Below are 57,671 nucleotides of genomic sequence, written 5' to 3'. Positions count from 1 at the left end.
GGATATGACGCTAATAAATACGAAAGACAACGCTTAGTAGCGTTTGACGCGTCAGAGTACAATGTGAAAACTGTCGAGCAACTCAGAGCAGTCACGAACGCTTATATCATTGACAACCATATCGGGAAGCTCAACTATTCAATCACAGTATCATACCAGGAAATGACCGGCGAACTTGCGAACTTATCGCACGTCGGTCTTTTTGATATTGTCACTGTCCATATTGAACCCTTTGACGTGCATGTCAAAGGTGAAGTGATCGAAGTCAACTGGGACGGAAACAACAAGCGTAATGCAAGTGTCACGATAGGTAATCGCCCTGCGACTATCACCCACCAGCTACAAAGATATGCAGACGAGGTAAGTAAGACAGTCACGAATACGGTCAACACTTCGGTAGACAACAAGCTGACCGAGACTCAGTCAAAAATTGATGACGCTAAAGGTCAAGCCACGCACGCGCAGATCTCGGCTGACGGTAAAAGTACGATTTACTATGGCGAAAATCCACCGAGTGATGCAATTGGTGAAGACGGAGATACGTATTTCCAGATCAGTAAAGACCCGCACAAGCCGTGTATCATGTGGCTTAAGATTAAAGGTCACTGGGTGCAAATGTTTGCGGAAGGCTACGACACAGCACTCAGAGATCAAGTCAAGCAGGCCAATAAGGAGGCAGACGATGAGATTAGAGCGGCGGGTTTTGAAAATGCACAAAAGCTTTATGAGGCTGTCAGTGACCATGGTGACAAGATCACGACCATTAGAGCGGGAGTCCAAGGAATCCAAACACAAGTAACAGGCTTTGACCATGCTCTCGCTGGAACTCAAAGCGATCTAAATCGCGTCCAAAGTCAGATCACCCAACTTCCGGATTTAATTGATGCCAAAATTACCGCAAACAACAACGGTTTGACGGCACGAATTAGTGAATCGGTAAGTAATGGCTTGGCTCGGATCACACTATCTGCTGGGTCGGCAACGTCTTATAACGATGCCTATATCCAGCTGAGTAATGACGGTCGTACGTCCCAAGTCAATCTTGGCGGTGATATGATCCACATCACGGGTCAGACCTTGATCGATGATGCGATAATCCAAAGTTCTAAGATAGCAAATTTGGACGCAGGAAAGATCACGACTGGCGAACTGAGAGGCATCAATCTGATCGGTGCTGAGCACGTCACTCTTTCAAATGGCAGTTCAAATGTTGATATTTCTCCTTGGGGTATGACACTGACCGGTGACAGTCCACACATCCAAATCGGGTCGGACTATCAGCACGGAAATTTGAAGGTCTTTGGCGATGCCAATGTGACAAACAACCTCGCCGTCGATGGTCAGATCATTTGGCTTTTTAATCGAAATGCTTATATCAGGGTTGACGCACAGACTGGCGCACTTTGGTATCACGGGGGCCCAGGCTGGTCACATAACTACAAAATAAATATGACGGAATACTAAAAAAAAATGACAAATGAAGAAATCTACAAAAAAGCAGTTCAGGCAATAAATCAAGATTTACTTGATAAGACGCTTCTGATCGCACAACTTCAACTACAGCTGGAGGTGGCCAATCTGAACGCAGAAAAATTGATCGAAGAAAATAAGAAATTAAACGAGGCCTTATCAGACCTCAGGAAGGAAAAAGAAAATGCCAAAAGTAATTAACCTTGCACTGGAAAATGCAAAGGTAAGGACGGTCAAGACAGACGGGGAAGTGCAAGTTGCGGTCGGTGATAAAAGAGACACCCTTCGGATCACTTTGATGGACTCAGGAACGCACCAACCGATGAACTTAACGAACCTACAGCCCTTTGAATTCAGGGCAACAAATCCAGGACGAAACATCATCAGAACGCGTGATAATTTCACGCTTGAGAGTGACGGTGTTCACCTGGATTTTATTTTGCCTGATGAAGTCTACAGTCAAAATGGATTGATCCAGGACGCGGTCATCCGGGCAAATGTCGACGGGGATGTATACTCGACAGAGCACTTCTTTATTTTGATCATGCCAACACCGGGAATTTTAGAGATGTATCCTCAGGCAGCAGACGCTTTGCAAGAAGCGACATCAGCTTTAAGACAAGCAATTGCGCAAATGCAAGACGCCACTAACACCAGCACAAACACTATCATCAACGAACTTAAAGCAAGCGCTCAAACTGCGATCAACGATCTTATCTCAAACTTAAAGACGAGCTCAGATAAGACAATCTCAGACGCCGTGAAAAAAGCGGTCGATGACTCGATCGCTAAGCTAAAAACTGATACTGATAAAAAAATCTCGGATATGCTGACAGAAGTAACGGATCTAAAAAACAGCACAGCAGATACGATCAAGCAGATCAAGGACGACCTGCCAAGCGCACAGCAAGCAATCACGGACTCTAAAGCACTTAAAGAGCAGGCTTCGGGAATTGTCGACTCCCTCAGCACAACTCTGACCGAGTCAAAAGCAAAAGCAGACGCACTGGTGGCAGACATCAAAGCAACCGCTCAAAACCTTTTGACCGCAAGCAGTAAAGAGAAGCCTGTCAAAGATATCAAGCTTGACTATGACGATGCCAAGCCAAATGCTTTAAAGACAATACTTCTGAGTCTTAGAGATGGATCAAGCCAAGAATTTTCGATGACAGAAACGATCAAAAAAGTAATCACCGACAATCCAGCTCTAGTTGGAAATGCAACTGTGGATCTTTCAAATTATCCGACCAAAGCAGAGCTGACAAGCGGTCTTGCCTCAAAGGCGGATAGGACTGATCTAGCTGGTAAAGCAGATAAGACCGCGCTCGATGCAAAAGCAGACAAGACAGCACTTGACGCGAAAGCAGATAAAACTGATCTTGACAGTAAAGCCAATAAAACTGACTTAGATAGCAAAGCTAATCAAATTTATGTTGACACACAGCTCAGTACTAAAGCAGATAAAAAGGATCTTGATACGAAAGCAAATGCGGGCGATCTAAGTAAATTCATTGATCAAAAAACTTTCGATTATCAGCTAGGGATGAAAGCCGATGCAAAAAATTTTGATATCTTGCAAAACGAGGTTATGACTATTAAGGCTACCACTGATGACGCAATTACAGTACTCGACATGACTTTAGATCCAACTTCAAAAGTAAAAAAAATTATTCTTGACTCAGCGGGAAGCAAAACATCTTTGTCAACAATAATAATTCAGGATAGTAAAGGGGTAGGGCACTCATACCAATTTGACGAATCCGTACGAAGAGTCATGACCGAGCATCCAGACTGGTTTGTGACCAAAACAGATCTACAGACAAAAGCAGATAAATCCGACTTGACCGCTTTGCAGACACAGGTAAGTAAGCTAGCAAGTAGCTCTGGTGGTGGTGGGGGTTCAAGCTCAGGAGGAGGAAATGACTCAAGATTAGACCCCTATATAAAAGGCTTGAGTCAGGGTCTTATTTTGCACCAGTATAGAGCGGTAGCAACGAGTCGAGATTCTTCAGTTTCGAGTTTTAATATATGGGGCTGTGTGTTTGAACCTAATTTTTCGATGTCCCCATTTAAATTTGATGTTGAAAATAGGGGTGAGTTTGCCTTGGGTATGATAGGCTGTAATTTTGAATTATCTAAGTCAGTTGGAGAGGGTGTAGTACTTGCTGAAATCCAGTATAAAGATATAAATACAGGGACGCCCCTCTCTACACGTAATTTGACGACATATCAACCATATCCTGCAATGACTGCGTTTAACTCAAACAGTACAAAAATAATATATCTTGATGCGGAAGCAGGAAAGTTTCAACAAAAGCCAGATACAACAACAATTACAACACGTTCACAATTGTCCTCTGGAGAGACTTACACTTTTTCCTATTTCCTTCAAACCTTAGTGTATCCCGGGTGAAAAAATGAAACACAACATCATCCACAATCGCTTCTGGTTTTTCACGGGCTTAGAGACACTGGTCTTAGGAGCTTTTTTTCTTTTTGCGCCGGATATCCTGGACTCAGGAGAGCTAAGGCAATTCTTTGACGTCCTGGACACTACTTTACCCGCGATCTTTCTAATCGTGGTCGGGACTTTTACAGTCGTCAACTCCGCCTTCGAGGTCGAGCCCGACTGGCATAGAGCAAACGTTTTTCTCTTAGAGTTCATTTGGGCTTTTTACACGGCGATTTTTGTCGCTCACGACATCCAGGGCGGAGACCGCCCCATTATCTCGCTTACCTCAATTTTGTTTTGCGCGGTTTCACTCCAAATCTTTTTTGAGAGCTGGTGGGGAGATCGACTACAAAAGAAGGAGGTAAAGGCAAGGCATGACAGGAAATGATATCGTTATCGCTTTTATCTCGGCTGGCGTCGCAGGACTTGCCAGCTTTTTAGTCGGGAAGCTTAATGTCTCTGGTGTTAAAGAAGATGCCTACTCTAAAAGCATGCCAGGACTTTTAAAAGAGGTGAAAGACCTATCAGATGAGCGAATTCAGCTTAAAGAAGAAATATCGAATTTACATGATCAGATCCACAAACAGGATCAAGAAATATCGGACTTGCAAAAACAAGTCAATTTTTTTAGAAAGAGGACTTAAAAATGGAACTATTACAATCTTTAAACCTCGGCACAACAGCCGAAATCGTCATCATCGTTGCGATCGTGTATGCACTTGTCGCAGCAGTAAAGCAAACCAAATTATCTAATAAGTGGCTTCCTTGGATTTCGATGATCCTCGGAATCGTGGCAGGTCTAGTGTCAGTACTTATCACGAGCAACCACAATTTTGCAAGCGCAGGTTTCCTTGGTTTTATCGTCGGAGGCTTCACATCCGGGCTTTATGACGGGATCTCTGGCTTTTTAAAAAAAGCTGAGGACGAGGCAAAGCTCGTCATGAGCTTTATGCCTGAACACTCAAAAAATGATTTAGATCAAGGCGGAAATCTACAAGGCAAGGAAATCCCAGAAACTATGCCAGAGAAGGTAGGAGGTACGAGTGATGACAGTCAGTCTAAGTAAAACCATATCGTACATGCACTATCTCGCTTCAATCCCGGTTAGCTATAGCATGTATGGCACGAGGACGGGAGCAGATGGAACTGCGGACTGTTCTGGTGCTGTCTATACTTCACTTAGAAATGCGGGTGCGAGTAGTGCGGGAGTCGTGCTCAGTACCGAGACCCTTCACGACTGGCTAAAGGCAAACGGCTTTAAGCTTATCGCTGAGGACTGCGGTTGTGCTAAGCAGTATGGAGATATTTTCATCTGGGGCAGGCGAGGACAAAGCGCTAAAGAAGGTGGACACACAGGTATTTTTGTTGACTCACAAAATATTATCCACTGTAACGCGACTGCGAACGGAGTATCTGTCACAAACTATGACAGGACTTGGGAAGCTGACGGCGAACCGTACTTTTACATCTATCGATACTACGGAGCAGAGCAAGCACCCGTCGATCCAAATATCGTCACGATCTACTATAAGAAAGGCTATGGCGTCAATGCCGTCAACGGTCAGGGAAAGACAGTTGTAGGATCAAACCAAAAACTTAAGACAGGCACTTCTTGGCACGCGAGCGGAATCTACGTACTTAATGGTAAGCCCGTTTACGCTCTCGGTCGCGACTTGCCTGGTTGGTATGGCTATCAAGCCTACACGGATCAGGTAGACAAGTGTACGATCAACTACAAGCCTGGATATGGCATCAACGCCTATGATTCCAAGGGTAACCAGATCAAAGGCACTAACACAAAATTTAAGACTGGCACGCCGTGGAAATTTACGGGTCTATACTTGATCAAAGGACAGCTTTTCTACAAGGTCAGTAAAACCGAGTTCATCCCCGTCCGCTACACGCACGGAAGTGGGATCACACGGTTTGACTAAGCCTATTGAAGTGTTAAAATAGAGATATGAAAGAGTCCACTTTTTGCTAATCCTGGACTCTTTTTTTTGTGCAAAAATTTGACGTAATTTTTAAAAAGTAGTAGATTAAAGAGGTACATATTGTACAAAAAATAATTTTTTAATGAAGATACAGCTTGTAGTGCATTTATGTCTTTGTAAAAAATTAGTCATGCCCGCTTAAAGCGGGCCTTTTTCTTTTGTGCAAAAAAAATAAGCTTTTTAAAAAGCTTCGTTTTCTCGTATCAGATAGAGCAAGAAAAACTGTGCGGTAAGATGATCTTTGCCGTCAAAGCCTTTTGCCATTTCTTGAAAATCGGGGTCATCGATAGTCTCTTGCGCCGGATGAAAAAGATCATAATCCTTATAAATCTTAATTCCCTTAACCCAGTCGTAATAGGCGATCACATACTCAATCCCCATGTCAATATCTTCTAAAATATCAGCAATTAAATCATTTGCATCATACGACACTCGAAAACCATCATCATTTTTTATACTCATCGTTTTTCCTCTAAAAAAGAGTATACCAAAAAAAAAGACCTTTCGGTCTTTTCTTAAAATGGCTTATCGTCAAGCGTGATTTTTTCTGCTCCTCGGATTCTTTTTTTCTCTTTTTCTGCTTTGAGGCCTGATACAAAGTCATAATTGACAAGCTCGTCATCAACCCACTTATCGAAGTCTTCGAAAGAATTGCTCATGCCTTCGAAGCAGCCTTCCTCAACTTCTGCCAAGAAACAGGCATACTCTCTTTCAAAAAAGTAAGCAGGGGTGAAAAACTCGCCGTGTTTATGCCTCTGAATCAGGTTTTCACCTATTCTGTATCCATCAATAAGTTCATTAATTTGTTCTTTAGTTAATTTTTTCATTTTTTCTGTTCTCCTAGATATCTATATGAGCGCCATGAAAAATATTTTTAAATAAATATTTTAAAATTTTTTCCCAAGAATCCGCATTATATTGAATGCTTCGTGAGTAGGGCTGTATAGATGACAAGTAGAAAGTGTTGTTGCCCGGGTTATACTCCAAAAAATTGGTATCATCAAGATATATGCTGGTATCATTTGACTGATCAAGCTTTGTGATTTCTAGTTTATAATCTTCTAATTGTTTTAGGGAGTAACCCGCCTCTTTATACTTGTCTGTGTAATACGCAATATCAACTTCACTTAATTTTTTCATTTTTTCTGTTCTCCTTATTTTCCGTATCTTTCTTCAATTCTTTTTGCGATGAGTGCGGGTATGTCATGGTAGTCGTCGTTTCTTAGCCAATCACTGAAAACTTGATTTTGACTGATGTAGGTCTTGTGGCCCGTCCTGCCTTCGCCGTAGCCCTTGACGTTTGAAACCTTTACCTTTTCACCGTCTTCATCGATGAAGTAGCAAGAAGCGTTTCGCCCACTTTTATGAAAGGTCTGATCTAGCCCGATCAAGTCTTCAAGATCTTCGGCTTGTAAGTAGTAACGGACTTCCTCCGTCCCTGGCTTTGTCCAGGAGTTTGGCTCGTACTCCTCAAGAACTCTTTCAAAAGCTTTTTCTGAGATCGTATATTTTTTTGTATCGGTTTTCTTTTTCATTTTTGCTAATCCTTTTCTTTCTTAACTTTATGAATTAAGTATATACCCCTAGGGATATAATTGCAAGTTAATTTAGCTTTTGAATGTTACATTTATGTTACAAATTTTAGAGTGGTTTTTATACCCCTAAGGATATATACTATTTAGATGAGGAGGTGGCTTTATGGTAGTACCTGAATCACAGATTAAAGCTAGTAAAGCGTGGAAAGGCAAGAACCGGGGTAGAAATGCTTACATTAATAATCGTTCCGCGACAAAATACTTTTTATCCAGTCAAGCTACTAAAGAAGATCTGGACGAACTAAAAAAAATTATTGAAGATAGGGAGGGCTTCTGGGAAGCTTATGATGACACAAAAGTGAACTATAAAGATTTAATTGACGAGGGTGTTGAGGACAAGATGATCCCACAGGGTGTCAAACCAAAAGCTGTAGATGCCAAAAGTGTTTTATGCAAAGACCCAGAATATCAGCACTTGTGGGAAACTTTTAAACAGATTCAAGGAGACCCTTTCTTGCTAATTTTATCCAATGATGCGGTCCTAAATTTAATAACTGGATCACGGTATAATTGGGTGGATAAATGAGTATAAAAGGAAAAAGTGGACAGCTTATATCTTATGACTCGGAGTATCTTATCGACCTGCTAGAAAATGAGGTTCGCAAGGGGCTAAAATGGGCAATTGGTTACTATGATTGGGCTGACGGGGTAAAAATATATAAGGATTTTGACTACACAATCAACCCTGATCCTGGAAAAGGCAAAAAGTACTACGGACAAGATCAGCTTGCTTCAAAAGACTTACTTTCGTATCTTATCAAGCAAAATAAAAAAGACATCTAATTTAATAGGTGTCTTTTTTACTTATCCGCATCGTACTTAAAATCACCAGTAATTGAGGTGTGCCCTAGTCGATTTCCTGCTGAGTCTTGAACTACGACCATAGAGGATACCTTGTCTTTTGGGTATGGTGGGTATTTTTGGATCAAACTTGTCCCAATCTCCCACGCAGACTTGACTAAATTTTTGAGTTCTGCGTCTGACGTGCTAAGTGCTTCATCTGTCATGGTCAACATCAAAAAGTTAGTATCTTTGTCGATACTAGCAGAAGTAATCACATTTTTTGATTGGGCGGGTAAACTTGCTACTGCCTGAACTAGCTTATTGTAGTCGTCTTGCTCTTTTTTCTGGGATGCTTCTTTTTTTGATTTTGACATTGCCTCGGCTTCAGCTTTCGATTTCGACTCAGCTTCAGCCTTAGCTTTTTTAGAAGAAGAAACCGCTTCTGACCTCGCTTTTTTAGATGATTCCTCGGCTTTTGATTTCTTGTCTTCTGACTTTGCTTCTTTTTTCACTGACGATGACGATTTACTACTATTATCTGTGTCATCGCCAAAGCCCGTTAGATCTCCTATAATTCCGATTATCACAACCGCACCGATTAAAATCCAAAACCATTTCTTTTGATAAAATTTTTTCTTTTTCATAAATTTCTACCCCCTTTTTAAAAAATCCTTTTTATAAAAGTATAGTCCTTTTTTTAAAGGATTTTTTTCTTTTTATTTTTTGCCGACAAAACGGCGACAAAAACGGGCTAAACCCTTGGTACTAAGGGAAGGGATAATCTCTCGCGGGGGTGATCCTTTACCTACCGTTGCCATTACTCTTGAAGGAGAGTATTCCCCGCACTCGCGGGGGTGATCCCTGATTCAATGCATGTACATATTCCTCAGTCCTGTATTCCCCGCACTCGCGGGGGTGATTCTAGCGAATGTCTCCCAGATGATTACAATACAAGGTATTCCCCGCACTCGCGGGGGTGATCCTGGAAACAGCAAATTTTGTACACGGGCAGTTTGGTATTCCCCGCACTCGCGGGGTGTTAGTGTTTAGTATGTTGAACTAAGAATTTAAGGCAATAATCCATTTAGTTGACTTATTTTTTGTAATATAATATTTAAAGTTTGCTATTAATTGAAAAGGGTGTTGCTTATGGATAAGTTTTATCTAAATTGGTCATTAAAAAGTCTATTCTTTGGTTTGTTTTTATTGTTTGTTAATCTAACTTATAGTTCTTTTATTTTGGGTGATCAGTCTGATTTTGGTCAATCGATCGTATCGTATTTTACAAATATTTCTGTTTTGTCAAATGTAATCATTGTTTTTTTGTTAGTAATGTCTGCGAATTTTTTCAAAATCTATAAAACTCAAAAATAGAAATAAGAAGTTTATCTATTAAGTTTTAACAGTGAAAATTCCTTTATCAGTGGAACATTATAGACAACGTTTACTTATGCTTTTGTTAACGTACGGTAGTAGTTGAAGTGATTCCAATTTAGATATATAATTTAAGTACAAAAAGAGCTGATGCGCAAACACCAGCTCAATGTAAGCCGCTTTAAAGGCGGTGGCGTTTAAGTTAAATAAGTGAACCTAAGCCCATCCTATAACTAGCCAAAGTTGAATAGGACGGGTTTTTTATTACTTTTCGTTATGTTTCAAGATGGTTGCAACAAGCAAGCCAAACGAAATCATCAACGAGATAGCTTGAAAAACAGTCAAGCTGACTGCAAATCCTTTCTAATAAGATTGTTCCGTATTTCCATACAGCACCACCTCCTTGGAAATTCATGCAGCCACAGCCCATAAAACTTCTTACTTGTTAAGTATAACAAAGGGAACAAACGTTCGACAATAATGTTTCGTTGTTTCAAAATATTTTTTCGAAAAATAAATATTATTCCTATAAGCTATTTGATATACTAACAATAAATAATTACACTTTAAGATCAGAAAGAGGAAGTGACCATGAAGTTAGTAAAAAAGTTGGGATATGTCTTGGCAGGTTTAAGCAGTATTTTGATTTTAGCGTTTGTTTTGAACTTTAAACAAGACAGTAAAGCAGCGGATTTTCCAACAAATATAGCAGTTGAAAATAATGGTAGCGTTTCCAGGGGGGGGCGTTTAGTTAATAATGTTGGATCTAGTTTTGTAGATCCATTTCAAAAAGATTCACCCCCTAAATTTCAACCTCGCATTGAAATAAATCCGAGAATCCCATATGAACTAGTTCAGAATAGAGACTTTAGATTAACTGGTGAAAGTCAATTTACTGGGGGTCAAAGTTCTGTTCATCTTGTATGGAGTGCAGTTGCTAATCTTTTAGATGGATACGTAATTGAACGTTCAGAAAATGTATCAGCTCCGGTTTGGGATACACCACCTGTGAACTATGGAAAACATGTTAATATTTTAAACGTCTATCCTGATGGCGGGAACTTTTTGAAACAATGGATGGATCAAATTGATCCTAACACTGGACAGCCTGTATCGATGGGCTTGATTAGTGTTGATGCAGTTTCATTGACTGAATTTAATAAAAACGCAAGTTATTATTTGAAGAAAGGAACTTCCTCATACCAATATGATGGAGTGTACTTCGGTTCAAAAGATGTTAACGGAGGAGATACTCCGGGGGTAAATGATTTAACTGCTGCTTCACAGCCAGTAGTAGCAGATTTTGGTGCATCAGGGAGATCAGTAATTTTTGGGCACGATACAATTTTTTCTCATGGATGGCATCATCCTTATTTCGGGATGTTTGCAAGTAAATTAGATTTATTCCTTAATGATAATTTACCTGCGGGCTACCATATAGGTTCACCTACAGCCAATCTTGAGTTTACTGATATTGGATCACCAAATGTAGTTTTCACTAAGGACGGATATTTAAATCGCTATCCCTATAATTTAGATCCGACTAAAACTTATCTGATAAAGCCAGCGCATACTGTAGGACAGTTTTATTCTTCTAAAAGTAATGCAACTAAGTGGATGGAATTTGGACCGCCACTTACAGCAATAGGAAATGGAGGTCCAACTTTTGCAGCAACTGCTCTGTATGATCCCAGCGGTACAGCTGTAGGGAGCAACAACTGGTATTTGATAACGAAGGATAACTATGCCCAAATTCAGACCGGACACACTACAGGATCTTGTTCGCCGGATGAAGCAAAAATTATTGCCAACATGATTTATTATACAAGCACTTTAACGATGAACTCTCCTGGGGACGATCATACTGTTAAGGATAAAGCTGCTCCAAATATACCAACAACGACAATAACTCAGCCAAGCAATGATCAGATTAATATAACCGTTAACAGTCAGGATAATAAAACAGATTACTACTATCGAATTAAAGCAAGAACTTCAACAACAACAAAGTATTCAGATGTGATTAAGGTTCCAGTAATGAGTGGTTTCAGAGGATATATCTATGCAGTAGATAATAATCCCAATGGTGTTCCAAAAGCCACGATAGATCCATCAACAGGGTTGGTCTCTAATATCAATCTTAATCCAACGTCAGGTTCAAGCCAAGCTAGCTTTTCATTAACCAGATTAGCTTCAGCGGGTAAATATTTACATATTGTGGCAGTTGATAATGCGAATAACGTATCTGCCGCAAAGACCATTAATTTAAGTGATTACTTGTGGTGGAAATATGAAACGGGAACGTTAACAATCTATCCCCATGTTTTAAATGCTGATGTAGATTCGACGATTGGTATTGGTGTAGATGGGATGACGCATATTTGGCCATGGAATCAATATAAACCCCAAATTACTAAAACGGTAATCAGTCCGGGTGTTGTCGGTGGACGTTCTTTGACTAATATCTTTGATGGTTGCACTGCGATGACCAGTATTGAAGGATTAACCAATCTAAATACAACAAATGTTGAAGATTATAATAGTATGTTTAATTATTGTAAAAGCTTAACTTCACTTGATTTTTCAAACTTTAATACTGTTAAATCAATCGTTATGTTTCGTTTTATGAGACATTGTGAAAATATCACCAGTTTGACGTATGGGCCGAATTTCATCACGAATAATGTTCAGAATTTTGGTGGTTTTTATGAAGGAATGCATAAGATGACGACCTTTGATTTAAGCCATATTAATACAAGCAGTGCAGTAGCGATGACGGGAATGTTTGGGGACTGTCCGAATTTAAAAACGCTTGATGTAAGTCACTTTGATACTTCAAAAGTATCGGATATGCGGTACATGTTTGAATTTGATTCTAATTTAGAAGAATTGGATTTAAGCAGCTTTAGCGGAGCGAGCTTAACTTCGATGTATTATATGTTTAAGGATGACTTCAAGCTTAAAAGACTGAAGTTTAGCAGTTCTTTTAATACTTCAAAAGTAACAACGATGGAGCATGCATTTGAGAATTGCCGAGAGTTAAGAAGCTTAGATCTATCAACCTTCGTAACTAATCCAAATACAACTAATATGGATAATCTGCTTTATGGAACAAGCAAGTTGTGGCAATTAAAGTTAGGAACAAGTACTAAGTTATCGAGTACAACTGGGTTAGGGGATCCAACCCCTGGAACGGAAATAGCAGATTTAGACAATCCAACACCAGTGTATTATGCGACTAATCCTCAGTGGCGGGAGGCGCTAACTCCGGCAACCGTTCATGCACCAACGGGAGCAGCAAGAACGGCAGCTCAGATTGCAACTGAATCACAAACTAGAAATACTGTCAGGACTTATGTCTGGGATCAAAATGGGTCGCAAAAGTTTGCTGCAACACCAGGGAATATTAATTTTGGCACGCATGCAGGGTATTTAAAAAATAAAGAATATATTAGCCCAGCGCAAAACATCAACGTAACTGATAACCGAAACGTGAGAACAGGCAAGAGGTGGCATGTGGAAGTTGCCGTCACAAATCCGTTTAAGCTGGCAACAGATTCGACAAAGGTCATCAGAGGGAATCCATTGTATTATCACAATACAACAACGGGGGCAGTGACGCACCTTCTTCCAACAGCTCAAACATTACATAGTGAGATCGCAACAAGTACTTATCAAGATGTGAAAAATTATCCATGGACATTGAGCTTTAAGGCAAGTCCAAGTGATATTCCGAAGGCCGGTACTTACAATGCGACTGTAACCTTCACATTGGTGAACGACACTCCATAACAAATTTAGGCTATTCGAAAAGAATAGCTTATTTTTTTATTTAAAAATTACTATTGACTTAGAGCTTTCTCTAAGTAGTAATTTAAAGTTAGAAATTTTAATCAGCGCTGAAATTTCTGAAATCTGATCTGTAAAGAAAGAAGGGTTTTCTAATGAAACATGCAGATAATTATATATTCGATTTAAGTGATAACGTAACTAGAACCCCAGTTCATTATAAAAACAGATTTGGGATCAAGATTGCAGCAGATCTTTATTTACCGAAAAGTTTTGACAAAAGCAAAAAGTATCCCGCAATCATTGTTGGGGCACCTTATGGAGGAGTTAAAGAACAAAGTCCCGGATTATACGCTAACGTTTTAGCACAAAGAGATTTTGCAGTTTTAACCTTTGATCCTTCATACAATGGATATAGTTCAGGAAGTCCAAGGCATCTTTCATCACCTGAAATTTTTGTTGAAGATTTCAGTGCAGCTGTTGATTATTTAGGAACTCGTGATTTTGTCAATCGTGACCAAATTGGCGTGATTGGAATTTGCGGCAGCGGTGGATTTGCTCTTAGTGCAGCCCAAGTTGATCATCGGATTAAAGCTGTCGCTACCGTATCAATGTATGATATTGCACGCACTCAAAGATATGGGCTGCATGATTCGATGACTAAAAGTCAAAGAGATCAATATCTTGATGAACTTGGTGAACAAAGATATTTAGAGTTTCTAGGTAATGAGCCCACGATGACTCCCCGCGGAGCAGCAATTAATTTTGATGAAAACACCGACCCAATTAGTCGAGAGTTTGGGGAATTTTATTCTACAGAGCGAGGGTATCACCCGAATTCAATTAGTCAATTTACGATGACTAGTTCAATGGCATTTAATAATTTTAGTTTACTCGATCATTTGGAAGATATTTCTCCACGCCCAATTCTTTTAGTAGCGGGAGAAAATGCACATTCTAAATATTTTAGTGATGATGTGTATGAAAAAGCTAAAGATCCCAAAGAACTTTTAATTATTCCTAATGCGGGACATGTTGATTTATATGACAAAATGGATTTAATTCCATTTGATAAATTTGAAGAATTTTTTAAAAGCATTAAATAAAGGAGCAAATTAATGGAAAGACCTTACGTTTTTTGTCACATGTATGTTTCACTCGACGGAAAAATTATGGGTAATTATATGGAAGCACCAGGAAATGAAGATGCTGATAGATTGTTTTATCACGAAGCATTTGAATCAGACGGCAGTTACCCAAATCAGGGATGGCTTTCAGGACGTACTACAACTGATGATAATTTTACTTTTTATAAAGAACCGGAATTAAATCAAGATGTACCAGAAGTGCCAGCAGGTGATTATATTGTTCCGACGGATTTAAAAAAGTATTATATCTCAATTGATCCTCATGGTCGTTTAGCGTGGGATTCTAATGTTCTTCATTATAATGATACGACAGCAGCGGTGCTGGAGGTGTTGACTGAAGACACTAGTAATGCCTATAAAGACTTTTTACGACGGAAAAATATTTCTTACATCATTGCCGAAGATGAGAAACTTGACGCTGCTTTGGCACTTAAGAAGTTAAAAGATCTGTTTAAGATGAAAACAGTAATGCTTGGCGGTGGTGGAGTTTTGAATTGGTCATTTATTCAAGAAGGACTTTGTGATGAGATTAGTCTGGTCGTAGCACCTTCCGCTGATGGGGCGACTGATACACCAACGCTTTTCCAAGCAAAACCGGGATTATCAGATACAACGCCGGTGACTTTTACATTGAAAGATGTTCAAACGGTTGGAAATGCTGTTTGGCTGCGTTATCTAGTTAATAAAGAGGGTGTTAAATAAATGAATATATTAATTTTAGGTGCTAATGGACAAATCGCTCGATTGGTACGGGATCGGCTATTAGATGAAACAACTGATGTATCTAAGAAGGGCTTCCCGGATGGGTCAAGTTGATGCAAAAAGAGAAACTGTTATCGAAGGAGACGTTAATGATTATCATAAATTAGTTGAATCAATGAAGGGTCAGGATTTGGTCTATGCAAATTTAGGCGGTACTTTTGAGCCAATGGCAGCTAATATCGTTAAAGCAATGAATGAGACTGGAGTGAAGAGACTCATTTATGTAACTGGTTTGGGACTTTATCATGAAGTGCCTGGAAAGTTTGGTGATTGGCTTGAAAGTTCGATCGGACACGAAACGATGGAAGACACTAGACGTGCTGCTAAGATTATTGAAGATTCTACGATCAATTATACGATTATTCGAGCGGCTTATATGAATAACGATCCAAAGATTGATTATGAATTGACGGAAAAAGGAGAACCTTTTAAAGGAACTATTGTTTCAAGAGCAAGTATTGCTGACTTGATTGTTAAAGTCTGTAAAGATCCTGATCTTCATTCAAATAGCAGTCTGGGGATTGATCAGCCTGGAACTGACGGCGATGTTCCCCAATATTAATTAACAAAAAGGCCTGAAAAGGCTTTTTTTTTATGAAAAATGTGAGAAACTATCGTTAGAGGGAAAAACGATGAAAAAAAGAAAGTGGCAAGCATTCTGGTTTGTTATTATAGTGGGAATTATTGCATTAATCGGGGGTGAAAAAGTTTCAGCTGATGATATTTTAACCCTTCGTTATCCTTTAAATCTTTATAATAATTTTGGTAATAAAGCAAAGAAAACTGGAAAAATTTTGCCAAAAGGATCCAGCTGGAAAGTGGGGATCGTTAATGTTACTAAAGACAACTATGTTTGGTATTGTGTTGGAACGAGTAAAGGAGTTGATATCTATACCGCTGAAAAGCTTCCTTTTATCCGTGATACAACTTTTAAAACAGCCGTTTATAGTCTCCCAAATAAAAATGCGGTCAAATCAACCCAAGTTCTAGAAGCAAACACATCTTGGAAAGTATTTAATAGTAAGTATGCAAATGGAGTAATCTGGTATCAAGTTGGGGGTAAGCAGTGGATTACTTTAGACCGGGCAATTGGTGAAGCAACTTATACTTTATATCTTTATTCACCCGCCAAACTATACAATGGCTATGGAGATGCTCGCACTGATACAGGTCAGGTTTTAAAAAAGGGCAGTTCCTGGAAATATCGAATTAAGAAGCGAGGTGAAGATGGCAGCTGGTGGTATCAGGTTGGCAAAAATCAATGGGTTACCGAAAATAATACTTACAATCAACTGCTAAATACAGCTGGTTTGAACGGTGGATATAATATAAGGTTATTGCACCAAGTACCCGTTTACGACCAGCCAAATTATGACGCAAAAAATACATGGATTACTTTGCCTAAACAAACGGCGCAAAAAGTTTTTGCTCAAAAGAATTATGATCATTTGGTGTGGTATCAAGTTGGAAATAAGCAATGGATTTCTCCTGGACTTGAAGCGACAAGAGGATGGTTTAAGAAAAGCCGCGACATTAGTTTTCCGATTTTAATGTATCATGATTTTCAAGGGGAATGGAATGATTGGCAGGTAACCCCACAAGAGTTTGCGAGACATCTTACTTGGCTTAAAAGTTGGAATTATTATTCACTTACACCAGAAGAAGCCTACTATGTATTGACTACGCAGCGTGAACCAGCTAATAATGTTGTTTGGTTAACAATGGATGATGGGTATCGTTCTTGGTATACCCAGATTGCTTCAATACTTAGGACGCAGAAGATTAATGCAACTGGGTTTCAAATTACTAGTGATGTAGGACTTAATGATAGTTTAACAATTGATCAGCTGAATGAAATGCAGGCAAAAGACAATTTTAATGTTCAATCTCATACGGTAACGCATTCCTCATTAACGGCAGTTAGTCCAACTCAGTTATATAGAGAAGTTACAAATTCAAAAGACTTTTTGGACTCTCATTTTGGATACGATATAATTGCTCTGGCATATCCTTATGGTCATCAAAATCAAAGCATACAGAAAATAGCGAGCGATGCCGGCTATTGGATGGGTCTTGGAATGCAGGGTGGACTGGCAAATATTAATTATGGACTGTATAATCTGCCAAGAATTGTAGTTGCGCCTAGACAAACAATTGAAACATTTTCAAATATTTTACAAACGGGTCAGAAGTAATTTAAATGAGCAGTAAAACTATTTTAGCCTGGATGATGGGGCTAGTTGTTGTCGGGATGGCAGCAGCGGCAGTTCATAACTTAATTGAAAAAATCAATGAATGGACTAAAGTAAAGAAAAAGCACGATAAATGAACGGATCTTTTTATCATTAAGATAACGTGTTATAATTGTTGTTAACTAAAAATAGGACGGAATGATACTGTAATGGGTAAATTTTTTAAAAGCGTTGGTCAAACAATGAAAGACACTACCTGGCCAACAGGTAAAGAAACAAGACATGATACATGGACTGTTATTTCATACACTATTATTTTTGCAATATACTTTTCTATTTGTGATCTGATCTTAACGTTATTATTGAATAAATTTATATTTTAATTAACGGGGAATAGATATTAATGGTTGAAACAGCTGAAAAGCAATGGTATGTTTTGCATACATATTCTGGGTATGAAAATAAAGTAAAAGAAAATTTAAAATCACGTGCTCAGTCAATGGGAATGGAAGATTATATTTTTGATGTAATTGTTCCAGCAACTGAAGAACGAGTTAAAAATGCTCGAACTGGCAAATTTCAAATGGAAGAGAAAAAAACTTTTCCCGGTTATGTAATTGTTGAGATGGTAATGACAGATCGTTCTTGGTTTGTTGTGCGTAATACCCCGGGCGTAACTGGATTTGTCGGTTCTCATGGGGCAGGGTCTAAGCCGGCACCTTTACTTCCTGAGGAAGTAGAAGATATTCTGGCTAAACAAGACCAAGAATCAGTTCCAGTTTCTCATGATTTTACTGTTGGTCAGACGGTTAAAGTTATTGATGGAGCATTTGAGGGTCTTGAAGGCAAAATAAATAGTATTAATGCAGAACACCATAAATTGAACATCAGCGTGCAAATGTTTGGTCGTGATACTGATACTGAAGTAGATTTTTCACAAGTAGAAAAAATTTAAGAATTAGCTCCCGGCGCGTCGCTCCGGGTTTTTTTGTGCCTTTTTTTAATTCACAATATTTATTGAATGAAAATGATAAAGTATACTATATGTAGATAAAATCTCTTGACTGATCTTCTTTTTTTTCTTATGCTAGATACATAAAAAATTTAGGAAGTAGTTTTAAAATGGATATGATCAAAAAGCAAATAACAGTATTTTCGAGAAATAATTGCATGCAATGCAAAATGGTCAAAAGATTTTTAATCGATCATGGGGTATCTTTCAATGAGATCAATATTGATGAAGAACCTTCAGCCAGAGAAGCATTGATCAATGAAGGATACATGTCTTTGCCCGTAGTAAAATCCAATGAAGTTACTTTTACCGGATTCCGTCCAGATGAACTGAGAAAGATTGTCGCTTAAGGTGGAGCTCGTTTATTTTTCCTTAACTGGTCAAACAGCAAAATTTGTAAAGAAATTAGGATTAGCAAATAAACAAGTTACAGAAGCTAATCCTTTTTTTACGCTCTTGGAGCCCTTTGTTTTATTAGTTCCAACCTACGATGAAGAAACAACCAGCCCCGTTGATAAATTTTTAGATTATCAAGAAAACTATCAGAAATGTCGAGGAGTAATTGGCAGCGGTAATCGTAATTTCGCCGAGAAATTCATTTATACCGCTAAAGATATTTGTCTTGATTACCATTTACCCCTTTTGTATGCGTATGAATTTAATGGAACTAATGAAGATGTTCAAAAAGTAAAAGAGATAATAGAAAGATTAGACAATGGCAATTAGTGAGATAAAAGATCCAACTTATTTTGAATTAAATAACAAAATTAATATTCCAGATCACGGGAAAATACCTTTACAGTACGATAAGGAAGCAATTAAAGCTTTTTTTGCCCAGAACGTTGAACCAAATTTAAAGAGATTTCCAACTTTGGAAGAAAAGATTCAATTTCTGCTTGATAATAGGTATCTTGAGTCAGAATTTATTAAGAAATATCAGCCGAATTTCCTCAAAAAATTATTTAAGTTTGTTTATGGTGCTGGATTTGAGTTTAAAAGCTTTATGGCAGCGTATAAATTTTTCAAGCAATATGCTTTGAAGACTAATGACAATGAGTCCTATTTGGAAACTTTTGAGGATCGAGTAGCTTTTAATGCTTTATATTTTGCTGATGGTGATGAAGAGTTAGCCCTATCATTTGCCGATGAAATGATTCATCAGCGGTATCAGCCAGCCACTCCAACATTTTTGAACGCTGGACGTGCCCGCCGAGGTGAATTTGTATCTTGCTTTTTAATTCAGTTAACGGATGATATGAACTCGATCGGCAGAGGGATTAATTCAGCGCTGCAGCTTTCTAGAATTGGCGGCGGTGTTGGGATTAATCTTAGTAACCTACGTGAGGCTGGAGCTCCAATTAAAGAATACGCCAATGCAGCAAGCGGCGTGCTGCCAGTAATGAAGCTTTTTGAAGACAGTTTTTCCTATTCAAATCAGCTGGGACAGCGTCAAGGTGCAGGGGTTGTCTATTTAAATGTTTTTCATCCGGATATTATCGGATTTCTTTCAGCTAAAAAAGAAAATGCTGATGAAAAAATTCGAATTAAGACTTTATCCTTGGGTGTAGTTGTACCAGATAAATATTATGAATTGGTGCGGGAAAATGCAGATATGTATCTTTTCTCACCACGAGATGTTGAACTAGAATACGGGGAACCTTTCAGTTACATTGATATTACCAAAGAGTACGATAACCTAGTTGCCAACGATAAGATTCACAAGGCGAAAATTAAGGCGCGAGATCTTGAAACTGAAATTTCAAAATTACAGCAGGAGTCAGGTTATCCTTACATTATTAATGTTGATACCGCAAATCGTGATAATCCGATTGACGGCAAGATTGTCATGAGTAATCTTTGTTCGGAGATCATGCAGGTTCAAACGCCCAGCATTTTAAACAATGACCAGACGTACCAAAAATTGGGAAGGGACGTCAGCTGTAATTTAGGTTCAACTAATATTCCTAATTTGATGAAAACTGAAGATTTTGGAAAATCAGTTGAAACAATGGTGAGGGCATTGACCTTCATTACTGATCATTCTAATATTGATACGGTTCCATCAGTCGTTAAAGGCAATAAGCTCGCCCATTCAATTGGTCTTGGTGCGATGGGGCTGCATACCTTCTTAGCTAATAATAAAATTATGTACGGTTCTGAGGAATCAATTGAATTCACTAACGTTTATTTCCTGCTATTAAATTATTGGACCTTGAAAGCATCAAATAAAATTGCGCGCGAGCGTCAAGAGAGTTTTTATAATTTTGAAAAATCAGATTACGCCAATGGCAAATATTTTGATAAATATTTAACAAAGGATTTTGCGCCGAAGAGTTCAAAAGTAAAAGAATTGTTTAAGGGCATTTTTATTCCAACAAAATCTGATTGGCAGGAATTAAAAGAAGCTGTCATGCGTGATGGATTATATCACCAGAACCGCATTGCGGTTGCGCCAACGGGCTCAATTTCTTATATCAATGATACTTCGGCGTCACTTCAGCCAATTATCCAAAGAGTTGAAGAGCGGCAAGAGAAGAAAATCGGTAAAATTTATTATCCGGCAGCAGGTCTTGATAATGAAACATTGCCATATTATGTTTCAGCGTATGATATGGATATGCGTAAAATGATCGATGTTTACGCTGCAGCAACTGAGCATACGGATCAAGGAATCAGTATGACGCTTTTCATAAGGAGTCGAATTCCACGAGGCTTATATGAGTGGAAGAATGAACGTGAACAAACTACAAGAGATCTTAGTATTTTAAGAAACTATGCCTATTATAAAGGGCTTAAATCGATTTACTACGTTAGAACTTTTACTGATGATGGTGATGTAGTAGGAGCTAATCAATGTGAAAGCTGCATTATTTAAGGAGAGACAATGCCAGAATTAGATCAAGAAAAAACTTATTATAGTGCTATCAATTGGAACGATGTTGAAGATGCCGTTGATAAAGAAACGTGGGAGAAATTAACCGAACAATTTTGGCTCGATACCAGAATTCCTTTGTCCAATGATTTATCCGATTGGCGCACGTTAACTCAGGAAGAGCAAACTCTGGTTGGTCACGTATTTGGTGGATTAACGCTTCTTGATACCGTGCAGTCTGAATCAGGGATGGCAATGTTAAGAGAAACGGTTCGAACTCCGCAAGAGACAGCGGTTCTCAATAATATTCAGTTTATGGAAAGTGTTCATGCTAAGAGTTATTCTTCCATTTTTTCAACGCTTAATACGCCAACGGAAATCGAAGAAATTTTCAATTGGACTGATACTTATCCGAATCTGCAGTTTAAATCCAAGCGGATCAATGAAATCTATAAGAACGATGATCCATTAAAAAAGAAGATCGCAAGTGTATTTTTAGAGTCATTTCTCTTTTATTCAGGTTTTTATACTCCTTTGTATTATTTGGGGAACAATAAACTAGCCAATGTTGCGGAAATTATTAAATTGATTTTGCGTGATGAGTCGGTCCACGGCACTTATATCGGATATAAATTCCAACAGGGATATAAGGAGCAGTCGGAAACAAAGCAGCAGGATATTAAGACTTGGATGTACGATTTATTGTATGAATTGTATGAAAATGAAGAAAAATATGCGGATGCCTTGTATAAAGAAGTTGGCTGGGAAGAAGAAGTAAAGACTTTTATGCGCTATAACGCAAACAAAGCTTTGATGAATTTAGGCCAAGATCCTTTATTCCCCGATACCGCGAGTGACGTAAATCCAATTGTGATGAATGGAATCTCTACGGGAACGTCTAACCATGATTTCTTCTCGCAAGTAGGAAATGGCTACTTACTAGGTGAAGTTCAGCCAATGAGTGATGAAGACTACGATATTGGGTTGACAAAGAAATAGATTGAATTATTGAGAAGTTTTAGTATACTGAAATCATACAAAACGGCCAGTAATGGCGCTACGTTGCTTGATGATAGATTATATGTCATTTAATAGCGCAGTAGCATAGGAAAAGCATTGGATCCTTCTTGAAGGTGAGAATGCTTTTTTGAATGCCTAAAAAGATTCAGAAAAAAATCTGGATCTTTTTTATTAACGTAAAAATACAACATTAATTTTTTTACCAAGTTAAATAAAACATCAATTTGAAAACATTCTCCAATTAAAATATACGTTAATAAGAAAAAAAAAAAAAAACAATGAAAAAATATGATACTATTTTATAGTGTAAATTAAATACTTCAAAAAAGGAGAAATTTATGAAGTTCAAACTTACTGGCTTAGCTGGTACGGCTCTGTTATTGCTGTCGCCCGTTGCAAGTGCAATGAGTGCAGTGACGCAAGCTGTCCCAGTTCAGGCCGATAATACCTGGGATTATGATGTCGATGAACCAGGACTAGGAGATTATGACCAACTTTTGCAAAATGCAGGTCCTAGTGACGGAATTGTTGATTGGTATCCGACAAAAGATGCAATGAGTGAAAATCCGACAGGTCAAAAGCTACTTAAGCAATTGATTGATTTGTCGATTGCCACTAATGATAAAGATTCAGACGCCCGTAAAATTCTTTTTAATGATACAACGGGAAATAATGCAAACGCTAGTTATAAAGATACTTATAACAAGTATAGTGTTGCCTTAGGTTTCATTGCTCAGATTTTGAACTTCAACAATTCAAAGAGTGGTGTTGGGGCAAGATTAGAACAATCTGCTGTAGCAGGAAATTTTGATCCGGAAGATAGTGAAGGACAAAATGTCATCCGAGGCAAGGTTCTTGATGATCCAAGCAACAAGAGTTTAGGTCACAATATCTCTGATGTATTAGGGACAGCGTTTTTTGGCAATGCTGATGATGCTTATGCCCAGATTTATGTCAATGGTTATGACAACGTAGCACAAAATGAAGCTAACATTATCAGAGAAGCAACGAGCAGCATTACGATTGTGGCACAGAGTAAGACTACCGGTAAGAAAGCAACCGCAATCTTTAAATTAAATAACAAAACTTTGCCAAAGGGTTCTGATAATTCTAAGTTAAATAATTACATTGATGGAAGCGTGTATGCCTTAGATAATAAAAATGGTAATGGAGATATTGCTGGTCTTAATATGACTACGGCTTCTCGAAATAGCATTAGTGGTATTAAGTTTTCTAGAGATTCAACTTTTTGGATTGATGGAAAGAATGGGGATGGAACAATCGTGGTACCAAGGGGTACTACAGCAAAAGAAATTGCAGAATTAATTTCTCGAAAAAAAATTACTAGTAATAATTCGTTGCGAGAGTCTGCACCTATGAAGGCTATTCAAAATGCTGATGGGACACCGATTTCATCAGATGGCAAGAAACATGCTTATAATCATTTTTATGAACAAGAAGAATTAAGAGGTTCAAATGGATTTCATTTTTCTGGAGAATTTGTAGCTAATGGATCTACAAATTTAAACAATATTGATTTTAATTATGCCAATCGGATAAGGTATGGTATAAATGGACCAATTCAATCTACAGCATTAACTGCTGGAAAACAATATCGAGAATATAATAATGTATTTAATTCTGATCAAGGAGCTGTTTCTACGGCAGGAGGTTTCAGACATTTTACAGGCGATGAGAGATCTGCAAATGGATGGTTTGGTGGAACAGCCAGCGGTGCAGGACATATGTTGGATACTAATGAAATGTATGCCGGTGGCTGGAATAATAAATCAGCTCATGAGATCCCTAATGTAGAAAAATCAGAAGGTGATCCATACAGTAATACCAAAACTGATGATTCGGTAGATCCTGCTACGCATATGATTGTAAAAGGTACAGATAACCAGCATGTTGCTGTAATTGATGGGGAAAATCCTGAAAAAAAATATACCAATATTGGTAAAGTTAAACATTTATTTCAGCCATCTAGTTATTTTAAAGAAGCTTATGATGCTAATCATTTTGTAACTAATAGCCCATCTATAACGGATACTAATGTTGATGATATTGCAAAAAAAATTGCAGATAACGGGAGTTTTAATATTAACGACCCCAGTGGAGTAGTAAAAAAAAGTTTTACATATGAGGTACCAGTTTCGTCATGGATATATAAGTCTTATAATAACCCTTACTCGACTATTATGAGTAGTGCTGGAGCTCAAACTATTGACGGACAAGAACTTTTAACTAATCGTGAAAATTCAAACCTTCAACCTCAAGAAAAACTTGATTTAAAGGATCCTAATAACGATAATCCTTCAGATTCGCAAACCACACTATCTTTAGGTAATGGAAATAATAATGGGATAGTTATAAACACTGGGAAGGTACCTGATATAAAACATCCTACAGATCGCAGCAAGGACGTAGATAGTTATTTTTATTCAGGTGTTTTTAGTAGCTTGGTTCCTGGTAATGGGGAATTGAAATTTAGAGTAAACGGAGGGGACTTTAAAATTGTTGCAGGAACAGAAGGAACTCTCGTAAAATACGGCACAGTTGGAACAGATGGTGAAAATAATGTCCCAGGTAATAATGAAGTGCAAAGTATTTCATATAAGGGTGCCAACCTTATGCAACCAACAACACCCCAGCTAAGTGTTGATGTTAATAATCCGACCGTGTTAAAAACGCCTCAGAGAAATGAGGCAAAGCTTATAACAGGGAATCTTAATGAAGATATTACTAAAAACATTCAATTAAGAGATGAAGCAGAATATTTTGTTCAGGTATGGGACAAAAATACTACGATTAAAGAAAAAGACTCGTCTGGTAATTATGTTTATACCGATAAACCTAAATCTTTAATTTATAATTCTAGTGTTACCGGTGCATCATCAGGCCTGTTTGATGTAAAGACTCTTGGCAAAGTAGATTCTCCAAATTTTGAGTCTAAATATTATTTAGCTGGAGTTGTACAATTAGATTCTTCGGGAAATTTAAAGTACTTTACTTTAAATGATCACCTAGTTCAATCCAATGCTTCAAAAAGAGCTTATTTCAACTCTAATTTATATAATAACCCCGATGGACCATTTGCTGGTAAATTTGTTAGTGGAAGGCCTACCAGTGTGAAGAAGCCAAACACTAATAACAGTCGTTTCTTTGTCTCTCAAGATTTCTCTGTTGGTCCCGTTTCTAGCGATATGATCAATGATCCAGGTGTTAAAGGTTCGGGCATTACTATCGATGGAAAATATTATCCGTATGGTAAAAGCGATTCTACTATAGATCAAACGTCAGAGCAAAATGCAGCAGATATCTTGAAATTAACAGTTATGTATAATGATCCCACTCTTAATACAGATAATAATTCTATAGCAGATTCTGCAGATCCTTTAAAAAAAGAATTTACTGATGAAGGTGGAGATGGCAATGGATTTGGTACGGATGGAAGCGGATATAAATTGGTTACTATTGCTGATACTGCTAAAAAGCAGGGCGTTTCAGAAGATGAACTTGCGGGTGAAGTTGCCAAAGTTACCGGTAAGAGTACTAATGAAGTTAAAAGAACAAAATGGGTCCAAGCAACGTTACCTCGTTTGAAAGAAAATGCGGGAACAGCTCGGATCAATGTCGTAATTTATGACAAAGCAGCAGTATCAGCACCAACTAAGCAGGATACAAAACCATCATTTTCAACTACTGACATCAGTGGCGGTAATGATCCATTTAACGTTAATTTCCGCCCTTACACTACTACTTATGATGATGGTGCTGTCTTAAAAGCTGCTGATGTTCCACAGAACTTTAAGAATCTGCTTTCTAAGACATTAGTTGCCGGAAATCCTGACCTTGTCGGCAGTACTGCGAAGTTACAGCAGATCTTAGTTTCAACCTTCCTTGACAGCTGGCAGCAGAATGACGGCAGCTTCAAGCAGACTGATACGGGAGCCGGAGTAAATTCACCGCTTTATCTATATGGCGGGTTCGGGATCAGTAACTCTGATACTAAGAACTCCTATGCGCAGTGGCCGAAAGGTTACACTGATAATAGTGGTGAATACAACACAGCTATTACTAATCATCAAGGAGACTTCTACCGTGGTGGTGTTAACTTAAAAGAAGCAGATAACAAAGGAACAATTACTGGAATTCCATTTACGGCTTTAACCGCCGATGTCAGCAAGTTAGACATTACTAAAGCCGGAACTTATCCGGTAGTCTATACATACACTAATCCAAGTAACTCCAAGGATACGGCAAGTATTACCGTTCCAGTCACAGTAAGTGATTCATCAGCACCGGTATTTAGTTTCCAAGGCACAACTAATACCACAATTCACACCGGAGATAAGTTTGATATCAATAACTACAAAGTAGTAGGATCATGGTCAATCTTTAATAATTATGGGGGCGATTATAACAAGCTGCCTAACTTTGAAGGAATCGCCAAGAACGCAGACGGCACTCCGAAGGTTACGGTAACAGGGACAGTGGATACTCATAAGCCAGGGATTTACCAGTTAACATATAAAGCAACCAGTGTCAGTGGTGCAGTAACTGAGATGGTAAGAAACATTACAGTTTTACCAACGAATGGCAGCATTACAACCCCAAGTACCGATGATTGGAACATCAATGCCTATAAAGCAGTGGGGTATATCAATTATGTACCGGGTTATGGCATCATGGTGTACAATGCCCCCGCTGGATCAGGTACTGGGCAGAGATTAGCACACGGCACTGCCTGGAAGATTAGCCAAAGGGCAGTGAACGCCAAAGGCGAGACTTTCTATCGAGTGGGAGATAACCAGTGGATTAACGGTAAGTACGTATCTTTTAGTCCAATTAACACGGTAACTCCGTTAAAAGGCGAGGTGATGATCGTTTACAAGAAGGGGTATGGCGTTAACCTGTGGAAGAGTGCAAGTACGACAAACGGCTACTATCCAGGACGCAAACTCATGCATGGCAGCCGGTGGAAAGTAAGTGGCAAGCAGAATGGATTCTACAATGTAGGCAAAGACCAGTGGATCCAGGGAGATTACGCCGGTTTTAGAAGTTATTAACAAATTTAAATTTCATAATTCTCTACACGTTAAAGAAGGATTCGGAGCAACATACCGAGTCTTTTTTTCTTTTAATCGATAGCAAATATTTTTTTATGACTGAGACACGTGTATAATAGAAATATAAATTAGGAATCGAAAAATGATTAAAAGCTTTGCAGATAAAGAAACAGAGAAAGTTTATCATCAACTTTTCTCCAAGAAGTTACCTCAAACAATTCAAAAAGGCGCTTTACGAAAATTGTTAATGTTAGACAATGCAGAAAATATTAATGATTTAAGAATTCCGCCGGCGAATCACCTTGAACAGTTGAAGGGAGATCGGAAAAAGCAGTACAGTATTACAATTAATAAGCAGTATCGATTGTGTTTTGAAGTACGGAATAATAATGATTTTGAGAACGTTGAAATAGTTGATTATCATGATTGAAAGGAACGAATATTATGGAAAGAATTCCTACACCCAAGATTAGTGAAATATTAAAAGAAGAGTTTATGCTGCCGTTGGATCTTTCGGCATATCGTTTAGCTCATGAGATTAAAGTTCCGACTTCCAGGATTCAAGATATTTTGCATGATCGGCGTCAGATAACCGTTGATACTTCAATTAGATTGGGGAGATTCTTTGGTATATCAGATCGTTATTTTCTTAATTTGCAAAATGATATTGAAATACGTAATGCAGAAACACAAAATAATAAAGAATATGATGAAATTAAACAAATTCAGTTCAGCTAGTTTGCAAAACGGGAATTTTTTTAGATATTAATAATTTTAAATTTGCAACTAAAAAAGCAGCCGACTTTTCTTTGAAAAATCATGCTGCTTCAAGTGCCCTCCGCAAAGGTACACCGCAATTAATATTAATATACATTATATTGATAAAAAAACAAGTCTAGTTAAAGCATTTAGCAAATAAACAAAAAAAGGATTCGGAGCAACATACCGAGTCCTTTTTTTAAGATTTCTTATTAAATCGAAAAACGCTTTTTACTTAAGATGGTTAATAAAGTTGTCGTTAAATTTATCAATTTCAATCTGATCTTTAATTGATAATCTTCCAATTTTTTTGAAAGATATAGTTGAATTAGGAATTTGTAAAATAGTTCCAATATCAACCCAAGATTCACGATTTAAGCCCGCTTGTTTCCAGTTAATAATTTTATAATACTGACGTTTAATAAATTCTGATTTATTTGTATATTTACTAGTAATTTTAAATACTTCTATATAAGAATCAGTAAATTTTCTCACTAGAACAGGTCTATTTTTACCGCCAGCGCCCTCAATGAATCCGACATAAAGACTAATAATATCATTAGTCTTCATCTTCTAACCACTTTTGGACTTCTTCAGAATTTTGGAATTTATGAACAGGAGTATCTTCGGTTTGCTTTAAAAAATGTAAGGTTGCTTTTTCACTTTCGGTTAATTCCAATTTAAAAGGCAAGCTTCCATTAGCGACAATTCTCTTATAGAACATTGTGATTGCAGTAGTTGGAGTTAATCCTAATTCGTTTAAAACGGTCTCGGTGTCGTTTGCTAAATCTTTGTCCACTTGGATTTGTATTCTTTTTTTGGCTTGAGTTGTCATTTGTTTTCTCCTTTATGTACTCATATTATACTACATTATGAGTGTAATGCGACACGTTATTAGCGGAAAACCCAAAATTGAAATAATCTGCGATTGGAAAGAGGAACCTTGATTTCTAATTTCATCTCATAAAAAACAACGCTAATAAGAAAAAAAAAAAAAAACAATGAAAAAATATGATACTATTTTATAGTGTAATAGAAATGCTTCAAATGAGGAGGAATTTATGAAGTTAAAACTTACTGGATTAGCTGGTACAGCGCTGTTGCTTTTGTCACCTGTTGCAAGTGCAATGAGTGCAGTGACGCAAGCTGTCCCAGTTCAAGCCGATAATACCTGGGATTATGATGTTGATGATCCTGGATTAGGGGATTATGACCAACTTTTGCAAAATGCAGGTCCTAGTGACGGAATTGTTGATTGGTATCCGACGAAAGAAGCGTTAGGAGAGAACCCTTCTGCTCAAGTATTAGTCCGTCAGTTGATTGATCTTTCTATTGCGACTAATGATAAAGATTCAGACGCTCGCAAAGTTCTTTTTAATGACACAACGGGAAATAATGCGAACGCTAGTTATAAAGATACTTATAACAAGTATAGTGTTGCTTTAGGATTTATTGCGCAGATTCTTGATTTTAACAATGCGAAAAGTGGAATTGGTGCAAGATTAGAACAAGCAGCAGTCGCTAGTGATAACGATCCACAAGATTCAGATGGCACTGGAGTGATCAGGGGAAGAATTATTGATGATCCAAGCAACAAGAGTTTAGGACATAATATTTCTGATGTATTAGGGACAGCGTTCTTTGGCAATGCTGATGATGCATATGCGCAAATTTATGTTAATGGCTATGACAATGTAGCCCAAAATGAAGCCAATATTATCCGGGAAGCAACAAGCAGCATTACGATTGTGGCTCAGAGTAAGACTACCGGTAAGAAAGCAACGGCTATTTTTAAACTGAATAATAAGACACTTCCCAAAGGTGCAGATAATTTAAAACTTAACAATTATGTTGATAATAGTGTTTATGCATTAGATAACAAAAATGGTAATGGGGAAATCGCAGGACTTAACATGACTACTGCTTCTCAGTCTACTATTGATAATCTGAAATTCTCAAAGGAATCAACTTTTTGGGCTGCTGGTACAAAAGACGCTAACGGCAAAGATGACGGCTCAGGCACAATTGTTGTTCCTCGCGGCACCACTGCAAAACAAGTTGCCAAATTGATTGCTGATCGAAAGATTGATAGTAATAATTCATTGCGTGAATCAGCTCCGATGAAGGCTATTCAAGCTGCAAATAATAAGGTAATGAGTGATGGTAAAACTCATTCTTATAGCCATGTTTACGAACGCGAAGAAACTGATCCGAATAGACATGGAACGTCATATGCTAACTATCCTGCTACTCCAAACTCAGGGATATTTAATTTTGCAGATCATATCCAATATGGAGTTAATGGACCTGGAAGCTTTAGCGGCAATTTTAGAGAATATAATAATATTTTAAACTCAAAATTAGGTCCGAATAGTTTAGATTTATCGAGTGCTGATGGTGGAACAACAATTGATGCTATAAAAATTACTGATCCTAGTACTTCAAAAACTAGTGATGCTTGGTTTGGAGGTTCTACGTTAGACAATGGAATAACAACAGGGGCAGATCATATGCTGGATACTAATGAAATGTACGATAACGGACATTTTACCAATAAATCAGCGTCCGAGGTGCCAAATGTAGGTCGTTCTGAAGGAGATCCTTTTACTGATGATGGTTCTTTATCTGCTAAAGTTGAGGGTACTGTAGTATCTCCTCAAGATAAAGATACTCATGTCGCTGGTGTTGATAGCGCAGATAAATTAACGAATATTGGTAAAGTTAAACATTTGTTTAAACCTTCTGATTATTTTAAGGAGGCTTATGATGCAAATCATTTTGTTACGAACAGTCCAGCATTGAAAGATTCCAGTGTAGACGATATTGCAAATAAAATCGCAAGTAATGGTAGTTTTACGGGTACTGACCCTAATGCAGAAATTAAAAAGAGCTTTACCTATGAAACTCCTGTCTCTGCTTGGTTGTACAAATCGTATAATAATCCCTATTCTACCGTTACTAGTAGTGCTGGAGCTCAAACAATTGATGGTGTTCCAATAGACACATCAAGTGCAGATCAAAAAAATAAAACTATTCAGCCTCAGAAAAAATTGGATCTTAACAATCCTAATGATGCCGATCCTGATTCATCAACTAATCCTATTTCTTTGGGTGATGGGACTTCAGGAAAACCTTCATACTTAGAATATCTTGGAAAAGATCCAACTAATCATAAAGATAAATATTTTTATGCGGGTGTATTTCAAACTTTAAATGCGACTTCAAATAATATTAGTAATAATTCTTTGACACTTGATTTTAGCAAAGCAACTACCAATGGTAGTGTTTCAAATCCTATATCAACTGGAACATTTAAGATTGGGGCAGGTAAAGCTGGAACGTTAGTTAAATACGGAGTTATTGGAACTGATGGTGAAAACCCCAACCCTAGTTATAAAGAAACGGGAGGAATTGATAGCGGTCTTTTAAGTGGTAGTGCAACAGCAAATTATTCTATTAATTTTAGTGGTGGTGGAATGGATACCAAAGTAGATGGTGGTGTTCAAAAGTATAAAAGCTTAGTTTTAAGAGATGATGCTGGATTTTTTGTACAGACATGGGATAAGAACACCAGAATAAAGGATGCATCTGGCAATATTATCGATAATCCTCAGCCATTAATTTATAATAAGAATTTAACATTACAGAACGGTTCAGCAGCAAGTTTTAGCAATTTAACCTTGGGGGAAGTTGATTCACCGAACTTTGAATCAAGATACTACCTAACTGGCGTTATATATTTTGATAGTTCTGGTAATATTACAGATTATGTATTAGGCGATCACATCTCTCAAACTTCTCAGTCAAAAAGAGCATACTTCAATTCAAATCTTTATAATAATCCAGAGGGTTCATTTGCTAAAAAGGATGACGGTAAAGACAAAAAAGAAACTAATAATAGTCGCTTTTTCGTATCACAAGATTTCTCTGTTGGACCAGTTTCAAGTGATATGGTTAGTGATCCGGGGGGTACAGATCTAAAAATTGGTTCGGACACTTATCCAGCTTATAAGACTTCGAATACTGGAACATTAGAAGAAAATGCACAAAAAATTCTTGATTTAACTATTAAATATAACGATCCTACTAAGAATCCTAAAAATATTACGAAACGAGATGCAGAAGTCAAAAATGAATTTACTGCAGCTAACGGCTATAAGTTAGTCACTCTTGACGATGCAGCAAAGAATCAAGGTACTACCGTAGATGCATTGGCTAACGAAGTTGCAAAAGTTACCGGTAAGACTGTTCAAGATGTTAAGAGAACTAAATGGCTTGAAGCATCACTGCCCCGTGTTAAGAGTAACGCTGGTACAGCCCGCATCAATGTCGTAATTTATGACAAAGCAGCAGTATCAGCTCCTACTAAAGAAGATACAAAGCCATCATTCTCAACAACTGATATCAGTGGTGGTAATGATCCATTCAATGTAAGTTTTAGACCTTACACTACAACTTATGATGATGGTGCAGTCTTAAAAGCTGCTGATGTTCCGCAGAACTTTAAGAATCTGCTTTCTAAGACATTGGTTGCTGGTAATCCTGATCTTGTCGGAAGCACTGCTAAATTGCAGCAGATCTTAGTATCAACCTTTCTTGACAGCTGGCAGCAAAATGACGGCAGCTTCAAACAGACTGACACGGGAGCTGGAGTAAATTCACCATTATACATGTATGGCGGTTTTGGGATCAGTAACTCCGATACCAAGAACTCCTATGCGCACTGGCCGAAAGGTTACACTGATAATAGTGGTGAATACAACACAGCTATTACTAACCACCAAGGGGACTTCTACCGAGGTGGTGTTAACTTAAAAGTAGCAGATAATAAGGGAACAATTACGGGAATTCCATTTACTTCTTTAACCGCCGATGTCAGCAAGGTAGACATTACCAAAGCCGGGACTTATCCCGTAGTCTATACTTACACTAATCCAAGCAACTCAAAGGATACGGCAAGTATTACCGTTCCAGTCACGGTAAGTGATTCATCAGCTCCCGTGTTTAGTTTCCAGGGAACAACCAATACTACGATTCACACCGGAGATAAGTTTGACATCCATAATTACAAAGTAGTAGGATCATGGTCAATCTTCAACAACTATGGCGGAGACTATAACAAGCTGCCTAACTTTGAAGGAATTGCGAAGAACACAGACGGCACCCCGAAGGTTACAGTAACAGGGACGGTAGATACTCATAAACCAGGGATTTATCAGTTAACCTATAAAGCAACCAGTACCAGTGGAGCAGTAACTGAGATGGTAAGAAACATTACCGTCTTACCAACAAATGGCAGCAGTAATCCAAGTAATCCAGATACTATTGATTGGAACATCAATGCTTACAAAGCAGTGGGGTATATCAATTATGTACCAGGTTATGGAATCATGGTGTACAATGCCCCAGCTGGAGCAGGGACTGGTCAAAGGTTAGCACATGGCACTGCCTGGAAGATTAGTCAAAGGGCAGTGAACGCCAAAGGCGAGACTTTCTACCGGGTAGGCAACAATCAGTGGATTAACGGGAAGTATGTCACATTTAGTCCAATTAACACGGTAATTCCATTACGAGGAGAAGTGATGATTGTCTACAAGAAGGGCTATGGCGTTAATCTTTGGAAGAGTGCCAGCACGACAAATGGCTTCTATCCGGGACGCAAGTTAATGCATGGAAGCCGGTGGAAAGTAAGCGGCAAGCAGAATGGATTCTACAAGGTTGGCAAAGATCAGTGGATCCAGGCCGATTACGCGGGTTATAAAGCCTACTAAAAAATTTAAATTTCATAATTCTCACTTTTAAAAACACGTTATAGAAGGATTCGGAGCAACATACCGAGTCCTTTTTGTTTGCAAAATTATAAACCTACAAAATTGCGTATTTAAAATCGAGAAATTTGCGTAATTGAAACCGTCAAATTTGAGTAGTACAATAAAATTGTTTTAAAACGAGGAGACCATTTTAAGTGAAATCAGCAAATGCATACCAAAAACGAATTATTGATCAACTACTCAAAAGAAATTTAGAAGAATTACCTGCAATTTTAATCGAGGGAGCAAAGGCGGTTGGTAAGACAGAAACTTGTCTGCAGTTAGCCAAGACGGTTTATGATTTAGATAACGAATCGATCAGGTTGCTGCTGAAAAATTCACCTGAAATAATTTTAAATAATGAGATTCCAGTTCTAATAGATGAGTGGCAGTTATTACCTGAAGTATGGTCGTTTGTCAGGCACCAAGTCGATCAAGGATTACCTGCGGGGAGTGTGTTGTTTACTGGCAGCAGTATTAAAGTAAATAGTCGGATTCATAGCGGTGCGGGAAGAATTATCCGGATGACACTTCGTCCTTTTTCAATTGAGGAACGACAAATGTCGGATCGTTATCTAAGAGTTGGCGATTTGTTAGAAATGAATCAAGAACAGAAAATTAGTGGGATTACTGATAAAACTTTAACAGATTATTTAGATGAAATTTTTCGGTCAGGTTTTCCAGGAATTAGAAATAAAAGTGAACATGCGCGCCATCTCTTGCTGCAAAGTTATGTAAATAACATTGTTGATCATGATTTTCAAGAAAATGGATTTATGATTAAAAAGCCTGAAAGCCTATTGTCTTGGATCAAATCTTACGCGGCGGCTATTGGCACCACAACAAAATTTCAAACAATCTGGCAGGCTGCAATGGCTAACAATTCTGAATCAGCATCTCGTAAAACGATTGAATACTATCACGAAGCTTTAAAGATTCTCGATATTATTGATGAAGTCCCTTCATTTTTGCCAGTAGGTAAAATCTATTCGAATCTTGCCCGTGCGCCAAAACATTTTATGTTAGATCCAGCAATTGCTCTTGAAATATTAGGAGTTGATCAGGCTCAATTAGTAAATTATAAAGTTCCAAGTTATATCGGAATTTTTAATCAGAGTTTTATTGGACAGCTTCTTGAATCACTGGTTTATCAAAGTTTAATCGTATATGCTGAAGCAAATGATGCTAAACTTTCCCATTTTCGCAATCATACTGGTACTCACGAGGTTGATTTTATTATTCAAAAGCAAAATCATTTAATTTTATTTGAAGTTAAAGCTGACCCAGAAGCAAAAGACAGTTATGTTAAACATTTAAATTGGTTTGAGGAATTGGTGAAAGGTGAATTTGAGGTCACAAAAGTTTTATTAAATACAGGTAAGGTGGCATACACTCGTAATCAGGATCATGTTCATGTCATTCCAATTTCAATGATAGGATCATAGAGTAGTACAACATACCGATTCTTTTTTGCTGACGTACATTATAATTAAGAAAAATGAGGGATAAGCAAGTGGAAAAAATTTTGACACCTACGGCGGCTCGTAAAAATCTTTATAAAATTATTAGTAACGTCAATAGAGATTCTAAGCCGGTTATTATCCAAGGAACTGATAAAAGTAAAAGCGCGGTTTTGATCGCTAAAAAAGATTACGATTCTTTACAGGAAACGATGAAATTAATTCTTAATGGACAAATTCGTGATGCAAAAAATAGAGAAAATGACGAATCAGTTGATTTAGATCAGATGATTCAAGATCTCGAAAATGAATAACGGGTAAAAATTAAGATTGCAACAACTGACAAAAAGGATTTGAAAAAAGTTCTTCACAGCCCGTTAAAAAATATTTTTTTTGAGATCAAGGAAACTTTAGAAGAAAATCCCTATAACCCCATCCAATCATTTGAAAAATTAGTTCCGCCAGCTGCAGGTTTTTATTCTCGGCGGTTAAATGAACAACATCGGGTAGTCTATAAGATTTTTAAAAAAGAGCGATTAGTAATAATCTATTCGCTATGGGCTCATTACTAAGTGACACAAAAAAGGATTCGGAGCAACATACCGAGTCTTTTTTTGTTAGCCCTCATCTTCTATCCACTTTTTGATTTCCCCGGAATTTTCAAATGAATGCACGGGAGTATCTTGGGTTTGTTCCAAGTTAAAAGCAAATTGACAATTTTTTATAGAACATAATTTGGAGTCGATCCCAATTCATTTAAAATAACCTCGATGTTTTTATATTTAAATCAAACTTCATAACATGTTATTAGCGGGGAACCAAAGATTAAAATGATCGGCAATTAAAAAGAGGAATCTTGATTTTTAATTTTTTCTCATAAAAAATGACGCTAATAAAAAAAAAAAAAAAAACAATGAAAAAATATGATATTGTTTTATAATGTAACTTGAATACTTCGAAAAAAGGAGAAATTTATGAAGTTAAAACTTACTGGCTTAGCTGGTACAGCGCTGTTATTGCTGTCGCCCGTTGCAAGTGCAATGAGTGCAGTGACGCAAGCTGTCCCAGTTCAAGCCGATAATACCTGGGATTATGATGTCGATGATCCCGGACTGGGGGATTATGACCAACTTTTGCAAAATGCAGGTCCTAGTGACGGAATTGTTGATTGGTATCCGACGAAAGAAGCGTTAGGAGAGAACCCTTCTGCTCAAGTATTAGTCCGTCAGTTGATTGATCTTTCTATTGCAACTAATGATAAAGATTCAGACGCTCGCAAAGTTCTTTTTAATGACACAACGGGAAATAATGCGAACGCTAGTTATAAAGATACTTATAACAAGTATAGTGTTGCTTTAGGATTTATTGCGCAGATTCTTGATTTTAACAATGCGAAAAGTGGAATTGGTGCAAGATTAGAACAAGCAGCAGTCGCTAGTGATAACGATCCACAAGATTCAGATGGCACTGGAGTGATCAGGGGAAGAATTATTGATGATCCAAGCAACAAGAGTTTAGGACATAATATTTCTGATGTATTAGGGACAGCGTTCTTTGGTAATGCTGATGATGCATATGCGCAAATTTATGTTAATGGCTATGATAACGTAGCGCAAAATGAAGCCAATATTATCCGGGAAGCAACGAGCAGCATTACGATTGTTGCTCAGAGTAAGAGTACTGGCAAGAAAGCAACGGCTATTTTTAAACTGAATAATAAGACGATGCCAAGAGGTGTTGAAGGATATAAAGTTAATAATTATATCGATAATAGCGTTTATGCGCTTGATAACAACAACACTGATATTGCTGGATTGAACATGACCACTGCTCCGCAGTCGACGATTGACAGCATCTCATTTTCAAAAGAATCAACATTTTGGGTTGACGGAAATGATGGTGCGGGGACCATTGTCGTACCACGGGGCACTACTGCTCAACAAGTTGCTGAGTTAATTTCAAAGAGAAAATTAACCGTTAATAACTCGCTTAGAGAAACAGCTCCAATGAAGGCGGTTCAAGCAGCTACTACTTCAGGTAAGCCTGAAGGCAGTAAGAAGATAGAGGGTACGAATAAAACTTGGGCTGATGTTTCATATAGTCACGTGTATGAAGCTGAGAGGTATAATTATAATTCGGGGACAACGACTAATCCTTTCCCTGAAGCAAATCCTTATATGGAATTGAATGGTTCAGCAAATTATAACCAAAAAAATATTTATAATTTTGCCCCTGAAGTTGTTTATGGAGTTAATGGGCCTAATCATAAACTTGACCTAGGATCTCCGAAAACTTTACAGTATCGTGAATATAATAATGTATTTAACTCTAATTTTGGAGGGAAACATTCAACGGCTTTCGCCATTCCTCTCCCAAATTCAGTTGAAGATCCGAGGATTTATACTACTTCCGAAACACCGGGAGCAGATGGATGGTTTGGTGGTGGAGATCACATGATTGATACCAATAAGCTTCTTGCAGGTGGTATGACTACCAAATCAGCAGAATCTCTGCCTGATGCTGATGTTTCAGAAGGTTCACCTTACGATAAATCGGATGCTATTGAACCAAACGATTCAAGTTTAATGTCTGCTTATGATAAAATCCACGTAGCTGGCATCGGTGATGATCCAGGGATTAGTGACTATAGGTATTCTACAAAATCGAAAGCAACAAAATCCACTAATGTTGGTAAAGTTCAGCATTTATTTAAACAGCCGAAAAATAAGTATTTAAAAGAGTCCTATGATGCTAATCATTTTGTGATGAATAGTCCTGCTTTACAAAGTAACGATGTTAAAGATATAACAAATCAAATTGCTCAGAATGGATCTTTTTCTGAGATAAGTCAAAGCGGACAAATTAAAAAGAGTTTCACTTATGAAGCACCAGCATCAGCCTGGGTTTATAAGTCTTATGATAATCCGTATTCAACGGTCATGAGTAGTGCGGGAGCAAAAACCGTCGATGGGAAGCCGCTAGAAGACGATCAGTCTAATTCAACAATTCAACCTCAAACGACTTTAGATTTGGATCAACCAGATAATCCAAATCCCGATAAAAATGGGGCACATGTAATTGAATTAACAGAACCGACTACCAATTCAGGAAATGGATACTTATACCCAATAAAAGTTAAAGATACTTCGTCGTCTCTAAAATATTACTTTTACTATGCAGTCTATAATCGAAAAAAACCTACCGATGCAACATCTAATTTAACAACCAAAAAAAATTTAATTTATAATGCCTTTAATGAAGATCCAGATCTTAAAATTCTTTTACACTCAGGATGGTCTACTGTTTCCCGAGGGACATTAAATAAATTTGGCGTATTTGGTTCTGATGGTGAAAACCCAGATTCTAATGTGAGAGAGGCAGGTTATCCAACTTCTGTAAATGGTATTTACCAAATACTTTCAGGGACCATGCATAAAACGACTATGAATCATCCAAAATTATCAATTCCGAATCTTAATTTAGTAATTGATGATAGAATACAGGGAAACGATGTGTTTTATAAAGTTAAAGTTTTGGATGATACGGATGTATTTGTTCAAACGTGGGATAAAAACACTAGAACAAAAGAAAAAGTTGGTAATGAATTTGTTTATACTAAAAATCCAAACCCCTTAATTTACAATAAAAATGTAAGTGATGTTAAAGGAAATTTTGATGAAAATACGTTAGAAATTGTTGATTCTCCAAACTATGAATCTAAATATTATTTAACTGGATTGTTTGGAGTTAATGATTCAACAAAAAATGTTGGATTATATGTGTTAGGTGACCACATCGCTCAAACTTCACAGTCCAAGAGAGCTTATTATAATTCAAACCTATATAACAATCCTAAAGGTGCATTTTCAAAGACAGGTTCACATAAAAACAATAGCCGTTTCTTTGTTTCCCAAGATTTCTCGATTGGACCAGTATCAACTGACATGATCAATGATCCTAGTAATGATCCAAAAGCGGGAGTTACGATCGATGGAGAGTATTATCCGTATGGAGTTAATGATACTACTCACGGATTAACACCGGAACAAAATGCGGAACAAATTCTTAAATTAACCGCAATGTATAACGATCCAACGCAAAACAAAGATTATAACAAAGTGGTTGCTGATGGTGACGATGCATCTAAAATTAAAAATGAATTCTCCAATACTGGTGGTGACGGTAACGGTTATGGTACTGATGGAACAGGTTATAAATTTGTTTCAATTAAAGATGCATCTGAAAAACAAGGCGTTTCTGAAGACCAGTTGGCAAATGAAGTTGCTAAAGTAACAGGTAAATCTGTAAATGATGTTAAATCAATTAAGTGGATGGAAGCATCTTTGCCAAGAATGAAACGTAATGCAGGTAAGGCTCGGATCAATGTCGTAATTTATGACAAAGCAGCAGTATCAGCACCAACTAAGCAGGATACAAAACCATCATTCTCGACAACAGATATCAGCGGCGGTAACGATCCATTTAACGTTAATTTCCGTCCTTATACTACTACTTACGATGATGGAGCAGTCTTGAAAGCTGCCGATGTTCCGCAGAACTTCAAGAATCTGCTTTCTAAGACATTGGTTGCTGGGAATCCTGACCTTATTGGCAGCACAGCTAAATTACAGCAGATCTTAGTATCAACCTTCCTTGACAGCTGGCAGCAAAATGACGGCAGCTTCAAACAAACGGACACGGGAGCCGGAGTTAACTCGCCACTTTATCTCTATGGCGGTTTCGGAATCAGTAACTCCGATACTAAAAACTCTTATGCGCAGTGGCCAAAAGGTTATACGGATAATAGTGGTGAATACAACACTGCTATTACTAACCACCAAGGAGACTTCTATCGAGGCGGAGTCAACTTAAAAGAAGCAGATAACAAAGGAACCATAACTGGGATCCCATTTACGGCTTTAACTGCTGATGTTAGTAAGGTAGACATCACTAAAGCTGGAACTTATCCAGTAGTTTATACTTACACTAATCCAAGCAACTCCAAGGATACGGCAAGTATCACGGTACCAGTAACCGTAAGTGATTCATCAGCACCGGTATTTAGTTTCCAAGGCACAACTAATACCACAATTCACACCGGAGATAAGTTTGATATCAATAACTACAAAGTAGTAGGATCATGGTCAATCTTTAATAATTATGGGGGCGATTATAACAAGCTGCCTAACTTTGAAGGAATCGCCAAGAACGCAGACGGCACTCCGAAGGTTACGGTAACAGGGATAGTGGATACTCATAAGCCAGGGATTTACCAGTTAACATATAAAGCAACCAGTGTCAGTGGTGCAGTAACTGAGATGGTAAGAAACATTACCGTATTACCATCTAATGGCAGCATTACAACACCAAGTACCGATGATTGGAACATCAATGCTTATAAAGCAGTGGGGTATATCAATTATGTACCAGGTTATGGCATTATGGTGTACAATGCCCCCGCTGGAGCAGGAACTGGACAGAGATTAGCACATGGAACTGCTTGGAAGATCAGCCAAAGGGCAGTGAACGCCAAAGGCGAGACTTTCTACCGAGTAGGAGATAACCAGTGGATTAACGGTAAGTACGTCACATTTAGTCCAATCAACACGGTAACTCCATTAAGAGGTGAGGTGATGATCGTTTACAAGAAGGGCTATGGGGTTAACCTGTGGAAGAGTGCAAGTACGACAAACGGCTACTATCCAGGACGCAAACTGATGCATGGCAGCCGGTGGAAAGTAAGTGGCAAGCAGAATGGATTTTACAAGGTCGGTAAAGACCAGTGGATCCAGGGAGATTACGCCGGTTTTAGAAGTTATTAACAAATTTAAATTTCATAATTCTCTACACGTTACAAAGGGATTCGGAGCAACATACCGAGTCCTTTTTCTTTGCAAAATTATACAATCGATTTTGATATGTTTTTATAAATTATTTTCGAATAATAAATTTACCGTCATATTTTTAAATCTATAAATTAACATCGAAAAATAGAAATTTTATTTCTTTATAAATTATGATTATTTTTTTGATTAAAACTGATTAAAATTGATATTAATAGCAATATAGATAATGTATCTAAATGTAAATTTTGGTCATGTAACATCTTGTGATAGAATATAAAAACGAAACTTTACTTCATAAAAGGAGAATATATGAAATTTAAAATAGCTGGATTATCAAGTATCGCTCTTTTATTATTGTCACCGATTTCGACGGCAATGACAGCAACAGCGGTGCCAGTTCATGCTGAGAATAACTGGGACTATGATGTGGATAATCCTAGCCTTGGAGATTACGATCAATTATTACAAAACGCTGGGCCAACAGATGGAGTTGTTGATTGGTATCCAACCAAAAATGCTTTAGGAGCGAACCCAACTGCACAAAAAGTAGTTCAACAGTTGATTGATTTATCACTTGCAACTAATGACAAAAATTCTAATGCCCGTAAAGTGCTGTTTAACGACACGACAGGGAGCAATAATAAATCTGGCTACAAGGAAACGTATGATAAATACAGCGTCGCTTTGGGGTTCATTGCGCAAATTCTTGATTTTAATAATGAGAAAAGCGGAACGGGAGCGCGCCTAAAACAAGCAGCCGAGGTTGGAACCGATGATCCGACAGATTCCGATGGGGACAGTATTATCAAGGGTCGAATTACGGAAGATCCTAGTAATAAAAATGTTGGCCGTAATATTTCAGACGTGTTGGGAACGGCTTTCTTTGGTAATGCTGATGATGCGTATGCTCAAATCTATATCAATGGATATGATAATGTCGCGCAAAATGCAGCAAATATAATTAGAGAGACCACATCAAGTATTACAATTGTCGCCCAAAGCAAGAGTACGGGCAAAAAAGCGACGGCAATTTTTAAGCTTAATAACAAAACTCAACCAAATGTAGCTGCAGGAACTAGACTTAATAACTATGTGGATAATAGTCTTTATGCCTTGGACAAAGATAGCAATGTTGACGTTGCAGGATTAAACATGACGACGACTTCGCAAAATGTAATTGATCAGCTTAATTTTTCCAAGAAGACGAGCTATTGGTTTGACAGCAGCAACGGTGGAAGTACGATTGTCGTACCAAGAGGCACAACTGCAAAACAAATTGCAGAAATCATCTCGAAGAAGAAATTAATGGGAGCTAATTCACTTCAAGAGGTAGCCTCAATGAAGGCTATTCAATCTACTACAGCACCGGGAGATGAGGGAGCTAATAACGAGATCATCGGCTCTAACGGTAAGACTTGGAAAGACGTTTCTTATAGTCACGCTTATGAACCAATTTTAAGAGGATCCAATGTTGGAAGAGTTATGGATTCTAATGGTCCAATGCCTTACCCTCAGAATAATTATGTTTCACCTATTGCTGGTTTGGGTGGACCTGATAGAGATATTCTTTGGAAATATGGAGAACGGTATCGTGAATATAGTAATATCTTTAATGGATCTGGTCACGGCGGATTTGGTCCCAACGGCATAATTACAACGAGTCCTTATGCAACGTATCAGAGTTGGTTTGGTGGTGCTCTTGACGATGATAAGCTACATATGATTGACACTAATGTTCTATTTGATTCAGAAATTTCTGCTAGTAAAAAATTTATGCCCAAATCAGCAGCTTCGATTCCTGATTTTAAAATGTCTGAAGGAACCCCTTATGACCAAAAAGACGCAATACCCAATGCGGCTAATATGTCTAGTAAAAAAAGCTCTTTAGAGAATAAAGTTGCTGGCACAATTGATCCTATGAAAGGATCAAATGTAGGTAAAGTAAAGCATCTATTTCAACCATCAAGTTATTTTAAAGAATCTTATGATGCTAATCACTTTGCGACTAATGATCCAAAAATTAATTCTTCAGGAAATGGAGATTTAATTAATCAACTTCTAAATAGTGGAAGTTTTTCTAACGGTCAAGTAAAAAAGAGTTTTACTTATGAGGCTCCCGTTTCAAGTTGGATGTATAAGTCATATAATAATCCTTATTCGACTGTCGTTAGTAGTCAAGCAGCGGTAACTCTTGATGGTACGGCTGCTACTGTAAGAAATGGAGTAACTAATTCAACGATTCAGCCTCAAGAATATTTGAATTTAGATGATCCCAATAATCCTAATGTAAAGGGACCAATCAAGTTATCATCGGATGCCTATGTTAAATACGTTAAAGATGATAATGGAGATCTAACTTACTTTTTTGCGGGTGTTTTTGATAAAGATACTTATCAAAATGTTATGGGAGTTGGGAATTCTTCATCAAAAACAATTGATATTGATCTAAAAAAATCGGATAATCATTCTCTTGATATTAATTTTTCTTTGGTACCATCAATACCTGCTAATTCAGATAACCGTAATACATTTCAAAAATATGGTGTAGTAGGAACATCAGGAAAAATAATAAATGAGCCTAATATGTCAGGTAGTGATTCAGGTGATATCTCTGGATCAGAAAATATTGGAAATTTAAACAATCCTTTTGTAAATAGTTCTGATCAAATAAAATTAGAGTCTCCATATGATAAGATTCAACTTTGGGATGAATCAGAGTATTATGTACAAACTTGGGATAAAAATATAAGAACCAAAGATTTTTCTGGCAATTTAACGTTAGATTCTAGCCCTATCATTTACAATGATGATACTGGTTTTGGAGCAGATGATAGAAATTTTGATTCACCTAATTTTGAAGGCAATTACTATATAACTGGAGCATTTGTTTTACGTGAAAATCCGTCTAGTCATAAATATGATTTAAAAAAATATGTGATTGGTGAACATTTTTCTCAAGGAGATGGGTCCAAGAGAGCATATTTTAATTCCAATCTCTATAACAATCCTAACGGATATTTTTCCAAAACTAAGAAATTCGAAAATAACAGTCGTAATTTTGTATCACAAGATTTCTCAATTGGACCTGTTTCGACGGATATGATTACTGATCCGGGAGTTTCTGGTGCGGGTGTTACCATTGATGGAACTTATTATCCGTACGGGAAAGATGATCCTGCAGGTAAGTCAACGGAAGATAATGCTTCTAAGATTTTGCAACTGGCAGTTTTGAATAATGCCCCAGAACATAATGAAGCTAACGAAGATTTGGTTACTCATAAAAAGCCTACTAACGAGTTCACTGACACTGGCGCTGACAGCAATGGTCATGGAACTGATGGAACTGGCTACAAGTTAGTTACAATTAGTGATGCAGCAACTAAGCAAGGTGTTACTGAAGACGAACTTGCAGAAGAAGTATCAAAAGTTACTGGAAAAACTAAAGATTGGGTTAAAAATACTCGCTGGGTTCAAGCAACGCTTCCTCGTCTAAACAAAAATGCAGGTAACGCAAGAATCAACGTCGTAGTCTACGATAAAGAGGCAGTTCCTGCGCCAACTAAGGAGGACACAAAACCATCGTTCTCTACAACTGATGTTAGTGGAGGAAATGATCCATTTAACGTTAGTTTCAGACCGTATACTACAACTTATGATGACGGAGCAGTATTGAAAGCTGCTGATGTTCCTCAGAACTTTAAGAACTTATTAAGTAAGACTCTTGTTGCTGGCAATCCTGATTTAGTAGGAAGCACTGCTAAACTGCAGCAAATCTTAGTGTCATCATTCTTAGACAGCTGGCAGCAAAATGACGGCAGTCATAAACAGACCGATACAGGAGCTGGAGTCAGTTCACCGCTTTACATGTACGGAGGATTCGGAATTAGTAACTCTGATACCAAGAATTCCTATGCTCATTGGCCAAAAGGTTATACAGATAACAGTGGCGATTATCAAACTTCAGTTACAAGTTATTCAGATGATTTCTATCGAGGAAGTAAAGATTTAGTTACAACAGATGGAAGCAAGATTAGTGGGATTCCTTTCTCTGCTTTAACTGCCGATATCAGCAAATTAGACATTACCAAAGCTGGAACCTATCCAGTTGTATATACTTACACCAATCCAAATGATCCAAAAGACACGGCAAGTATTACGGTACCAGTAACCGTGAGTGATTCATCGGCTCCAGTATTCTCATTCCAAGGATCAACGAATACCACAATTCACGTAGGTGAAAAATTTGATATTAATAACTACAAAGTAGTTGGTTCATGGTCAATTTTTAACAATTATGGCGGAGACTACAGTAAGCTTCCTAATTTTGAAGGGATTGCTAAAAATACAAATGGAACTCCTAAAGTAACAGTAACTGGTAAAATTGATACACAAAAGCCAGGAATTTACCAGATTACATATAAGGCAACGAGTACAACGGGAGCCGTAACCGAGATGGTGAGAAACATTACCGTGTTACCATCAAATAGTAACGATTGGAATGTTACTGCAAATAAAGCAATAGGTTACATCAATTACGTACCAGGTTATGGCATCATGGTTTACAATGCACCCGCTGGATCTTCTACGGGAGTAAGACTAAATCACGGTACTGCATGGAAAGTTAGCCAGAAGGCAGTGAATGCCAAGGGAGAGACCTTCTACCAGGTTGGCAGCAATCAATGGATCAACGGGAAGTATGTATCATTTAGTCCAATTAGTACAATGATTACTTTAAAAGGCGAAGTTAAGATTGTCTATAAGAAGGGTTATGGCGTCAACCTTTGGAAGTCAGCAAGCACTACAGGCGGTTACTATGCAGGACGCAAGTTAATGCATGGCACTAGCTGGAAAGTAACTGGCAAGCAGAATGGGTTCTACAAGGTTGGCAAAGATCAGTGGATTCAAAGCGACTATGTCAGCTTTAAATCGTATTAAAAAATAAGAAAGGATTCGGATTTATTTTCCGAGTCTTTTTTTTGCTTAGAAACTTAACGATGTAGTAATAGAAATTACTGATATAAAGCTATAAATTTAGAAGACTTGAACGATATAAAAGACAAATGTTCTTCAAGGATACTTATTCAATAACAATTATCATGTATTGATTTTCGCAAAATTTTGATTTGTTATTAGCGTCAAATACAGAATTGTAATTTTCTGTTAGGTTTAAGAAGAATTCTTAACAGTTAATTTTATTCAATAAAAAATAACGCTAATAAGAAAAAAAAAAAAAAACAGTGAAAAAAAGTGATATAATTTCACCGTATCACAAAAACACTTCAAAAATAGGAGAATTTTATGAATTTAAAGCTTACTGGCTTAGCTAGTACGGGTTTGTTATTATTATCACCAATTTCAAGTGCGATGACAGCAGTAACACCGGTAGTGTCAGTTCATGCCGAAAATAATTGGGATTACGATGTTGATAATCCCAGTCTTGGAGATTACGATCAACTGTTGCAAAACGCTGGTCCTAACGATGGGGTTGTCGATTGGTACCCAACTATGAATGCTTTAGGGGAGAATCCAACTGCTCAAAAAGTTGTTCGTCAATTGATCGATTTATCGATTGCAACTAATGACAAAGATTCAAATGCCCGGAAAGTGCTTTTTAATGACACAACAGGCAATAATGATAAGGCAGGGTATAAAGAAACTTATGATAAATACAATGTTGCCTTAGGTTTTATTGCCCAAATTCTCGATTTCAATAATGAGAAGAGTGGAGTTGGAGCACGTCTAAAACAGGCTGCGGAAAGCGGAACCGATGATCCGACAGATTCTGATGGGGACAGTATTATTAAAGGCCGAATTACGGAAGATCCAACTAATCAAAATGTTGGCCGTAATATTTCAGATGTATTGGGTACGGCTTTCTTTGGTAATGCAGATGATGCGTATGCTCAAATCTATGTGAACGGATATGATAATGTTGCGCAAAATGAAGCAAATATTATTAGAGAGGCAACTTCTAGTATTACAATTGTGGCTCAGAGCAAGACGACGGGTAAGAAAGCTACCGCAATATTCAAGCTTAATAACAAAACTCAACCAAGTGTAAACGAAGGAATCCGTCTTAATAACTATGTGGACAACAGTCTTTATGCCTTAGATAAAGAAGGCAGTCTTGATATTGCGGGACTTAATATGACGACAACTCCACAAGAGACGCTGAACAAGATTAATTATTCTAAAAAGACTAGTTATTGGTTTGACAGCAGTAACGGTGGAGGAACAATTGTCGTTCCCAAAGGGACAACTGCCAAACAAATCGCTAATTTAATTACTAAGAAGAAATTAATTGGAACCAATTCACTGCAAGAGTCAGCACCGATGAAAGCTATTCAGTCTACCACAGCCCCTGGTGATGAGGGAGCTAATAACGAGATTGTTGGGTCTAATGGCAAGACTTGGAAAGACGTTGCTTATAATCATGCTTATGAAAAGACCTATAGTGCGTCAAGTGTCACAACGGCTAATTGGCCTGGGCCCTTGAGCGAAAATAACTACGTTAGTTCTGCTAACGGACTAGGTGGACCCGATAAATTTGGCCTTGGTCAGAATGGTAATCAATACCGTGAATATAATAACTTATTCAATGGTACAGTTGGTTATAACAATGTAGTTAATAATATTATAACAACAAGTTCTAATCAGACAATTGATAGTTGGTTCGGAGGTGGAGGAATGTCAGGAATACCTGACCCTAAAAAGCTACATATGATTGATACAAATGCCTTATTTGACCCCAAAGTTGATTCAGGCAAAAAATTCTCTCCAAGATCAGCTTCTTCAATTCCAGATTTTAAGATGTCAGAAGGAACTCCTTATGATCAAAAAGGAGGTCTTGTAAATGCTGCTAATATGACAAGAAAAGATGGATCAGAAAGTAAAGTTGCTGGAACTAACGATCCTACAAGAGGATCAAATGTTGGTAAAGTAGAACATTTATTTCAACCTTCTAGTTATTTCAAAGAAGCATATGATGCCAATCATTTTGCAACTAATGATCCGACAATTAATAGTGCAGGAATTGATGATTTAACCAACCAATTGACAAATACGGGAAGTTTTTCTAACGGTCAAGTTAAAAAAAGTTTTACCTATGAAGCACCTGTTTCAAGTTGGATGTATAAATCATATAATAACCCTTATTCAACTGTAATGAGTAGTCAAGCAACAGTAACGCTTGATGGAACTGCATTGGATTCAAGAAATGGAGTTACTAATTCGTCCATTCAACCTCAAGAATTTTTGGATTTAACTGATCCAAACAATCCCAATGTAAAAGGTCCTATTAAATTATCAACAGATGCATATGTTAACTATGTTAAAGACGATAGTGGAGACCCAGTTTACTTTTTTGCGGGTACTTTTGATACAGGTACTTTTGAACAAATTGTAGGCGCAAGTCCTAATGGGACAGCAGCTAGTAATTCTTCATCTAAAAGAATTAATGTTAATTTAACAAAATCCTCCAGTCATCCTTTAGACATTAGATTCTCTGTACAACCGGGAAATGGTGATAATAACTTATTTAGAAAATTTGGAGCAGTTGGAACAACTGGTGATTCAATTTCATTCGATTCTAGTTCTATTGGAGGCAATGACATGGATAATACGGTGCCTCCTGACAATTCTAAAAAAGATTTAAATAATCCTTTTATAGGTAGTACTTCTCAAATAAAATTGGATTCCCCTTATGATAAATTTCAACTTTGGAATCAAAATCAGTATTTTGTCCAAACGTGGGATAAAAATATAAGAACCAAAGATTTTAATGGAAAATTAACACTTGATGCCAAACCGATTATTTATAACAAATGGATCTCGCCGGCAGACTATAATAGAAATATTGATTCACCTAACTTTGAGGGAAAATATTATATAGAAGGAACAATTGTTCTCCATAAAAATTTCAGTGGAAGGTATGAATTAAAATCGTTAATTTCTGGTAATAATACTTCTCAAGGTGATGGTTCAAAGAGGGCTTACTTTAATTCAAATCTTTATAATAATCCTAGTGGTGATTTTTCTTATGATTCAAGTGCCAATCATAAGAATAATAGTCGATATTTTGTGTCACAGGATTTCTCCATCGGACCCGTTTCGACAGATATGATTGCAGATCCTGGAGATCCTGGAGCAGGTGTTACAATTGATGGAACTTACTATCCATATGGCAAGAATGATCCTGCTGGTAAGTCAACCGAAGATAATGCTTCAAAGATTTTGAAATTAGCAGTTTTGAATAATGATCCAACTCAAAATGAAACGAATATTAGGGATTCGGGTGCTGATAAGCCTACTAACGAATTCACCGACTCTGGTGCCGATGGCAACGGTCATGGAACAGACGGAACTGGTTATAAGCTAGTTACAATCAGTGAGGCAGCTTCTAAACAAGGTGTCACAGAAGATGAACTTGCTCAAGAAGTTTCAAATGTTACGGGTAAGAGTAAAGATTGGGTTAAGAGCAACCAGTGGGTTGAAGCAACTCTTCCTCGTTTAAACAAAAATGCAGGTAACGCAAGAATCAATGTCGTAGTTTACGATAAAGAAGCAGTGCCTGCTCCAAGTAAACAAGATACAAAACCATCATTCTCAACAACAGATATCAGTGGGGGCAATGATCCATTCAATGTTAACTTTAGACCGTATACTACAACTTATGATGATGGCGCAGTGTTGAAAGCAGCAGACGTTCCTCAGAACTTTAAGAACTTACTTGCAAGAATTTTAGTAGCTGGTAATCCTGATTTAGTAGGAAGCCCTACTAAGCTGCAGCAGATCTTAGTATCATCCTTCTTAGACAGCTGGCAGCAAAATGACGGTAGTTTCAAACAGACTGACAAAGGAGTAGGAGTGAGCTCCCCACTTTACATGTATGGTGGTTTTGGAATTAGTAATTCTGATACTAAGAACTCATATGCACAGTGGCCAATGGGGTACGCTGACAACAGCGGAGATTACAATACTGCAATTAACAATTATCAAAATGATTTCTACCGCGGCAGTGGAACTTTAAAAACTGCTGATAATAAAGGCACAATTAATGGGATACCTTTTACAGCACTAACGGTTGACACCAGCAAATTAGACATGACAAAAGCTGGCAGCTATCCAGTTGTCTATACTTACACCAATCCAAGTGATCCAAAAGATAAAGCAAGTATTACAGTTCCTGTAACGGTAAGTGATTCATCGGCTCCGGTATTCTCATTCCAAGGATCAACGAATACAACAATTCATGTCGGTGATAATTTTGATATCAATAACTACAAAGTGGTAGGTTCATGGTCAATCTTCAACAATTATGGCGGAGATTACAATAAACTTCCTAATTTTGAAGGGATTGCGAAAAATACGGACGGAACTCCGCAAGTTACTGTAACCGGTACGGTAGATACTCGTAAACCAGGAATCTATCAGGTTACTTATAAAGCAACTAGCACAAGTGGTGCAGTAACTGAGATGGTAAGAAATATTACGGTGTTACCATCCGATAATAGTAATACGCCAAGTACAAGTGATTGGGAAATAACTGCGTATAAGGCTGTTGGCTACATTAATTATGTACCGGGTTATGGCATTATGGTATACAATGCTCCAGCTGGAGCAAGTACTGGTCAACGGTTAGTTCACGGTAGTTCATGGAAAATTAGTCATAAAGCGGTAAATGCCAAGGGTGAAACATTCTATCGAGTTGGTAATAATCAATGGATTAACGGTAAGTACGTAACGTTTAGTCCAATTAATACCGTAACTCCTCTTCGAGGCGAGGTTAAGATCGTCTACAAGAAAGGTTATGGCGTCAACCTTTGGAAGAGTGCAAGTACAACAAACGGTTATTATGCAGGACGCAAGTTAATGCATGGCAGCCACTGGAAAGTATCAGGTAAGCAAAACGGATTCTATAAGGTCGGCAAGGATCAATGGATCCAAGGGGAATACGCAGGTTTTATGGCTTACTAACAAAATATAAAAAGATTCGGAGCAAATACCGGATCTTTTTTGTTAGGGAAAAACATTTAGTAAATGAAATAAAATTTCTTTCGATAAATCATATTTTGACGATTATTTTATAAAGATTAACGACAAAAGCCATCTTTTTTAGCATAATATGGTATAAGACTTTTTTAGGACGGAGTGAATTCAAAGTGAAAGAGGGAGTATTCTTTCCTAATTTTTGGACGAAAGAACAAGTCAAGCATTGGGTTGACGTTTTTATTAGAAAAGAAATTAAACTAGAGTTTAATCAAAAGGATAATCAATATTGGTTTAGTCCAGACATCTTGCGAGAACTTAACTTAGAGAATCCAGATTCTTTCAGTGAGCTAACGCAATTATTAAGTTTGTTTGGCATTTCGGTGCAAGTGGATCAAAATGAAGATGTATTTAAAAAATTTACTTGGGATCGTAATACTTGTGTTGTTGTCGATCCGCGACCAATTGAAATCGAACATTTTATTGAAGAGCATACTTTATTAATTTCTTTATCTAAATTCGATGCGTTAAAGTCATACGGAACTCTATTTGGACTTATTTTAAATCAAATTACTTTTTTGGATTCTAGAATAAACCTTGAAATGTTAACCCAGATTTTCAATGATAGTGAGATTACGATTATTATTCCGTTAAGGTTAACAATTTTTGATTCAAAACGAGTTAAAGTCGATGAGTTATTTAACTATCAGCATAATGCTTTAATTATTAATCACTTTGCAGATGCAGGTGTTACCTATCTGGATGAACTAACTTCAGAAAGACTTCAGAAAATTTATAAAATGCCGGGAATTGGAAAGGGGAAACAGAAATTTATTGAAAATAAAATTCGAAATCTTATCGATTTTGAATTAGCTGAAGACATCGAAGTTGTAGATGTTAATCAATCGATTCCAATAAAAATTTTATTTGATGAAAATAAAGATCGATTAATTATTAACTCCTTTTATAAAAACGGAATTCAAAATACAGATCAAATTACACCGGATTTATTAAACAAGATTTTTAATTTTCCTGGAATTGGAGAGAATAAAAAGCAAAAAATTCTTGCAACAATTAAATCAGCTCCGAAAATAATTGATAAACAGATTAATTCACCGGAACTATTTCTACCAATATTGCCGTTTTCACATCTCATCCTTAAAGATGAGCCAGATGATCTAATAATTACTATCAATGAATATTTACGTTTGATAAATACTCTTTTAAATAAAAAGAAATTTGTCGTTTCGTTAAAAGATGCTCCAGAGAAGATTAAAAATTTTGTTGATAATAAAGAGCAAGACGAACAAATGGCGATTATAAGAAAAGCGCTCGCAATCTATTTTAAAGAAGATTTTGATCAATACCCGGATGATTTAATTGAAAGAAGCTGGCATCTGTTAAACGATCTTTTGCCCAATTCGGTTGAATATTACGTTAATGAATTTATAGATCAGCTCGATGAACGTTCAAAAGCAGTTTTGAAATATCGAAAAATGAGCTCAGATATTCTGACATTAGAAGAACTAGGTGAAAAGTGGGGAATTACGAGGGAAAGAGTCCGTCAAATTGATAAGAAGGTCTCTAACGTTTTTATTCAGTGGTGGCAAAATCATAACTTTACACTTAAGCTTCTAGTGCTTGGGAAATGTCAGCCGATGACATTAAGTAAATATTTCAGTGAAGAAAATAATCGACTAATTGAAAGTACAATTATCGATTCTGATTTGAATCAGTACTTTCTTACCAGTGATGATTATTTGCAAATGTTTGTTGATGTTTTACTGCCAATTTTGTTAGATGGACAAATTCATTCAATCGCAGAAATTAAGCAAGTTTTTGAAAATAATCACTTAGAACTTAAAGCTGATGAATTTAATCAGGCGATAGACAATTTAAATTATAGGCTCGATCAAGATAATAGACGGCTTATTTCTACTAAACGAGTACCAAAAATAAAAATCATTGAAGAGTACTGCAGTTATCGTAAAACTAAGATAATTGACGTTGATGAATATGATCAAATTAATGAATGGTCTAAAGAAAAGTTAGGTTATGAAGCATTTCCATCTTTGAGAGCGTTTCAAGGAAGGTTATCTAATCAATCGGAGTACATTCCGATTGGCAAGGGAAAATATAAGCTTTTTGAGAAAGAAAATTATGATCTAGTAATTTTTGAACGAGCAAAAAAACTAGTTGATGACCATTTTGCCGATGGTTACCACTATGTTCGTGATGCTTGGTTATTTGAACAATTAAAAGAAGATCTGCCAAAATCCATGACAACCGATGAGTTTTATCAAATTTTTCAACGGCTTTATCCTGTTGATTTTGTATATTCACCTGGTCGAAATAATGATATTTTTGTTCTTGGCAGTCAACCGTTAACAATCGGAGAACAGATAGTTGAATTTTTGAAAACTCAAAATCATCCCGTTTCGTTAGGTAATTTAAAAAAACAATTTGGTTGGGCTAATTATACTTTGCAACAAGAGGCGGCAAAAAATCTAGAGATTGTGTTAAATGGACAAAATGTTATGTGGCTGGATGTTAATTTTGCCAAAGAATTTTTAGGTGATTCGCTAACTGATTATCTTAATCGTGAACTGAAAATCTACCCAATTTTGTCACTTAAGATCTTTTATCACAATTACATAGAATTATGGCCTGAGGAAGCAGAGTTAACTAATACTGATGATAAAATGGCACTTGCAAGTTTTATTAATGCATTGAATTTAGACGTAGAAGTATCGGGAGAATTTATTTTAAGAAAAACTTATCAACCGACACTAAAAAGAGAACCGGCAGATTTATGGCCGCAATACTTAAAAGTCCATGTGAAAAATCAATTAACATTAAAAGAAATTAAACAGATTTTTATTGATGCTGGAATGGGTGAAGGGACATGGAATTTACGCGGAAATGACGATCTTAAAAAGTCAGGATTAATTCCAGTTTCCAGCAAATTTTATGCAGATAAAGATAATATGAAACGAAATGATACTATTGATCAGGCGGTTCAAGACAAAATTGAACAATTACTTAGTAACCAGGATTTTCTGGCCGTAAATGCTCTTACACCAGATAGTTTTCATGATCTGCCGGATGTTAATTTCGAGTGGACACCAGAATTACTAGCATCTTTTGCAGAAATATTAGGATATAACTGTTTTTCTTGGTCTGGCGATTTCTTTAAGATGCCGTGTTACGTGGTTACTCGTTCTACAGCGAGCTATACATCAATCGAAGATGTGATTTTAAAACAAATCAAAGGTTGGATGAAAGATGATAACTATGAGCCTCATTTATACGATCTAGCAAGCAGTAAAGGATTGGTTCCTTCAAGAAATGAGTTCTCAAAGAAATGTTTTCCAAAACGATTTTATTCGTCAAAAAATCTAGAAGTTGACGAAAATAGATCCATAGTTTTAAATACTAAAAAAGTTTTAGCCGATTTATAAAGCTAAAACTTTTTTTATTTATAAATTTTCACCATTTGAGGCGATGACCTTTTGATACCAATAGAAAGATTTCTTGGGATATCGCTTTAGACTCCCATGTCCTTCATCATCACAGTCAACGTAAACATAACCATAGCGCTTACTCATCTGACCAGTACTTGCTGCAACTAGATCAATTGCACTCCAAGTGAGGTATCCTCTTAGATCAACGCCGTCAATTTCGATTGCGTCCATCATAGTTTTAATATGTTGCTTTAGATAATCAATTCGATAGTCGTCAGCGACATAATTATTTTCATCCGGATTATCGACTGCTCCGAGTCCATTTTCGACAATAAAAATTGGTTTTTGATAGCGGTCATATAACTGATTAAGTGAATTCCTAAGCCCCAAGGAATCGATTTGCCACCCCATTCAGTTGATGGCAGGTACTTATTTTTAATTGAAGGGAAAATATTGCCGGTTGCACTTTCGTAATCTTCAGGATGAGCACTAACCGTCCTGGAACAGTAATAAGAAAATGTAATAAAGTCTACTGGATTATCAGCTAAAATTTCTTTGTCATCTGAATCCATTTGGATTTTAAGATTTTCTTGTTCAAATTTCTTAAGGGCATAATTAGGGTAGACTCCACGAGCTTGGACATCAATGAAGAAATAGCCTTCACGGTCCCGTCTGATCATTTCCTGATAGTCTTCTGGTCGACAAGTATAAGGATAGTGACTGCCGCCAGCGAGCATGCAGCCAACCTGATTATTAGGATTAATTTCGTGTGCTATTTTGGTAGTTAACGCACTGGCAACTAATTGATGACGAGCTGCCTGGTATTTAACTTCTTTTTTGTTGTCATCGGTTCGAAATACAATTCCACCGCCGACAAAAGGCTGATGCAGTAAAATATTGATCTCGTTAAAAGTCAGCCAATATTTCACAAGTCCTTTGTAACGTTCTATGACGGTTTTGGTGTAATTGGTATAAAAATCAATTAGGCGCCGATCTCGCCAGCCGCCATACTTCTTAATTAAATGGACGGGGATATCGAAATGGGCGAGGGTGACCATTGGTTCAATCTGGTATTTACGCAGTTCCTTGAAAATATCTTCGTAAAATTTGAGCCCTTTTTCATTGGGTTTTTCATCATCGCCATTAGGGAAAATGCGACTCCAAGAAATCGACATCCGGTACATTTTTAGTCCCATTTCCGCAAATAATTTGATATCTGATAAATAGTGATGATACATGTCAATTGCTTGTTTAGCGGGATAATAGTGGTCGTCCTGCCAATCCAACATTTCAAGTTCTCCCTGACTGACTTTTAAGCGGTCACTTCCAAAGGGCAAAAGATCAATATTAGATAATTTGTGTCACGTATCCAGCTTCTTTGATTTTGTCAAAGTCGATGTCCATTAACTGTTGACCTTGTTTTACAACATCACCCGATGTAACTTCAGAGTTGAAATATTTGCCGTTTAATTCAATGGTATCTAAGCCAATGTGAATTAATATTTCTAGTCCATCATCTGATTGGATTCCGATCGCGTGTTTACTCGGTGCAATAAATAAAATTTTACCAGCACAAGGAACAACGATTTTCCCGTCAATTGGTTCAACTGCAAATCCTTCCCCTAATGAGGCAGTTGCAAATGCTTCGTCTTTAACTTCATTTAAAGGGATCACTTCGCCTTTAGCAGGGCTAATCAAAAGAGAATCTTTTGGTAAGAATCCAAAGGGAAAGAGTTCCCATAATTAAGAAAGTAAGCATTGGTATGAACACTAGATTCACGGACTTTGGAATGATGCGATTTAAAAATCTTTCCAAGTAAGCTTGAACAAAAACTACTAACAGGATTGGAATTACAGAGCCTGAATAGTTGGCAAGAGTAAATGGAATTATGCCAAAGAAATGAACCGGTTTGGCTATTAATACTAAACTACTCCAAGTAGAATGCAGCATGATCGCTGTAACTGGGACAGCTAAATTTTGATTGCTTTTTAACTTTTGAGCTTCAGTGAATGCCAGTAACATTGGTAAGAAATAAAAGACGCCATCGGCAAATATATTTAAAAGCGTTTATGTTTGCGATTTAGTAGAAATAACATTAAATACCATTAAGACTGCTTTAACCATTCCAGCGCCTGATAAGGCAGGAATGACGGGTTGGAAAACGCCACCTACAAAGTCAATAATTTTGTCAAAAAAGTTGTTTTTTTCATTTGTTGAGTAATCACTCAATTTAAGATCAACGATTTTCTCAACCTCTTCAAATACTTTAGCAATATTAGTTCCAATTACCACTTGATATAATCCCGCATTTACAATATATCTAACTACGCCATCGAGTGATTCTAATTCTTTAACGTCGATTTTATCAGGTCGCTGACTTTGAAGCGGACAGTGGGCATCAGTGATGTTTGATTTTCCGACTAATTTGTCAACGATATCATGAGCTAATTTATTATATTTTTAACTCATGAGATTCTCCTTTCGATTAACAAGAAATTTCTATGATTCAACCCAGGAGCGATCTTGTCATATTCTTGAATATATTGCTCCGGGACAAAAATATGAGCGTCTAAAATACTTAAGGAAATGAGTTTTGGAATTTATGAAGGAGAAAATGAATCCCTGCGCCTAAAGGTTCAAAAAATTTCGAAACTTTTTATCTTCAATTTGGCGGTAAAAGTGCAAAAAAAGTTGAAAATCAAGTGAGTGATACTTTGACCAATATTAAGGAATAAGCGTTCTATAAATATAAAAAAGTCATGACTTTTTATTGGTCATGACCTTTTTATTAGAAATCAGTTATTTGTCT

The 57,671-nt window shown here is 37.2% G+C and carries 43 protein-coding genes and 2 pseudogenes (2 of these 45 only partly in view); 32 read left to right on the top strand and 13 right to left on the bottom strand.

The genetic code is table 11. The annotated features are described in order from the left end of the window. The 7 genes in view from R8749_RS07205 to R8749_RS07175 are tightly spaced (at most 6 nt apart) and all read left to right on the top strand, a layout consistent with a single transcriptional unit that may run on beyond the window. Positions 1-1,464, top strand: partial view of a phage tail spike protein gene (locus tag R8749_RS07205; RefSeq protein WP_317695434.1) — the 3' end only. Its footprint begins 1,833 nt before the window's first position; 1,464 of the gene's 3,297 nt are visible here — the last part of the coding sequence; its start codon lies beyond the left edge, outside the window; it ends in the stop codon at positions 1,462-1,464. A 6-nt stretch (positions 1,465-1,470) separates the two neighbouring features. Continuing rightward, positions 1,471-1,671 (top strand): hypothetical protein, encoded by a 201-nt coding sequence (locus tag R8749_RS07200; RefSeq protein ID WP_317695432.1) that lies wholly within the window; start codon positions 1,471-1,473, stop codon positions 1,669-1,671. After that, positions 1,655-3,883, top strand: a complete 2,229-nt coding sequence (locus R8749_RS07195; RefSeq protein WP_317695430.1) for a hypothetical protein — start codon at positions 1,655-1,657, stop codon at positions 3,881-3,883. The genes R8749_RS07200 and R8749_RS07195 overlap by 17 nt, the downstream gene beginning before the upstream one ends. Positions 3,884-3,887: 4 nt before the next feature. Further along, entirely contained in the window at positions 3,888-4,310 is a 423-nt protein-coding gene (locus R8749_RS07190) for a hypothetical protein (RefSeq protein WP_317695429.1), read from the top strand. Next, on the top strand, positions 4,297-4,566 hold the full coding sequence (locus R8749_RS07185) for a DUF3450 domain-containing protein (protein WP_317695427.1): 270 nt from the start codon (positions 4,297-4,299) through the stop codon (positions 4,564-4,566). The genes R8749_RS07190 and R8749_RS07185 overlap by 14 nt, the downstream gene beginning before the upstream one ends. 2 nt (positions 4,567-4,568) lie before the next feature. Continuing rightward, positions 4,569-4,988: a holin gene (locus tag R8749_RS07180; protein ID WP_317695426.1), complete on the top strand. Its 420-nt coding sequence runs from the start codon at positions 4,569-4,571 to the stop codon at positions 4,986-4,988. After that, positions 4,969-5,856: a peptidoglycan amidohydrolase family protein gene (locus tag R8749_RS07175; protein ID WP_317695424.1), complete on the top strand. Its 888-nt coding sequence runs from the start codon at positions 4,969-4,971 to the stop codon at positions 5,854-5,856. Before R8749_RS07180 ends, R8749_RS07175 begins: the two co-directional genes overlap by 20 nt. Before the next feature lie 240 nt (positions 5,857-6,096). Here the strand turns inward: R8749_RS07175 and R8749_RS07170 are convergent, their stop codons facing one another. The 4 genes from R8749_RS07170 to R8749_RS07155 are packed head-to-tail and all read right to left on the bottom strand — an operon-like array spanning position 6,097 to position 7,451. Next, positions 6,097-6,378, bottom strand: coding sequence for a hypothetical protein (locus R8749_RS07170; protein WP_317695422.1), 282 nt, complete (start codon positions 6,376-6,378; stop codon positions 6,097-6,099). A gap of 53 nt (positions 6,379-6,431) precedes the next feature. Beyond that, entirely contained in the window at positions 6,432-6,743 is a 312-nt protein-coding gene (locus tag R8749_RS07165; protein ID WP_317695420.1) for a hypothetical protein, read from the bottom strand. A 13-nt stretch (positions 6,744-6,756) separates the two neighbouring features. Next, a complete protein-coding gene (locus R8749_RS07160; protein WP_317695418.1) occupies positions 6,757-7,056 on the bottom strand; it encodes a hypothetical protein in 300 nt (99 codons plus the stop codon). 14 nt (positions 7,057-7,070) lie between these two features. Next, positions 7,071-7,451, bottom strand: a complete 381-nt coding sequence (locus R8749_RS07155; protein ID WP_317695415.1) for a hypothetical protein — start codon at positions 7,449-7,451, stop codon at positions 7,071-7,073. Positions 7,452-7,614: 163 nt separating this feature from the next. Here R8749_RS07155 and R8749_RS07150 point away from each other — a divergent pair, with 163 nt between their 5' ends. Then, a complete protein-coding gene (locus R8749_RS07150) occupies positions 7,615-8,037 on the top strand; it encodes a hypothetical protein (RefSeq protein ID WP_317695413.1) in 423 nt (140 codons plus the stop codon). Beyond that, entirely contained in the window at positions 8,034-8,294 is a 261-nt protein-coding gene (locus tag R8749_RS07145; protein ID WP_317695411.1) for a hypothetical protein, read from the top strand. The genes R8749_RS07150 and R8749_RS07145 overlap by 4 nt, the downstream gene beginning before the upstream one ends. Positions 8,295-8,311: 17 nt before the next feature. On the opposite strand, the gene R8749_RS07140 is transcribed toward R8749_RS07145, so the two are convergent. Together R8749_RS07140 and R8749_RS10825 are read right to left on the bottom strand one after the other, a co-directional pair. Continuing rightward, entirely contained in the window at positions 8,312-8,938 is a 627-nt protein-coding gene (locus R8749_RS07140; RefSeq protein ID WP_317695408.1) for a hypothetical protein, read from the bottom strand. A gap of 994 nt (positions 8,939-9,932) precedes the next feature. Further along, a complete protein-coding gene (locus R8749_RS10825; protein WP_425613228.1) occupies positions 9,933-10,013 on the bottom strand; it encodes a putative holin-like toxin in 81 nt (26 codons plus the stop codon). Between the two features lie 246 nt (positions 10,014-10,259). Here R8749_RS10825 and R8749_RS07135 point away from each other — a divergent pair, with 246 nt between their 5' ends. The 15 genes and pseudogenes from R8749_RS07135 (at position 10,260) to R8749_RS07065 (ending at position 28,273) form a co-directional block, all read left to right on the top strand. After that, positions 10,260-13,460 (top strand): BspA family leucine-rich repeat surface protein, encoded by a 3,201-nt coding sequence (locus tag R8749_RS07135; RefSeq protein WP_317695406.1) that lies wholly within the window; start codon positions 10,260-10,262, stop codon positions 13,458-13,460. Between the two features lie 152 nt (positions 13,461-13,612). Further along, positions 13,613-14,563, top strand: coding sequence for an alpha/beta hydrolase (locus tag R8749_RS07130; protein ID WP_317695404.1), 951 nt, complete (start codon positions 13,613-13,615; stop codon positions 14,561-14,563). A 12-nt stretch (positions 14,564-14,575) separates the two neighbouring features. Further along, positions 14,576-15,307: a RibD family protein gene (locus tag R8749_RS07125; RefSeq protein WP_317695403.1), complete on the top strand. Its 732-nt coding sequence runs from the start codon at positions 14,576-14,578 to the stop codon at positions 15,305-15,307. Continuing rightward, positions 15,308-15,929: pseudogene (locus R8749_RS07120) on the top strand (NAD(P)H-binding protein). It abuts the gene before it with no gap. A gap of 70 nt (positions 15,930-15,999) precedes the next feature. After that, the gene (locus R8749_RS07115) at positions 16,000-17,562 is read left to right on the top strand and encodes a polysaccharide deacetylase family protein (RefSeq protein WP_317695401.1); all 1,563 of its coding nucleotides are present in this window, start codon (positions 16,000-16,002) and stop codon (positions 17,560-17,562) included. A 5-nt stretch (positions 17,563-17,567) separates the two neighbouring features. Next, positions 17,568-17,696, top strand: coding sequence for a hypothetical protein (locus R8749_RS07110; protein WP_317695399.1), 129 nt, complete (start codon positions 17,568-17,570; stop codon positions 17,694-17,696). Positions 17,697-17,768: 72 nt separating this feature from the next. After that, positions 17,769-17,942 carry a preprotein translocase subunit SecE gene (secE, locus tag R8749_RS07105; protein WP_317695396.1) on the top strand — a complete coding sequence of 58 codons (174 nt, stop codon included), beginning with the start codon at positions 17,769-17,771 and terminating at the stop codon, positions 17,940-17,942. Positions 17,943-17,962: 20 nt separating this feature from the next. Beyond that, positions 17,963-18,514, top strand: coding sequence for a transcription termination/antitermination protein NusG (gene nusG / locus R8749_RS07100; RefSeq protein ID WP_317695394.1), 552 nt, complete (start codon positions 17,963-17,965; stop codon positions 18,512-18,514). Positions 18,515-18,687: 173 nt separating this feature from the next. After that, positions 18,688-18,921 (top strand): glutaredoxin-like protein NrdH, encoded by a 234-nt coding sequence (nrdH, locus tag R8749_RS07095; RefSeq protein ID WP_317698540.1) that lies wholly within the window; start codon positions 18,688-18,690, stop codon positions 18,919-18,921. A gap of 1 nt (position 18,922) precedes the next feature. Beyond that, a complete protein-coding gene (gene nrdI, locus R8749_RS07090; RefSeq protein WP_317695391.1) occupies positions 18,923-19,297 on the top strand; it encodes a class Ib ribonucleoside-diphosphate reductase assembly flavoprotein NrdI in 375 nt (124 codons plus the stop codon). Continuing rightward, positions 19,287-21,446, top strand: a complete 2,160-nt coding sequence (gene nrdE, locus R8749_RS07085; RefSeq protein ID WP_317695389.1) for a class 1b ribonucleoside-diphosphate reductase subunit alpha — start codon at positions 19,287-19,289, stop codon at positions 21,444-21,446. The genes nrdI and nrdE overlap by 11 nt, the downstream gene beginning before the upstream one ends. Positions 21,447-21,455: 9 nt before the next feature. Next, positions 21,456-22,442 (top strand): class 1b ribonucleoside-diphosphate reductase subunit beta, encoded by a 987-nt coding sequence (nrdF, locus tag R8749_RS07080; protein WP_317695387.1) that lies wholly within the window; start codon positions 21,456-21,458, stop codon positions 22,440-22,442. Positions 22,443-22,801: 359 nt separating this feature from the next. Beyond that, positions 22,802-27,535 carry an immunoglobulin-like domain-containing protein gene (locus R8749_RS07075; protein ID WP_317695384.1) on the top strand — a complete coding sequence of 1,578 codons (4,734 nt, stop codon included), beginning with the start codon at positions 22,802-22,804 and terminating at the stop codon, positions 27,533-27,535. A gap of 142 nt (positions 27,536-27,677) precedes the next feature. Then, the gene (locus tag R8749_RS07070; protein WP_317695381.1) at positions 27,678-27,965 is read left to right on the top strand and encodes a type II toxin-antitoxin system RelE/ParE family toxin; all 288 of its coding nucleotides are present in this window, start codon (positions 27,678-27,680) and stop codon (positions 27,963-27,965) included. 14 nt (positions 27,966-27,979) lie between these two features. Next, entirely contained in the window at positions 27,980-28,273 is a 294-nt protein-coding gene (locus R8749_RS07065) for a HigA family addiction module antitoxin (protein WP_317695379.1), read from the top strand. A 252-nt stretch (positions 28,274-28,525) separates the two neighbouring features. Here R8749_RS07065 and R8749_RS07060 read toward each other — a convergent pair whose 3' ends face one another. Then, complete coding sequence (locus tag R8749_RS07060; RefSeq protein WP_317695377.1) at positions 28,526-28,864, bottom strand: hypothetical protein; 339 nt, start codon at positions 28,862-28,864, stop codon at positions 28,526-28,528. Further along, a complete protein-coding gene (locus R8749_RS07055; protein WP_317695375.1) occupies positions 28,854-29,129 on the bottom strand; it encodes a type II toxin-antitoxin system RelB/DinJ family antitoxin in 276 nt (91 codons plus the stop codon). The genes R8749_RS07060 and R8749_RS07055 overlap by 11 nt, the downstream gene beginning before the upstream one ends. Positions 29,130-29,355: 226 nt before the next feature. On the opposite strand from R8749_RS07055, the gene R8749_RS07050 reads away from it, so the two are divergent. From R8749_RS07050 to R8749_RS07015, 8 genes are all read left to right on the top strand, one after another. Beyond that, positions 29,356-34,065 carry an immunoglobulin-like domain-containing protein gene (locus R8749_RS07050; RefSeq protein ID WP_317695373.1) on the top strand — a complete coding sequence of 1,570 codons (4,710 nt, stop codon included), beginning with the start codon at positions 29,356-29,358 and terminating at the stop codon, positions 34,063-34,065. 194 nt (positions 34,066-34,259) lie between these two features. Beyond that, entirely contained in the window at positions 34,260-35,549 is a 1,290-nt protein-coding gene (locus R8749_RS07045) for an ATP-binding protein (protein ID WP_317695371.1), read from the top strand. Positions 35,550-35,617: 68 nt separating this feature from the next. Continuing rightward, on the top strand, positions 35,618-35,878 hold the full coding sequence (locus R8749_RS07040) for a type II toxin-antitoxin system Phd/YefM family antitoxin (protein WP_317695369.1): 261 nt from the start codon (positions 35,618-35,620) through the stop codon (positions 35,876-35,878). 9 nt (positions 35,879-35,887) lie between these two features. After that, on the top strand, positions 35,888-36,136 hold the full coding sequence (locus R8749_RS07035) for a Txe/YoeB family addiction module toxin (protein ID WP_317698539.1): 249 nt from the start codon (positions 35,888-35,890) through the stop codon (positions 36,134-36,136). A 402-nt stretch (positions 36,137-36,538) separates the two neighbouring features. After that, on the top strand, positions 36,539-41,386 hold the full coding sequence (locus R8749_RS07030) for an immunoglobulin-like domain-containing protein (RefSeq protein ID WP_317695367.1): 4,848 nt from the start codon (positions 36,539-36,541) through the stop codon (positions 41,384-41,386). A gap of 333 nt (positions 41,387-41,719) precedes the next feature. After that, positions 41,720-46,345, top strand: a complete 4,626-nt coding sequence (locus R8749_RS07025; RefSeq protein ID WP_317695365.1) for an immunoglobulin-like domain-containing protein — start codon at positions 41,720-41,722, stop codon at positions 46,343-46,345. Between the two features lie 363 nt (positions 46,346-46,708). Beyond that, positions 46,709-51,385, top strand: a complete 4,677-nt coding sequence (locus R8749_RS07020) for an immunoglobulin-like domain-containing protein (RefSeq protein WP_317695363.1) — start codon at positions 46,709-46,711, stop codon at positions 51,383-51,385. A gap of 185 nt (positions 51,386-51,570) precedes the next feature. Further along, on the top strand, positions 51,571-54,858 hold the full coding sequence (locus R8749_RS07015; RefSeq protein ID WP_317695361.1) for a sigma factor-like helix-turn-helix DNA-binding protein: 3,288 nt from the start codon (positions 51,571-51,573) through the stop codon (positions 54,856-54,858). Positions 54,859-54,876: 18 nt separating this feature from the next. On the opposite strand, the pseudogene R8749_RS07010 reads toward R8749_RS07015, so the two are convergent. The 5 genes and pseudogenes from R8749_RS07010 to R8749_RS06990 form a co-directional block, all read right to left on the bottom strand. Next, positions 54,877-56,216 (bottom strand): annotated as a pseudogene (locus tag R8749_RS07010) (6-phospho-beta-glucosidase); the annotation flags it as partial. Next, positions 56,209-56,535 (bottom strand): PTS sugar transporter subunit IIA, encoded by a 327-nt coding sequence (locus R8749_RS07005; RefSeq protein WP_317698538.1) that lies wholly within the window; start codon positions 56,533-56,535, stop codon positions 56,209-56,211. The gene R8749_RS07005 and the pseudogene R8749_RS07010, both read right to left, overlap by 8 nt. 16 nt (positions 56,536-56,551) lie before the next feature. After that, positions 56,552-56,884 carry a PTS sugar transporter subunit IIABC family protein gene (locus R8749_RS07000; RefSeq protein WP_317695359.1) on the bottom strand — a complete coding sequence of 111 codons (333 nt, stop codon included), beginning with the start codon at positions 56,882-56,884 and terminating at the stop codon, positions 56,552-56,554. 45 nt (positions 56,885-56,929) lie between these two features. After that, positions 56,930-57,154, bottom strand: a complete 225-nt coding sequence (locus R8749_RS06995) for a hypothetical protein (protein ID WP_317695358.1) — start codon at positions 57,152-57,154, stop codon at positions 56,930-56,932. A 507-nt stretch (positions 57,155-57,661) separates the two neighbouring features. Continuing rightward, positions 57,662-57,671 carry the final stretch of a beta-glucoside-specific PTS transporter subunit IIABC gene (locus R8749_RS06990; RefSeq protein ID WP_317695355.1) on the bottom strand. Its footprint extends 1,805 nt past the window's final position, so only the last 10 of its 1,815 coding nucleotides appear in the window; the start codon falls outside the window, past its right edge; it ends in the stop codon at positions 57,662-57,664.

Origin of the sequence: Xylocopilactobacillus apis (genome assembly GCF_033095965.1) — a bacterium.
Taxonomy (GTDB): Bacteria; Bacillota; Bacilli; order Lactobacillales; family Lactobacillaceae; genus Xylocopilactobacillus; species Xylocopilactobacillus apis.
The sequence above is the reverse complement of the archived record's forward strand: the minus strand, read 5'-3'. Positions and strand labels throughout refer to the sequence as shown.

Coding starts and splice junctions, on each gene's coding strand:
- nusG (WP_317695394.1), top strand. CDS start 17,963: ATGGTTGAAACAGCTGAAAAGCAATGGTATGTTTTGCATACATATTCT.
- R8749_RS07050 (WP_317695373.1), top strand. CDS start 29,356: ATGAAGTTAAAACTTACTGGATTAGCTGGTACAGCGCTGTTGCTTTTG.
- R8749_RS07025 (WP_317695365.1), top strand. CDS start 41,720: ATGAAATTTAAAATAGCTGGATTATCAAGTATCGCTCTTTTATTATTG.
- R8749_RS07075 (WP_317695384.1), top strand. CDS start 22,802: ATGAAGTTCAAACTTACTGGCTTAGCTGGTACGGCTCTGTTATTGCTG.
- R8749_RS07060 (WP_317695377.1), bottom strand. CDS start 28,864: ATGAAGACTAATGATATTATTAGTCTTTATGTCGGATTCATTGAGGGC.
- secE (WP_317695396.1), top strand. CDS start 17,769: ATGGGTAAATTTTTTAAAAGCGTTGGTCAAACAATGAAAGACACTACC.
- R8749_RS07140 (WP_317695408.1), bottom strand. CDS start 8,938: ATGAAAAAGAAAAAATTTTATCAAAAGAAATGGTTTTGGATTTTAATC.
- nrdE (WP_317695389.1), top strand. CDS start 19,287: ATGGCAATTAGTGAGATAAAAGATCCAACTTATTTTGAATTAAATAAC.
- R8749_RS07135 (WP_317695406.1), top strand. CDS start 10,260: ATGAAGTTAGTAAAAAAGTTGGGATATGTCTTGGCAGGTTTAAGCAGT.
- R8749_RS07180 (WP_317695426.1), top strand. CDS start 4,569: ATGGAACTATTACAATCTTTAAACCTCGGCACAACAGCCGAAATCGTC.
- R8749_RS07145 (WP_317695411.1), top strand. CDS start 8,034: ATGAGTATAAAAGGAAAAAGTGGACAGCTTATATCTTATGACTCGGAG.
- R8749_RS07115 (WP_317695401.1), top strand. CDS start 16,000: ATGAAAAAAAGAAAGTGGCAAGCATTCTGGTTTGTTATTATAGTGGGA.
- nrdH (WP_317698540.1), top strand. CDS start 18,688: ATGATCAAAAAGCAAATAACAGTATTTTCGAGAAATAATTGCATGCAA.
- R8749_RS07110 (WP_317695399.1), top strand. CDS start 17,568: ATGAGCAGTAAAACTATTTTAGCCTGGATGATGGGGCTAGTTGTTGTC.
- R8749_RS07190 (WP_317695429.1), top strand. CDS start 3,888: ATGAAACACAACATCATCCACAATCGCTTCTGGTTTTTCACGGGCTTA.
- R8749_RS07200 (WP_317695432.1), top strand. CDS start 1,471: ATGACAAATGAAGAAATCTACAAAAAAGCAGTTCAGGCAATAAATCAA.
- R8749_RS07055 (WP_317695375.1), bottom strand. CDS start 29,129: ATGACAACTCAAGCCAAAAAAAGAATACAAATCCAAGTGGACAAAGAT.
- R8749_RS07195 (WP_317695430.1), top strand. CDS start 1,655: ATGCCAAAAGTAATTAACCTTGCACTGGAAAATGCAAAGGTAAGGACG.
- R8749_RS07065 (WP_317695379.1), top strand. CDS start 27,980: ATGGAAAGAATTCCTACACCCAAGATTAGTGAAATATTAAAAGAAGAG.
- nrdF (WP_317695387.1), top strand. CDS start 21,456: ATGCCAGAATTAGATCAAGAAAAAACTTATTATAGTGCTATCAATTGG.
- R8749_RS07130 (WP_317695404.1), top strand. CDS start 13,613: ATGAAACATGCAGATAATTATATATTCGATTTAAGTGATAACGTAACT.
- R8749_RS07070 (WP_317695381.1), top strand. CDS start 27,678: ATGATTAAAAGCTTTGCAGATAAAGAAACAGAGAAAGTTTATCATCAA.
- R8749_RS07160 (WP_317695418.1), bottom strand. CDS start 7,056: ATGAAAAAATTAAGTGAAGTTGATATTGCGTATTACACAGACAAGTAT.
- R8749_RS07150 (WP_317695413.1), top strand. CDS start 7,615: ATGGTAGTACCTGAATCACAGATTAAAGCTAGTAAAGCGTGGAAAGGC.
- R8749_RS07165 (WP_317695420.1), bottom strand. CDS start 6,743: ATGAAAAAATTAACTAAAGAACAAATTAATGAACTTATTGATGGATAC.
- R8749_RS07155 (WP_317695415.1), bottom strand. CDS start 7,451: ATGAAAAAGAAAACCGATACAAAAAAATATACGATCTCAGAAAAAGCT.
- R8749_RS07020 (WP_317695363.1), top strand. CDS start 46,709: ATGAATTTAAAGCTTACTGGCTTAGCTAGTACGGGTTTGTTATTATTA.
- R8749_RS07185 (WP_317695427.1), top strand. CDS start 4,297: ATGACAGGAAATGATATCGTTATCGCTTTTATCTCGGCTGGCGTCGCA.
- R8749_RS07000 (WP_317695359.1), bottom strand. CDS start 56,884: ATGTTACTGGCATTCACTGAAGCTCAAAAGTTAAAAAGCAATCAAAAT.
- R8749_RS07175 (WP_317695424.1), top strand. CDS start 4,969: ATGACAGTCAGTCTAAGTAAAACCATATCGTACATGCACTATCTCGCT.
- R8749_RS07030 (WP_317695367.1), top strand. CDS start 36,539: ATGAAGTTAAAACTTACTGGCTTAGCTGGTACAGCGCTGTTATTGCTG.
- R8749_RS07125 (WP_317695403.1), top strand. CDS start 14,576: ATGGAAAGACCTTACGTTTTTTGTCACATGTATGTTTCACTCGACGGA.
- R8749_RS07170 (WP_317695422.1), bottom strand. CDS start 6,378: ATGAGTATAAAAAATGATGATGGTTTTCGAGTGTCGTATGATGCAAAT.